We start from the raw sequence: 57086 nt of genomic DNA on the forward strand, positions 1-57086 counted from the left end.
TAAGGCCCGTACTCGTCAGCGAGTGCGGGCCTTACTGCTTGCCCGGCCGCAGAAACCAGCGGAGGCCGCGCCCGCGGCGGAGCCGCCATCGAGCACAGCAAATCCCGTCAGGACCGCATCTCGGTAAGGCCCGTACTCGTCAGCGAGTGCGGGCCTTACTGCTTGCCCGGCCGCAGAAACCAGCGGAGGCCGCGCCCGCGGCGGAGCCGCCATCGAGCACGGCAAATCCCGTCAGGACCGCGTCGGCACAAGGCCCGTATCCCTAGAGTGGGTGCGGGCCTTACCGCTGTCGGAGCAATCGGAGCACCTGGCCCGGATCCCCCTAGGGATCCCGGCCTTCTTGCGTTCGACCTTGACTGCGACACGTGCCAGGGGTACCCGTAGCAGTGGAGGAGGTGCCGCACTCCATGACGAAGACCCGGACCGGATCCGAGCGGACCGAGCGCATCAGGCATGAGACGAGGGCGCTGCTGCGTGCCCACCTCTCCGCCGCCTCGGGGTACCGCCACCTGACCAGACACTGCCCGGTGTGCCACCGGCTCCTGCGGCTCGCCCAGGAGGCCGGCAGCGGCGCGGGCGACGAGCCCTACGCGCGGGCCGAGGGCGTCGCTGAGAGCGTCACCGAGCGCGACACCGGGCGTGATGCCGAGGGCGCGGCCGGCGCCGGGGGGTGACGGGCCGGTCGGCCGGGGACGAAAGTCCCTCTTTCCGGTGACCAACGGCGGCTACCGCGACGGCAGTCGAATGCCAGGGTGGAAGTCGGGTTTCTCTACCGCAGTGGCACAGGGAGTGACAAGCACGTCGCGATGTGACGGGAGTCACCGAAAGAGTTTCCGGAGTGAGGGAACTTACCCCCTGCCTACACCCGGTCAATTTAATATGTGCAATTGCACCGCCCCCCGAAAGAGGCACGCTTCTCCCGGGCGTTCCGTCAGGGGTTCCACCCGGACTCGCTGTGATCCCTCTGTGGGCCCCCTACGGCCCCACTGTGCCCCTCTACGGCCCCATCTCCCGACGGCGGGCGGACCGGCCCGGCGGAGGGCATAAAAAAGATCGCGCTGGACCCGGCGGAGTCCAGCGCGATCGACGACGCACCCAAGTCGGTGGGCATGGAGCCTGTTGGGGCAGGCGTCCAGTCGTTTGTAGCCAGGTGGTGCCTGGGCGAAAGCCGGGTTGGGGGCCCCGGAAAACGCCCTTATGCCTTTGTTCAGGCCTCGCTACGCTGCTGCGGAATGCCCGCCAGCAGCGCGCGGACCTCCGCTTCGCGGTATCGCCGGTGTCCTCCGAGCGTGCGGATGGACGTGAGCTTGCCTGCCTTGGCCCAGCGCGTGACCGTCTTCGGGTCCACGCGGAACATCGTGGCAACCTCAGCCGGGGTCAGCAGCGGCTCGGCATCAGGGGTGCGAGCGGTCATGAGCGGCCTCCTCGGGAGAACCGAACCATCACGTCGGTTCTTTCCTCTAAATTCTGCACCTTGACCCGCGTTGCCCGAAATGGCGGACGCGGGCCGAGTCGGTTATAGGACGAACGGCTTGTCCTCGGCACTACAACTACACCATCTGTCCAGCCACGTCGGCCAAACCGATGGAATTGCCCTCTCAGGTGTTCAACCTCGACGGAAGCCGATGGACCATGTCATAGCGGACAGTCACGCCACCGTGACGATCAGTCACAGCGGGATCAGGGGTCACCAGACCCGCCAATGGGGGCAATACCGAGCTATCCACCCATACTTGGACGGAAGGAGTCCTTCCCGGACTCCTTGTCCTATTTTGCCACGAGGGTGGGCGATGGGCGCAAGACCTGACGTAAGTGCGTTAGGTCACGGTTGCCGCAATGGCCCGGATCGGGACCTAGGTCCTGCCGCAACGGCCCCAGCGATCTCCAGACGCCCCAGCAGCCACGGCAGTTCCCGCTTCAAGGAATCTCAGTTGGCGTATTGCCGGTCCCGCACGGCGCGCCAGCGCTCAGTGAGCCGCTCGTACGCCGCGCCCGCCCGCGCGCCGTCCCCGTCGCGCAACGCCGCCAGTCCTTCCGCCGTGTCGGCGGCGGAGTGATCGTCGGCGAGATGCGGCTCGGGCACCAGATGGACGAGACCGCCGTAGTCGAGCTCCACCAGGGAGCGCGGATGGAACTCCTCCAGCCAGCGCCCCACCTCCACCAGGCCGTCGATCAGCGGCCCTTCCTCGATGGCGTCCTTGAGCGTCCGCAGGGCCCGCGCGACCCGCCGCCGGGCCTGCACCATGGGCGTGCGGTAGCGCAGGACGGGGGCCGGTCGCGCCGGGGGGCCGGGCTCGCCCTTGGCGTACTCGCGCTCCTCGTCCGCGAAGAGCACGAACCAGCGCAGCGGCACCTGCCAGGTCGCCGTCTTGATCCACGGCCGGGCGTCCGGGTTGTGCTCCTGCCAGCGCTCGTAGTCCGCCTCCGCCTGCCTGCGGACCACCGGCGGCAGCACGGCGTCCAGGACGGGCACGGGGAACCGCTCGGCGAGCTCCTCCAGCGCCAGCCAGCCGCGCAGCCGGGTCCGCCAGGGGCAGACGCACAGCACGCCGTCCTGCAGGGCGATGAAGGCGTCACCGCTCTCGTGCACCGGAACGGGCACGGGCGGGGTGGGCAGCAAGTCGGCCAGCGACCGGCGCAGTTCGTCCTGGGCACCGGGGAGCTTCCCGCGCCGGGCGTAGCGCACCCAGTGCGTACGCTCCGGCTCGGGGAACGCGCCGAGCGGTTCGTAGACCCGTAGGTAGGCCGCGTACGGGACAGTCACCGATGACGCCAGTCGCAACGCTCGCTCCCTCAAGCCGAAGGACACCCGGGGAGCGCCGGTGACCTCCCCGTACTGTCCAGATCGTCCCATGTCGTCGCAGCCCGGGAGAGTGATCCTCCGCACCACACCGATCGGCCGGGCCGGGAGGTCTTACTCTCTTGCCAACCGGCCCTCCCCCACCCCTCGGAGGGCGACCTCCGCGACATATGGAGTCACCACAGTGACTGACGTACGTCCCACCTCCGGCGCCGAAGGCGTACTGCACACCCTGTTCCACACGGACCAGGGCGGCCACGAGCAGGTTGTGCTCTGCCAGGACCGTGAGAGCGGCCTGAAGGCCGTCATCGCCCTGCACTCCACCGCCCTGGGCCCGGCCCTCGGCGGCACCCGCTTCTACCCGTACGCCTCCGAGGAGGAGGCGGTGCGGGACGCGCTCAATCTGTCGCGCGGCATGTCGTACAAGAACGCGCTGGCGGGCCTCGACCACGGTGGCGGTAAGGCTGTGATCATCGGCGACCCCGATCTGATCAAGACCGAGCAACTGCTGCTTGCCTACGGTCGGTTCGTGGCCTCCCTCGGTGGGCGTTATGTCACCGCTTGCGACGTCGGCACCTATGTCCAGGACATGGACGTGGTCGCCCGGGAGAACCGCTGGACCACCGGCCGCTCCCCCGAGAACGGCGGCGCCGGCGACTCCTCGGTCCTCACCGCGTTCGGCGTCTTCCAGGGCATGCGGGCCGCCGCGCAGACCCAGTGGGGCGAGCCGACGCTGCGCGGCCGCCGGGTCGGCGTCGCGGGCGTCGGGAAGGTCGGCCACCACCTCGTCGAGCACCTGGTGGAGGACGGCGCCGAGGTCGTGATCACGGACGTCCGCGCGGACGCCGTGGAGCGGATCACCGCCCGGCACCCGCAGGTCACCTCCGTCGTGGACGCCGACGTACTGATCCGTACGCCGCTCGATGTCTACGCCCCCTGCGCCCTCGGCGGCGCGCTGAACGACGAGACGGTGGCCGCCCTCACCGCCACCGTCGTGTGCGGCGCGGCCAACAACCAGCTCGCCCACCCGGGGGTGGAGAAGGACCTCGCCGACCGCGGCATCCTCTACGCCCCGGACTACGTCGTGAACGCGGGCGGCGTGATCCAGGTCGCGGACGAGCTGCACGGCTTCGACTTCGACCGGGCGAAGGCCAAGGCGACCAAGATCTTCGACACGACGTCGGCCATATTCGATCGGGCCAAGGCGGACGGCATCCCGCCGGCCGCGGCCGCGGACCGACTCGCCGAGCAGCGGATGGCGGACGCCCGCGCCGCCGCCACGGGGAGGACCGCTCCGTAAGCCCCCGGCACGCGGGTGCCTGGCCGGCCGGCCTTCGTGGGTGGGGGTGCGCGCTTGGCCCTGTCGCCCGGGTCGGGTGCACCACCGCTGCGCGGCGGTGTCCTCAAACGCCGGACGGGCCGAGTTCCCGTCCGGCCGCCGACCAAGATCGGCCGGACAGGCTGTCGGCGGCCGCACAGTGGTCCCCACAGAGCCGCCGTTCGGAGGTGGTGAGGGAGAGATCTCTCACCACCCCTCGGCGGGTCGGCGCACAAGACACGTTAAAATCGCAGCTGACCAGCGGGGACGGGGCTCCCTGAGGGTTGTGCTCCGTGCCACGTCATGCGGGCGACGTACCGTATGGCCGCGGAAGCAGGTACCGTTGAAGCCCTACAGGCCGGACTTCCCAGCGGGAGTCCGCTCTGACTCATGAACGTGAACGCGTTGACTCTGGGGCCGTCGAGCCCCGTCATTGAGGGGGTCGAGCCATGGGGCGCGGCCGGGCCAAGGCCAAGCAGACAAAGGTCGCCCGCCAGCTGAAGTACAACAGCGGCGGGACCGATCTCTCACGTCTGGCCAATGAGCTGGGCGCATCGCCGACGAAGCAGCCGCTGCCAAGCGAGCCGCTCGAAAAGGACGATGAGCTGGACGACGATCCGTACGCTCAGTACGCGGATCGTTACAACGACGAAGAGGACGAGGACGAGCAATCGCCCGAGACCTACCGTCGCCGCGCTTGACGCTGTAACTCCCACGACCCGGTCCAGGGCATGCCCCGGACCGGGTTCTGTGCTGCTCGGAACCGGAACCAGAACCGGGAGCGGGGCCGTGGCCCCGCCCGGTTCCGACCCGGTCAGCTCGAATAGTCCCCGGTCAGCGCCACGGGCTCGGCGTGGTCGCCGCGCTCGGTGATCTCTCCCGCGACCCAGGACTCCACGCCCCGGTCGGCGAACGTCGCCAGGGCCACGTCCACGGACTCCTGCGGCACGACGGCGATCATGCCGACGCCCATGTTCAGGGTCTTCTCCAGCTCCAGCCGCTCCACGCCGCCGAGCTGCCCCACGAGGTCGAACACCGCGCCCGGCGCCCAGGTCGACCGGTCGACACTCGCGTGCAGTCCGGCCGGGATCACCCGGGCCAGGTTGTTGGCGAGACCGCCGCCGGTGATGTGCGAGAAGGCGTGCACCTCGGCCGTGCGGGTGAGCGCGAGACAGTCCAGCGAATAGATCTTGGTGGGCTCCAGCAGCTCCTCGCCGAGGGTGCGGCCGAACTCCGGAACGTCGCGGTCCAGCTCCCAGCCGGCCCGGTCGAAGAGCACATGGCGGACCAGTGAGTACCCGTTCGAGTGAAGTCCGGACGACGCCATCGCGATGACGGCGTCACCCTTTCGAATGAGGTCTGCGCCCAGGACCCGGTCGGCCTCGACCACGCCCGTGCCGGCGCCGGCCACGTCGAAGTCATCGGCGGCCAGCAGCCCCGGGTGCTCGGCGGTCTCGCCGCCGACGAGGGCGCAGCCCGCGAGGACACAGCCCTCGGCGATGCCCTTGACGATGGCCGCGACCCGCTCCGGGTAGACCTTGCCGACGCAGATGTAGTCGGTCATGAAGAGCGGCTCGGCGCCGCACACGACGAGGTCGTCCACGACCATGCCGACCAGGTCGTGGCCGATGGTGTCGTAGACCCCCATCCGGCGGGCGATGTCGACCTTCGTGCCGACGCCGTCGGTCGCGGAGGCGAGCAGCGGGCGCTCGTAGCGCTTGAGGGCGCTGGCGTCGAAGAGGCCGGCGAAACCGCCGAGGCCCCCGACGACCTCCGGACGGGTGGCCTTCTTCACCCACTTCTTCATGAGCTCGACGGCGAGATCGCCGGCTTCGATGTCGACGCCCGCGCTTGCGTAGCTGGCACCAGTGGTCTCAGACATGAGTTTGAGATCTTTCGTGTCGTTCGGTACTACGGGGGCGTTACGGGCGACGGAGCGCGTCGGCGGCGTCGGTGCCACCGGCCAGCTCCGACTCCAGCAGCTGCTTGCCCAGCAGCTCGGGGTCGGGCAGCGGCATCGGGTACTCGCCGTCGAAGCAGGCACGGCAGAGGTTCGGCTTGGCGATGGTGGTCGCCTCGATCATGCCGTCGATGGAGATGTACGCGAGCGAGTCCGCGCCCAGCGACTTGCCGATCTCCTCGACCGTCATGCCGTTGGCGATCAGCTCGGCGCGGGTGGCGAAGTCGATGCCGAAGAAGCACGGCCACTTCACCGGGGGCGACGAGATCCGGATGTGGACCTCGGCGGCGCCGGCCTCTCGGAGCATCCGGACCAGGGCGCGCTGGGTGTTGCCGCGGACGATGGAATCGTCGACGACCACGAGGCGCTTGCCGCGGATGACTTCCTTGAGCGGGTTGAGCTTGAGCCGGATACCGAGCTGGCGGATGGTCTGGCTCGGCTGGATGAAGGTCCGGCCGACGTAGGAGTTCTTGACCAGGCCCGTTCCGTACGGGATGCCGCTGGCCTCCGCGTAACCCACGGCGGCGGGGGTGCCGGACTCCGGGGTCGGTATCACCAGGTCGGCCTCGACCGGGGCCTCGGCGGCGAGCTTGCGGCCCATCTCCACCCGGGAGAGATAGACGTTGCGGCCCGCGATGTCGGTGTCGGGGCGCGCGAGGTAGACGTACTCGAAGACGCAGCCCTTGGGCCTCGCCTCCGCGAACCGGGAGGTCCGTACGCCGTTCTCGTCGATGGCGACCATTTCGCCGGGCTCGACCTCGCGTACGAAGGAGGCGCCGCAGATGTCCAGGGCGGCGGTCTCGGAGGCCACCACCCAGCCGCGCTCCAGTCGGCCGAGGACCAGCGGGCGGATGCCCTGCGGGTCACGGGCCGCGTACAGCGTGTGCTCGTCCATGAAGACGAGGGAGAAGGCGCCCTGCACGTCGGGGAGGACCTTGGCGGCCGCTTCCTCGACGGTCAGCGGCTTGCCGTCGGCGTCGGTCTGGCCCGCGAGGAGTGCGGTGACCAGGTCCGTGTCATTGGTCGCCGCGACCTGGGTGGCCCGGCCGTTCTCCCGGGGGAGGGCGGCGACCATCTCGGCCAGCTGGGCGGTATTGACCAGATTGCCGTTGTGACCGAGGGCGATGGAGCCGTTGGCGGTCGCGCGGAAGGTCGGCTGCGCGTTCTCCCACACCGAGGCACCGGTGGTGGAGTAGCGGGCATGTCCGACCGCGATATGGCCCTGGAGGGAGCCGAGGGAGGTCTCGTCGAAGACTTGGGAGACAAGTCCCATGTCCTTGAAAACGAGGATCTGGGAGCCGTTGCTCACAGCGATACCCGCGGACTCCTGTCCACGGTGCTGCAATGCATACAGTCCGAAATAGGTGAGTTTGGCGACCTCTTCACCCGGAGCCCAGACACCGAAGACGCCACAAGCGTCCTGGGGGCCCTTCTCACCGGGGAGCAGGTCGTGGCTGAGTCGTCCGTCACCACGAGGCACAAGGTAAGTCTATTGCAGGTGCGAGGTTCATCCGAACCGGGGACGAGGGGAAATGGCTCACACCACGCACAGCCACTCGACGGGTACGCGCGATGACCGATCAAGCGCCTTTTCTTGCGATTCCCGGCATGGTTTTCCGGGTGTTTTTTCCGGGGCCCCTCCCCCACTTTCCCCCGCTTTCCCCGGCTTTCCCGGCCGGCCCCCGCAAGGAGGCCGGATCAGCCCAGCAAGGGCAGTTGCGCGGAGATGTCCGCGCGCTCCCCGCTCGCGGAAACGGCCGCCTCGTCGAGGGCCGTGGCCCAGTCCGTACGGCCGGTCGCGAGGCGGACCCAGGTGAGGGGATCGGTCTCGACCACGTTGGGCGGGGTGCCCCGGGTGTGCTTGGGGCCTGCCACACACTGGACCACCGCGAAAGGCGGAATCCGGACTTCCACCGAGCCGCCCGGCGCCTTGGTGGCGAGCCCGTCCGCCAGCAGCCGGACACAGGTGGCCAGGGCCTGCCGGTCGTACGGGATCTCGGTGCCCAGCGCGGCGGCCAGATCGTCGGTGTGGACGATCAGTTCGACACATCGGGTGACGATCAGGTCGTCCAAGCGCATCGCACCGACCCGCGCCGCGACGAGCCGGTCTCCGGGGGCCGGGAGGGTGATGTCGGTGAAGCGGGCGGCGGTGCGGTCGAGGAGTTCGAGCGGCTCGGCGTCGGCCGCCGCCTCGTGGGCCGCCTCGTCGACCTTCCCCGCGAACGCACGGGTGGCGAACGCCCAGTCGACCAGGGCGACTTCGTGCTTCGCGGGCGCGGGCGCCTCGATGCTGCGGCTGACGTTGTCGGTGACGCTCGCGATGTGCGCGGCCAGCTCGCGGACCGTCCAGTCGCCGAGCCGGGTCGGCAGCGCCAACTGCTCGGCGCTCAGCCCCGCCACCGCTTCGCGCACGTTCCGGAACTGCGCGAGGACGGCGGCGCGGGTCTTGGCGGGGTCGTAGCTGCGGGCACGGGGTTTGCGCGGGGCGGAAGACATGCTCCGACCCTAATCCGTGGTGGTTGAACAAGTGGCGGATCAAACCGAAGGCGGCCCGCCCCATGAGGGGCGGACCGCCTTCGTGAAGCCCGGAAGCGCGCCGGATCAGACCAGCAGAGCCGGGATCGTCGCCTCGTGCGCCTCACGCAGCTCGGCCAGCGGAATGCTGAACTGGCCCTGGATCGCGATCTCTTCACCGTCGACGACACCCACGCGCGTGGCGGGCAGCCCGCGCGCGCCGCACATGTCGGTGAACCGCAGTTCCTCGCTGCGCGGCACGGACACCAGCGCCCGGCCGGCCGACTCGGAGAACAGGAAGACGAACGGGTCCATGCCGTCGGGCACGACGATCCGGGCGCCCTTGCCACCGCGCAGACACGACTCGACGAGGGCCTGGATCAGACCGCCGTCGGACAGGTCGTGCGCCGCGTCGGCCATGCCGTCGCGGGAGGCCGAGATGAGGATCTCGCCCAGCAGCTTCTCGCGGCCCAGGTCGACCTTGGGCGGCAGCCCGCCGAGGTGGTCGTGGATCACCTGGGACCAGGCGGAGCCGCCCAGTTCCTCCGCCGTGTCGCCCAGCAGGTAGAGCAGCTGGCCCTCCTCGGCGAAGGCGATCGGCGTACGGCGCTCGACGTCGTCGATGACACCGAGCACCGCGACCACCGGGGTGGGGTGGATGGCGGTCTCGCCGGTCTGGTTGTACAGCGAGACGTTGCCGCCGGTCACCGGCGTGCCGAGCTCCAGGCAGCCGTCCGCCAGACCGCGGGTGGCCTCGGCGAACTGCCACATGACGGCCGGGTCCTCGGGCGAACCGAAGTTCAGGCAGTTGGAGATGGCCAGCGGCCGGGCACCGGAGGCGGCGACGTTGCGGTACGACTCGGCCAGCGCCAGCTGCGCGCCCGTGTACGGGTCGAGCTTGGTGTAGCGGCCGTTGCCGTCCGTGGCGACGGCGACACCGAGGTTGGTTTCCTCGTCGATCCGGACCATGCCCGAGTCCTCGGGCTGCGACAGGATCGTGTTGCCCTGGACGAACCGGTCGTACTGGTCGGTGATCCAGGACTTCGAGGCCTGGTTCGGGGAGGCGACGACCTTCAGGACCTGCGCGCGCAGCTCCTCGGCCGTGGCCGGCCGGGGAAGCTTGTTCGCGTCGTCGGCCTGCAGGGCGTCCTGCCAGTCGGGACGGGCGTACGGGCGCTCGTAGACCGGGCCCTCGTGCGCGACCGTGCGCGGCGGGACGTCCACGATCTGCTCGCCGTGCCAGAAGATCTCCAGCCGCTCGCCGTCGGTGACTTCACCGATGACGGTGGCGATGACGTCCCACTTCTCGCAGATCTCCATGAAGCGCTCGACCTTGCCGGGCTCCACGACCGCGCACATGCGCTCCTGCGACTCGCTCATGAGGATTTCCTCGGGCGAGAGGGAGGAGTCGCGCAGCGGTACGGTGTCCAGCTCGACGCGCATGCCGCCCGAACCGGCGCTGGCCAGCTCGCTGGTGGCGCAGGACAGACCGGCGCCGCCGAGGTCCTGGATGCCGTCGACGAGGTCCTCGCGGAAGATCTCCAGGGTGCACTCGATGAGGAGCTTCTCCTGGAACGGGTCGCCGACCTGGACGGCCGGGCGCTTGGCCGGGCCGGTGGAGTCGAAGGTCTCCGAGGCGAGGACGGACACGCCGCCGATGCCGTCGCCGCCCGTGCGGGCGCCGTAGAGGATGACCTTGTTGCCGGCGCCGGAGGCCTTGGCGAGGTGGATGTCCTCGTGCTTCATCACACCGACGCACAGGGCGTTGACCAGCGGGTTGCCCTGGTAGCAGGCGTCGAAGACGACCTCGCCGCCGATGTTGGGCAGGCCCAGGCAGTTGCCGTAGCCGCCGATGCCCGCGACGACGCCCGGCAGGACGCGCTTGGTGTCGGGGTGGTCGGCCGCGCCGAAGCGCAGCGGGTCCATGACGGCGACCGGGCGGGCGCCCATGGCGAGGATGTCGCGGACGATGCCGCCGATGCCGGTGGCCGCGCCCTGGTAGGGCTCGATGTACGAGGGGTGGTTGTGCGACTCGACCTTGAAGGTGACCGCGTAGCCCTGGCCGACGTCGACGACGCCCGCGTTCTCGCCGATGCCGACGAGCATGGCGTCGTTGGCGGGGACCTTCTCGCCGAACTGCCGCAGATGGACCTTGCTGCTCTTGTACGAGCAGTGCTCGGACCACATGACGGAGTACATGGCGAGCTCGGCGCCCGTCGGGCGGCGGCCGAGGATCTCGCGGATGCGCTCGTACTCGTCCGGCTTCAGGCCGAGTTCGGCCCACGGCTGGTCGGTGTCGGGCGTTTCGCCTGCGTGCTTGACGGTGTCGAGAGTCATGCTGCGCCCTCATCATTCGCTTCTCCGCCCGCGCGGCGCAGAGGTGCGGCTGTCATGTTCGGCTGCGGCCGAGTGGCCGCGCGTGCGTCGCTCATACGGAGACCAGCTTCTTCAGGATCGAGGTGAAGAATCCGAGCCCGTCCGTGCGGCCGGTGCCGACCAGCGGCTCCACGGCGTGCTCGGGGTGCGGCATGAGGCCGACGACGTTGCCCGCCTCATTGGTGATGCCGGCGATGTCACGCAGCGAGCCGTTGGGGTTCACGTCCACGTAGCGGAACGCGACCCGGCCCTCGGCCTCGAGCATGTCGAGGGTGCGCTCGTCGGCGACGTACCGGCCGTCGATGTTCTTCAACGGGACGGAGATCTCCTGGCCCACCTCGTAGTCGGAGGTCCAGGCGGTTTCCGCGTTCTCCACCCGCAGCTTCTGGTCGCGGCAGATGAAGTGCAGGTGGTTGTTGCGGAGCATCGCGCCCGGCAGCAGGTGGGTCTCGGTGAGCACCTGGAAGCCGTTGCAGATACCGAGGACGGGCATGCCCTCGCGGGCACCCTCGATGACCTTCTCCATGACCGGCGAGAAGCGCGAAATGGCGCCCGCGCGCAGGTAGTCGCCGTAGGAGAAGCCGCCCGGCAGCACCACGGCGTCGACCTGCTGGAGGTCCTTGTCGCGGTGCCAGAGCGGGACGGGTTCGAGCCCGGCGATCCGGACGGCCCGCTGGGTGTCGCGGTCGTCCAGGGTGCCGGGGAAGGTGATGACCCCTACGCGAGCGGTCACCGTGCTTCTCCGTCGACCTTCACGGTGAAGTCCTCGATCACGGTGTTGGCGAGAAACGTTTCCGCCATCTCGTGGATGCGGGCGAGGGCGGCCTCGTCGACCGGTCCCTCCACCTCGAGTTCAAAGCGCTTGCCCTGACGGACGTCGGCGATCCCCTCGAAACCCAGGCGTGGCAGTGCGCGCTGCACCGCCTGGCCCTGCGGGTCGAGGATCTCCGGCTTGAGCATGACGTCGACTACGACGCGTGCCACTGGCACTCCCGGTGTGTGGTGCGTGAGCTGAAGCGGTGATGTCAGAGTACAGTCCCGAAAAATCTACGCGCATAGATATCCTGGGGGTTCCGTCTCGCTTTCGCATCGGCAAGGGGCACGCCCGGGGAAAATTCCGGGAAAAACGCATGGCCTGCATTGCGGCGGGGCGCGCGGACAGAATTAACTGGGCTTCACCACTCAATGCCTTTTGTTGTACAAATGAATAAGCATTGATTCCAAACCACCGGAACCCAGGCATCACCGCAGGTCAATGCGGACGGTGCCGACCGAAAGGACCGATTTTCGTGGCGCAGCGCGTAGTGGTCACACTCTCCGACGACATCGACGGCGGGGACGCGGCGGAAACCGTCTCCTTCGGTCTGGACGGCAGGTCGTACGAGATCGACCTCAACACCGCCAATGCAAAGAAACTGCGCGTCGCGCTGGCCCCCTACATGGAGGCGGGCCGCAAGCAGTCCCGCTCCGGCAAGGTCTACCGGCGCACCGCCGTCGCGCCCGACCCGGCGGCCGTGCGCGCCTGGGCCCGCTCCAACGGCATGGAGGTGCCGCCGCGCGGCCGGATCCCCAAGAAGGTCTACGAGGCCTTCAACGCCGTCGACTGAGCCGACTTGCCAAACACCCCGGATGATCAGCTAGAGTCTGGATCACGCCGAGGGGCAAGGCCGGGAAACGGGCCCGAACTTCGGAGTCATGCGGGTGTAGCTCAGTAGTAGAGCGCCCCCCTTCCAGGGGGGAGGCGCAGTGTGCGATTCCTGTCACCCGCTCTCATCGCCTTCCGGCCACGCAAGTGGTCGGGTAGGGTGATGCTCCGCCGATCGGCGGCCCCTCGTGGGCCGGTGTTCGGAGGCATGCGGGTGTAGCTCAGTAGTAGAGCGTCTCCCTTCCAGGGAGAAGGCGCAGTGTGCGATTCCTGTCACCCGCTCTCATCGCTTACCGACCACGCAAGTGGATCAGGTAGAGTGATGTTCGCGCCGCCGGTGAAAGCCGAGCGGAGGCATGCGGACGTAGCTCAGTTGGTAGAGCACCACCTTGCCAAGGTGGATGTCGCGAGTTCGAGTCTCGTCGTCCGCTCAGTTGTAAGAAGGCCCCGGTCATCGACCGGGGCCTTCTTCGTGTTCCCCCGGCGGTGGTGCCGGCGCCCGATGACATTCGTCATCCGAAGTCATGACAGCCCGCACTGCTTCCGGGCCGGATCCGCCGGGAGCCTTGGAGCATGGACATCGGGGACAGTGTGATCGACGTCACCGGGCTGCGGCGCCGGTACGGGCCTGCCGGGGGCAAGGGGTTCGAGGCGGTGCGGGACGTCTCCTTCACCGTGGGGCGGGGCGAGTTGTTCGCGCTGCTGGGGACGAACGGCGCGGGCAAGACCTCCACGGTCGAGTTGCTGGAGGGGCTCGCGCGGCCGACCGGCGGCCGGGTGCGGGTGCTGGGCCACGATCCGTACGCGGAGCGCCGCGTGGTGCGGCCCCGGGTCGGGATGATGCTCCAGGAGGGCGGCTTCCCCTCCGATCTGACGGCGGCCGAGACGGTACGGATGTGGGCCGGCTGCACCACGGGGGCGCGGCCCGTCGACGAGGCGCTCGGCCTGGTCAAGCTCGCGAAGCGGCGGGACGTGCGCGTCAAACAGCTCTCCGGTGGTGAACGGCGCCGCCTGGACCTCGCGCTCGCGTTGATCGGCCGGCCCGAGGTGCTCTTCCTCGACGAGCCGACGACCGGACTCGACCCCGAGGCCCGGCACGACACCTGGGAGCTGGTGCGCCGGCTGCGCGCCGACGGCACGACGGTGCTGCTGACCACGCACTATCTGGAGGAGGCCGAAGCCTTGGCCGACCGCCTCGCGATCATGCGCGAGGGGCAGGTCGTGGTCACGGGCTCGCCGGGCGAGGTCATCGGCGCGTACCCGGCGCGGATCCGCTTCGCGATGCCGCCGGGCTGGTTCGTCGGGGATCTGCCGCCGCTGGGCGAGCTCGGGGTGCTCCGGCACGAGGAGACCGACGGGCGGATCGAGCTCCAGACCCACGAGTTGCAGCGGACCCTGACCGGACTGCTGGTGTGGGCGCGGGACAAGGGCCTGGAACTGGACGGGCTGGACGCGCGGACCGCCTCGCTGGAGGAGGCGTTCCTGGCGATAGCGGGCGCGGGTGCGCCGACCGGGGCCTCCGAGACTTCCGGGGCCGTCGGTACGAACACGGGGCGGGGCGAGCGATGACGACGACACGGATGCTGGCGATGGGGCGGGCGGAACTGCTCCTGCTCAGCCGGAACAAGATGGCGCTGTACGTCGCGCTGCTGCTGCCCGCCTTCATGGCGTGGGCGATGCGCAACGGCATCAGCAAGATCGACCCCGAGGACGCGGGGATGTCGGTCAACGAGATCGCGCTGACCGGGGCCTTCGGCTACATCCTCCTCTTCGTCGTCTACCAGAACCTGGTGAGCTCGCTGGTGGCCCGCCGCGAGGAACTGGTCCTCAAGCGCTTGCGCACCGGCGAGGCCAGTGACGTGGAGATCCTCGCCGGGACCGCGCTGCCCTCGGTGGCCGTGGCGCTGGCCCAGTGCGTCGTGCTGCTGGTGGCGGGCATCGCCTGGCTGGACCTGCGGGCGGTCACCCGGCCCGATCTGCTGCTGGCCGGGCTGGTGCTGGGGCTGGCCATGTCCATCGCTCTGGCCGCCGTCACCACGGTGATCGCGAAGACGGTGGAGAGCGCGCAGTTGGTGACCACTCCCCTCATGGTGGTCTCGCTGATGGGCTCGGGGCTGGTCGTACCGGTGGAGATCTTCCCCGACACCGTCGCCGAGGTGTGCCGGCTGCTGCCGCTGACGCCGGTGGTCGAGCTGATGCGCGGCGGCTGGCTCGGCGGGATGGACGCGGGCGAGGCCCTGCGGTCGCTGGCCACCGCCTTGGCCTGGACGGCGCTGGCCGTGTTTGCTGTACGACGGTGGTTCCGCTGGGAACCGCGGCGGTAACGGCGGGGCCGATGGACGCGACGGGGGGCGGACGCGTGGGAATGCGGACGCGGGTGTGGGGCTGGCGGAGCCGGAGCGGGGTCGCCCGGGTCGACAGCTACACGCGCTGGACGGTGTACCTGACGCCCTGGTTGCTGCTCGGCCTGGACGTCCCCGTGGTGCTCGGGAGCGGCGGGAAGACGGCTCTCGACTGGACGCTGATCACCCTCGGGACCGCGCAGTGCGTCCTGAACCCCGGTCTGGCCGGGCGGGCCATCGACCACCGCCTGGGCCGGGGGCCCGCGCCCTGGCGGCGGCTGGCCTGCGCCGGTGCGCTGTTCCTGGCCACGGTGGGGGTGGTCGTGGCCCAGGTCACGATGCACGGATCCGGCCGGATACCGATGGCCCTGTGGATCCTGATGGGCAGCGCACTGTCCGTCCTCGGCTCGTACAGCCTGCTGACCCGGCTCGGCCCGTACACGGCGGTCTGTCTGGGCGCCGGGGCGGCGCTGGGGGTGGCCACGACCCTGGCCTCGGGCCGGTGGGAGTTCCTGCCGACGGCCCTGGTGACGGCGGTCTTCCTCGGCCTGTGGAGCGTCTCCGTCGTACGCACCTCGGCCTGGGTGCTCGTCGTGATGTGGGAGCTGGACGCGGCGCGGGGCGCGCAGGCGCGGCTGGCGGTCGCGGAGGAACGGCTGCGGTTCGGGCGGGACATGCACGACGTGCTCGGCCGCAATCTCGCGGTGATCGCGCTGAAGAGCGAGCTGGCGGTGCGGCTCGCCGGGCGTGGTTCGCCGGCCGCCCTCGACGAGATGACCGAGGTCCAGCGGATCGCGCAGGAGTCCCAGCGGGAGGTGCGGGACGTGGTCCGCGGCTACCGCGGGGCCGATCTGCACACCGAACTGGCGGGCGCCCGGAGCGTGCTGGCCGCCGCGGGCATCGACTGCCGTATCGACGACAAGGCCGGCGAGGAACTGCCGCCCGCCGCGCAGTCGGCGCTGGCCTGGGTGGTCCGCGAGGCCACGACCAATGTGCTGCGCCACGCGGACGCCGGGCGCTGTGCCGTACGGATGCGGGTGGTGGAGGGAGTGGCGGTGCTCGTGATGGAGAACGACGGTGTGCCGTCCGGGCCGGACGGCCCCGACGGCGGCTCGGGCCTCGCGGGCCTGCGCGAGCGCCTCGCCGACCTCGGCGGAACGATCGCGGCGGAACGCCGCCCGCCCGCCGCGTTCCGTCTGACGGCACGGGTTCCGCTGGCGCGTGCGGGGGGCTTGCCGCCTGCGGAATCCCTGTCGACGCCGCTGCGCGGGGCGACCGCCGGGACGGTGTCGGCGGATGCCGACGGCGAGCCGGCTCCTGCCGGGCGCGAGGCGACCGGCGGCGCCGCCGCGGAGTCGGCACCGCCCGGCCCCCGGACCGCGTCGGCCGGAGCCGTCAGCGGCGTCGGCTGCGAGGGGCCGTCTCCCGTCGGCCACGTCCCGACGGACGTCGGCTGCCCCGTTGAGCCCGCCGACGCCAGTGGGAGCACCGTGACCAGCGAGGACGTGGCATGAGGGGACAGACACCCGGCGGGCAGCCGATACGCGTCATGCTCGCCGACGACGAGCACCTCATCCGTGGTGCGCTCGTCGCGCTGCTCGGGCTGGAGGACGATCTCCAGGTGGTCGCGGAGGCCGCCTCGGGGACGGAGGCGCTCGCCATGGCGCGGGCGCACCGGCCGGACGTCGCGGTGCTCGATCTTCAAATGCCAGGGGTCGACGGCGTGACGGTCGCCACATCCCTGCGGACCGAACTGCCCCTGTGCCGGAGCATGATCGTGACCGGGCACGGTCGTCCCGGGCATCTGAAGCGGGCACTCGAAGCGGGGGTGCGGGGGTTCGTGCCGAAGACCGTCTCGGCACAGCGGCTCGCCGAGATCATCCGTACCGTGCACGGCGGAAGCCGCTACGTGGACCCGGAGTTGGCGGCCGACGCGATCAGCGCGGGGGACTCGCCGCTGACCGCGCGGGAGGCGGAACTGCTGGAGCTCGCGGAGGACGGCGCGCCCATCGCGGAGATCGCGGAGCGGGCGGCGCTGACGCCGGGAACGGTCCGCAACTACCTCTCGGCCGCCGCCGCGAAGCTGGGTGCGGAGAACCGTCACGCGGCGGCGCGCATCGCACGCGCTCAAGGTTGGCTATAGTGGTCTCCGCACCGCACGAAAGCGCGGGGCATGCGGACGTAGCTCAGTTGGTAGAGCACCACCTTGCCAAGGTGGATGTCGCGAGTTCGAGTCTCGTCGTCCGCTCCGATACGAAGGCCCCGGTCATCTTTGACCGGGGCCTTCGGCGTTTTTGCTGGGGTCTGCCTCCGGCTGGGGTCTGTCTCCGGCTGCGGGCCGTCTGTGCCGCCTGCGGCGGTGAGCGCCCTGCGGGCGCGTCCTCAATCGCCGGACGGGCTCATGCATGAGCCCGTCCGGCCACCGGGAAGCTCAGGCGGAAGCGGGCGCCGCCGCCCTCGGCCTGTTCGGCGGTCAGCTCGGCGCCGTGGGCGCGGGCGATCTGGCGGGCCATGGCGAGGCCCAGGCCGGAGCCGGGCAGGGCGCGGGCCTGGCGGGAACGGTAGAAACGGTCGAAGACGTAGGGCAGGTCCTCGGCGGAGATGCCGCGGCCGTGGTCGCGGACGGTCAGGTCGAGGGCCCGGTCCGTCACCGCGAGGCGCACCTCGACCGTGGCGCCGGGCGGGCTGAACTTGGCGGCGTTGTCGAGCAGGTTGGACATCAGCCGGGCCAGGCGGGCGGGCACGCCCGGAACGGTCGCCGGGCCCAGGTCGGCCGTGAAGAACGTGTTCGGCCAGTGGCCCCGCGCGTCGGCCACGCAGCGCTCGGCCAGCGCGTCCAGCCGGACCTGTTCCACCAGCTGCTGCGGCTCCTCGTCGCGGGCCAGCTCGATGAGGTCGTTGACCATGCCCGTCACCTCGCGCAGCTGACGGCCCAGCGCGGTCGCGGCCCGGTCGCGCTGGGCGTCGGAGAGCCGGTCGGCGCGGGCGAGCAGCTCGGCGTTGGTGCGCAGCGCGGTGAGCGGGGTGCGCAGTTCGTGGGAGGCGTCGGCGACCAGGCGGCGCTGGGCGGCGACGGCTTCCTCCAGCTCGCCGAGCATGGTGTTGAAGCTGGTCGCGAGGCGGGTGATCTCGTCCTGGCGGCGTGCCTCGTACGGGGGCAGCTCGATGCGGTGCGCGGGGTCGCGGGTGGCGGCGATGTGCTCGGCGGTGGCGGTGAGGCGGGTCACGGGGCGCAGGGACGTACGGGAGGCGAAGTAGCCGAGCCCGGCCGCGAGGAGGACGCCCACGCCGCCGACCGCGCCGAGCAGCAGCCCCGCCTGTTCGACGCCCTGGTCGACGGTGTCGGAGCGGATCGCCACCTGGAGGGCGCGGTTGTTCCTGGCCGGGGTGGTGAGCATCCGCATCGGGCGCCCGTCGTGGGTGATGTCGCTGTAGTACGCGCCGAGGGTGCCCGCGGCGACGCGGCGGGTGGCGCCGGTGACGGGCAGCACCAGGGCCCGGTCGCCGCGCGGGACCGGAGCCGCCGGGTCGGCGCCGACGAGCTGGGCGCAGGCGGGGGCGACGAGCCAGGTGCACTCCCCGAGAAGGGTGCCGGTGTCGTGGGCGCGGCCCTGCTGGACGATGAGGGCGGCCTGCTGTTTGAGCTGGAGGTCGAGCTGGCGGCCGAGTTCGTAGCGGATGACGACGTAGGCGGCGGCCAGCACGCCGAGCGCGACGAGGGCGACGGCGGCGGAGGTGACGAGGGCCAGCCGGGCGCGCAGCGGGCGGCGGCCGAACAGCCGTCGGCGCAGGGACCTCATCGCTCCGCCAGCCGGTAGCCGATGCCGTGCACGGTGTGGACGAGACGGGGCGCGCCCTCCGCCTCCAGTTTGCGGCGCAGATAGCCGATGTAGACGGCCAGGGAGTTGGAGTCGGGCCCGAAGTCGGTGCCCCAGACCCGCTCCTGGATCACCTCGCGGGGCAGCACCTGCCCGGGGTGCAGCAGGAACACCTCCAGCAGGGCGAATTCGGTGCGGGTGAACTCCAGGGGGACGTCGCCGCGGACGCCGGTGCGGGTGGCCGGGTCGACGCGGAGGTCGGCGAAGGTCAGCTCGGGGTGGTCGGCGGCGGCCTCCACGGGGGCGGCGCGGCGCAGCAGGGCCCGCAGCCGGGCGAGGAGTTCGTCGAGGGCGAAGGGTTTGACGAGGTAGTCGTCGGCGCCTGCGTCGAGGCCCGCGACCCGGTCGGAGACCGCGTCGCGGGCGGTGAGGACGAGGACGGGCGTCCGGTCGCCGAGGTCGCGCAGCCGGCGGCAGACGGCGAGGCCGTCGAGGACGGGCATGGCGAGGTCGAGGACGATCGCGGCGGGCGGGGCGGCGGCGACGGCGGAGAGGGCTTCGAGGCCGTCGGCGGCGGAGCGCACGGTGTATCCCTCGACGCTGAGGCCGTCGACGACGGCAGCCCGTACGTCGGGGTCGTCGTCCACGACGAGTACGGCCGGGGCGGCATCGGGCATTCGAAGGGCCTCTCGCGCGGATGATCAGGGTGGGACGATCGGTGTCCGGTTTTCTTCGCACACCTTGGCAGAGCGAGTCTTAAAGCGCTCTTAGAGCGCCTCGCCACGCTGCCGACATGGCTACAGCACACGACACCCTTTCGGTGGTCGTCGGAGCGGGCGGTACCGGCGGCCACATCTATCCCGGGCTGGCGGTCGCGGACGCGGTGCGCAGAGCCGTGCCGGACGCGGTCGTCAGCTTCATCGGGACCGAGCGCGGCCTGGAGACCCGGCTGATACCCGAGGCGGGCTACCGGCTGCACACCGTCGACATGATCCCCTTCGACCGTTCCCTCGGCTCGCGCCGCTTCCTGCTCCCCGCCGATCTGCTGCGCTCCGGCGCACAGGCGCGGCGGGTGATCGAGGAGCAGGGCGCGCAGGTCGTCATCGGCATGGGCGGCTATCCGAGCGCGCCCGCCGTGCTCGGCGCCCGGCTGGCCCGGCGGCCCGCGCTCGTCCACGAGTCCAACGCCGTACCGGGCCGGGCGAACCGGTTCGCGAGCACGCTCACCCCGCACGTGGCGCTCGCCTTCGACCGCAGCCGCGAGCATCTGTCGGCCCGGTCCGGGGCGCGTGCCGAGACGGTGGGGATGCCGCTGGTGGGTGCGGTGGCCGGGCTGGAGCGATCGGCACTGCGGGCGGCCGCGCGGCGGTCGTACGGGGTGCCGGAGGATGCCCGGCTGGTGCTGTTCAACGGCGGCAGCCTGGGCGCGGCCCGGCTGACGGAGGCGGCGCTGGGCCTGGCCCGGCGGTGGCGCGCACGGCCGGACGTCCATCTGCTGATCAAGACCGGTCCGAAGCCGCTGGCGGAGGTCCAGGACCGGCTGGCGGCCGAGGGCTGCGGGCGGGTGGCGACGGCGGTCGGCTATCTGGACCGGATGGACCTCGCGTACGCGGCCGCCGACCTGGTGGTGTGCCGGGCGGGTTCGGCGACCGTGGCGGAGCTGGCGAGCCTCCGGATGCCGGCGGTGCTGGTGCCGTATCCGCATGCGCCGCACGACCACCAGACGCACAACGCGCGGGTCCTGTCCGACCCGGGCGCGGGCCTGCTGCTGCCCGACGGCGAGACGACCGGCGGCCGGCTGGCGGAGCTGATCGAACCGCTGCTGGCCGACCCGGCCCGGCTGGCCGCGATGAGCGCGGCGGCCGACCCGGGCACGCACGCGATCGCCGCCGACCTGATGGCGGCCTGGGTGCTGCGACTCGCGGGCCGCTGACGGCCGTTCGACGTCGCCCCCCTTTTCACGGCTTTCACGCCCTCCCCTTTTCGAGAGGAACCTCCCATGCGCACGAACAACTGGCACGGCCGTACCGTCCTGGTCACCGGTGCCGAAGGCTTCATCGGGTCGACCCTGGTCGATCTGCTGGTCGAGCGCGGCGCCCGGGTGCGCGTGCTCGTGCACTACAAGCCGTACGCCGAGCGCGGCCACCTCGCCCGCTACCTCGGCCCGGACTCCCCCGTGGAGACGCTGGCCGGTGACGTGCGCGACGCGGGCCGGGTCATGGACGCGGTCGCCGGGTGCGACACCGTCTTCCATCTGGCGGCCCTGATCGGCATTCCGTACAGCTATGCGTCGCCCGAGGCGTACGTGCAGACCAATGTGGCGGGTACGGAGAACGTGGCCGCCGCCTGCCGCCGCCACGGTGTGCGGCGCATGGTGCACACCTCGACCAGCGAGGTGTACGGGACGGCCCTGACGGCTCCGATCAGCGAGGACCATCCGCTGCAGCCGCAGTCGCCGTACTCCGCGTCGAAGATCGGCGCGGACATGCTGGCGCTGTCCTACGCGCACTCCTTCGACCTGCCGGTGACGGTCGTGCGGCCCTTCAACACCTACGGGCCCCGGCAGTCCGCGCGTGCCGTGATCCCCACGATCCTCGCCCAGCTGCACTCCGGCGCGGCGGAGATCCGGCTCGGGTCGACGACGCCGACCCGTGACTTCACGTATGTGACCGACACCGCCGAGGGGTTCCTGGCGCTCGCGGAGTGCGACCGGGCGGTGGGGCACGCGGTCAACCTCGGCACGGGCCGCGAGATCTCCGTCGGGGACCTCGCGGAGTCGCTGATCCGGGCGTCGGGGCGGGACGCGAAGGTCGTCGTGGACCCCGACCGGCTCCGGCCCGCCGGCAGCGAGGTGGAGCGGTTGCTGTCGGACAACTCCCGGGCGCGGGAGTGGGCCGGGTGGCGGCCGGAGGTCTCCCTGGAGGAGGGGCTGGCCCGCACGTCGGACTGGGTCCGGGAGAACCTGCGGCTGTTCGCCGCGGATCGGTACCAGGTCTGAGCGCTGCCCCTGCCGGGGCCAGGTGTCCTCAAATGGCCGGACGGGCTCGAAAACTGCCCGTCCGGCCGGCAGGGACAGTTATCCCCAGCTCATTCCCGTCAGGCGTTCGTAGGCCTCCACGTATTTCGCCCGCGTCCGCTCCACGATGTCCTGCGGCAGCTCCGGCGGAGGCAGTTCGCCCTTGCGGTCCCAGCCGGAGGCGGGGGACGACAGCCAGTTGCGGACGAACTGCTTGTCGAAGGACGCCTGCGGGCGGCCCGGCTGCCACTCGTCGGCGGGCCAGAAGCGGGACGAGTCCGGGGTCAGCACCTCGTCGGCGAGGACCAGCTCGCCGTCCGCGAAGCCGAACTCGAACTTCGTGTCGGCCAGGACGATGCCCCGGTCGCGGGCGATGTCGCGGGCCCGGCCGTAGACGGCGAGGGTGGTCTGGCGGAGCTGGGCGGCGGTCTCCGCGCCCACCTGCCGGGCCACTTCCTCGTAGCTGACGTTCTCGTCGTGCTCGCCGACGGCGGCCTTCGTGGCCGGGGTGAAGATCGGGGACGGCAGCTCGGAGGCGTCGACCAGGCCCTCGGGGAGCGCCAGGCCGCAGACCGTACGGGTCTGCTCGTACTCCGCGAGGCCCGAGCCGGTCAGATAGCCGCGGGCCACGCACTCGACCGGGACCATCTCCAGGGAGCGGCAGACCAGGGTGCGCCCGGCCCAGTCGGCGGGGGCGCCGGCGGGCGGCTCGGCGGACAGGACGTGGTGCGGGACGAGGTCGGCGAGCCGGTCGAACCACCACAGGGACAGCTGCGTGAGGATCCGGCCCTTGTCCGGGATCTCGGAGGGCAGCACCCAGTCGTAGGCGGACATCCGGTCGGTGGCGACCATGACCAGATCGCCGTTCTCATCGCGGTAGAGGTCGCGGACCTTGCCCGTGTGCACGTGCACGAGACCCGGTACCTCGACCGGTTCGGGCTTCTCTACGAATCCGGACACGCGTCCTCCTGGTGGTTTGTCCAAGCACCACGATTCTGCCGTACGTCGCGGCCGGCGGCCGGTGGGGGTCAGTCGCGCTTGCAGATGCGGTCCAGGAGATTGGCCGTGGCCCGCTGGATCCGGCCGTCCACATGGCCCGGCCGGTCCAGGGCCGGGGACCAGGCGAAGGTGCCGGCCGCGAAGACCAGGGCGCCGCTGGGGGCGCGGTAGAGGGAAGTCTCCTGATGCCGCTTCGTGCCCTCGGCGTCCGCGTACGGGGAGTGCGAGAGCAGGATGCGGCGCGTGTGCTCGGGCAGGGCCGTCCGGGGGTAGTAGCGGTCGGCCTCGCCCGCGACGAGGCCGGGCAGTTCGTCGCCCTCGCCCGCGCCCGTGGCGTCCCACAGCCAGTGGTCGGCGTTGCGGACGACCATCGGGGCGGGCTCGGGCACCCGGCCCGCGTACTGGATGCCCAGCAGCTGCTGCTCGGGCGGGCCGACGTCGCGCCACCGCGCGGCCCGGCCGGGGCCGCGGCGTTTTCGGCAGGTCAGCAGCCGGTCCGGGCCCGCCGGCGAGGGGGCCAGCTCGGACTGCCAGTACATGGTGTTGGCGGAGAGGAACACCAGTGAGGTGCCGGTGTCGCGGGCCAGCTCGGCGGCGCCGCGCATGGCCGGCGTCCAGTACTCGTCGTGGCCGGGGAAGACGAGGCCGCGGTAGCGGGAGGGGTCGACCCGGCCCGCGTGCAGATCGCGGGTGTCGGCGTAGGCGAGGTCGTAGCCGTAGCGCTCGGCCCAGCGGATGAAGTCGTAGGCGTGGCCCACGTGGAGCGGCAGGCCCGCGCCGGCGAAGGGGCGGTCGAAGGAGACGGTGGTCGCCGCGTCGTTCTCGCCCAGCAGCCGGCCCTCCTCGTCCCAGGCGTGGTAGAGGCTCGCGCCGGTGCGCCCGTCCTCGGGATAGAGGTTGTAGGCCTGCCAGGTGATGTCCGGGAGGACGAGCAGCAGGTCGGCGGGGTGGTTGTCGCGCACGGTGAAGGGGATGTGGCTGCGGTAGCCGTCGGCGGTGGTCAGCACCGCCACGTACGCGCCGAGGCTCCAGTACGTGGGGATCTGGAGCCGCCAGGACAGCCACCAGTGGTGGCAGGAGACCGTGCGGTCGACGGTCAGCGGGGGCGGCTGGACGATGCCCGACAGCCGGGGGCTGGTGGTGATCTTCGAGGCGCCGTCGCCCGCGTAGTGGCCGATCCGGTAGACGTCCACGCCGAACTGCTGCGGCGGATCGACGGTGATGCGGAAGTCCAGCGCCTCGCCCGGGGCGACCGCGCTGGTGGAGGTGAAGCCCTTGATCTGGCGCCGGACGTCGTCGGCGCTGCGCGGGCCCGCGTGCCGGGGCGTGGGAACCCGGCCGCCGGCCGGGGCCGACACCGGGTCCACGTACCACGGGACGATCCGGCCGGTGCCGTCGAAGTAGAACTCGCCGCCGCGCAGCCAGGGCAGCGGGCCCTGGCCGAAGGGGTCCGAGACGCCGTGCGCGAGTGCCCCGGACTCCCAGCGGTGGATCTGGTCCATCCCCATGTGCGCTCCCTCCCCTACGCCCCCGACGCGTACCAGGTCGTCGCTGTCCGGTTCGTCGCCGCCCGGCACGTACTCGGGCCCGGCCGGTCGGGATCTCCGTACGGCCGGTCAGCTCCACGCGGACGGTTGCCCCGGGCAGCGAACCCAGCACATCACATAACGCGCCCGGCTCGTCACTGGTCGTCGTGAAATTCCCCGGAAAGCGCCGGGCCGAACACTCACGCAGGGTCACGGTGGGTGGCTCCGAGGGAGCCCGCGTCACACCAGGCGGACGGGCTTCTCGGGGCGGACCCCGACCTCTCCGAGCCAGGCGCGCAGGGGCTCGCCGTCGCCGTCCTCGATCAGGCTCAGGACGGAATGGGCCAGGTCGGCGCGGCGCACCCCGCCGACGAGCAGGGCGGGGCCGTCCAGCCAGTCCAGGCCGGGGAGGGCACCCGCGGTGTCCACGGCGGCGCAGCACACCATGGCCGTCACGTGGTCGGTGAGCAGCTCTCTGCCGCTGCGTGGTGGTTGCAGCGGGAACAACGGCGCGAGGCCGTCGACCCAGGGGTCGCCCGTGGCGGTGAACGCGCCCCTGTCGCCGGCGCCCTCCTCCCGGGCCGCCTCGCGGGCCACTTCGGCGCTGAGGCGGGCCTCCAGCTGCTCGCCGGTCCCGGCGCGGGCGGGGCCGGCCAGCCGGTCGAGGACGCGGGCCACCGTGGGGGCGGCGGCGGGGCCGGGCCGGACGCCCGGCACGGCGCCGGGGATGTCGTCGAGGACGCGGTGCAGCCGGGCGGCCTCCAGCCGCCAGGTGCGGTCCACGACCTCCTCCGGGTACTGGCTCCAGGCGACCGGCGACCAGTCGGGGCCGGTCTCGGGCGGGCCGCCGTGGAAGAGGCGGGCGGCCAGCAGGGAGGCGGCCTCGTCGATGACGCCGGGCTCCTCCAGCAGATCGCAGGCGGGCCGCTCGCCCAGCCGGGAGGTGAAGCCCTCCGCGAGGCGGTCGCGGCGGGAGAGCTCGGTGAGCGCGGAGACCACGCCCGCGTCGAGCCGGGAGGGCCAGCGGCCCATCCGCCAGGCGGGCAGGGCCACGCGGTTGAGCAGCCGGTCCCAGCCGGCGTAGGCGAGGCCGACCTGCTCCTGGGCGACGATGCGCAGACCGTAGTCGACGGTCTGGGAGCGCTCGGAGGCGGCGGCGGCCACGCCGCGCTCCATCTCGGCGGCGTGGTCCCGGCAGGAGCGCAGCAGCGACCGGGCGGCCCAGCCGACGAAAGCGAGGGCCGGGCGGGCCGCGGCGACCGCCACGGCGGCGTCCAGCCCCCGCACGAAGCGGCGGGCCGCGGCTATGTCGGGGTTGGCGGAGGGGCCCGTGCCCGCGACGACGGGCGCGAGCAGGGCGCGCAGCTCGGCGACGCGCATCCACCACAGGAACGGCGAGCCGATCACCAGGACGGGCGTGGCGCCGGAGCGCCGCCGGGTGACCGGCCGCTCGCGCGGCGGTTCGTGGGCGGGGTGGGTGCGGTCCTCGAGCCAGCTGTCGCAGTCCGGGGTCAGGGCTATCGCGGAGGGGGCGGGGACGTCGAGCCGCTCGGCGAGGTCACGGACCAGGCGGTAGAGGTCGGGGGCCGTCTCCTCCGGGATGGGGACGGTGGGGCTGAGGGCGGGGCGGGCCCGGACGACCACGGCGGTGACGAGCGCGGCCAGCAGCAGCACCAGGGCCGCGGCGCCGGTCACCGACCAGCGGGCCGTGTCCCAGCCGCCCCCGTCCGGGATGCGGCCCATGGCGGTGCCCGACAGCAGCACGACGGCGGCCGCCGCGGGCAGCAGGGCGACGGCCAGCGCGGTGCTGCGGATGCGCAGCACCGCGAGGGCTCGGGCGCGCGCGGCTTGCGCGCCTGCTTCGGGACCTGCCACGAGACCGTTCACCCCCTTGCTTCCCTTGGTGTGTGCTGCCGAGGAGTGCGACAGCGGGCCCAACGCCCTTCCGCGTTGCCTACCCCCACTGTGGCACCGGGTGCTGACATCGCAATGCCGGTGGGCCAGTTGCCGGACGTGCGGCAGCTTGCTTGCGCCGCACCCTAGTTGGGGGCGCCGCGCACGTCAGCCGGTTGGGCAAGTGGTCACTCGATGGAATGGCTTTGGGTAAAGCCGCCCCCGAAGCGCACATCCGTACGGACGGGTAACGACATCGGGGGTCCCCCGCCGAGGCGGGGGACCCCCGATGTCATGACGAATCGGTCAGTCCGGCTGAATCGGCCAGTCCGGGATCAGGCGGAAGCGGCCTTCGCCGCGATGTCGGTGCGGTGGTGCGAACCGTCCAGCCGGATCCGCGAGACCGCCTCGTACGCGCGCTCGCGGGCGGTGGCCAGGTCGGCACCGGTCGCGGTCACGGACAGCACCCGGCCGCCGGCGCTGACCACGTGGCCGTCGGCGTCGAGCGCGGTGCCCGCGTGGAGCACGTACGCCTTCTCCGCCCCCTTCTCGGGGTCCGCCGCCTCGGGCAGGCCCTCGATGACGTCGCCCGTGCGCGGGGTGCCCGGGTAGTTGTGGGAGGCGATGACGACGGTGACGGCGGCGCCGTCGCTCCAGCGCAGCGGCGGCTCGGCGGCCAGGTTGCCGGTGGAGGCGTTGAGCAGGACGCTCGCCAGCGGCGTCTTGAGGCGGGCGAGGACGACCTGCGTCTCGGGGTCGCCGAAGCGCGCGTTGAACTCGATGACCCTTACGCCGCGCGAGGTGATCGCGAGCCCGGCGTAGAGCAGCCCGGAGAAGGGCGTGCCCCGGCGGCGCAGCTCGTCGACGGTGGGCCGCAGCACGGTCTCCATGACCTCGTCGACCAGCTTCGGGTCGGCCCACGGGAGCGGGGAGTAGGCGCCCATGCCGCCGGTGTTCGGGCCTTCGTCGCCGTCGAGCGCCCGCTTGAAGTCCTGGGCGGGCGACAGCGGCAGGACCGTCTCGCCGTCGGTGATGGCGAAGAGGGAGACCTCGGGGCCGTCGAGGAACTCCTCGATGACCACCCTTTCGCACGCCAGGGCGTGCTCGCGGGCCACGGCGAGATCGCTGGTGACGACGACGCCCTTGCCGGCGGCGAGGCCGTCGTCCTTGACGACGTACGGGGCACCGAACGCGTCGAGGGCCTCGTCGATCTCGGCGGGCGTGGTGCAGACGTAGGCGCGGGCCGTGGGGACCCCCGCGGCGGCCATGACGTCCTTGGCGAACGCCTTGGACCCCTCCAACTGCGCGGCCTGCGCGGACGGGCCGAAGGCGGGGATGCCGCGCTCGCGGACGGCGTCGGCGACGCCCGCGACGAGCGGGGCCTCCGGGCCGACGACGACGAGGTCCGCGCGCAGCGAGGCGGCGAGCTCCGCGACGGCCGCGCCGTCGAGGGCGTCCACCGCGTGCAACTCGGCGACCTCGGCGATCCCGGCGTTGCCGGGGGCGCAGTGCAGCGCGGTGACGTCGGGATCGAGGGAGAGTGAGCGGCACAGGGCGTGTTCGCGGGCGCCGCCGCCGATGACGAGGACCTTCACACCGGTCACCCTATTGCCTAGCCGGACGATCACTGGCGGCGCGGTCCGCTTGGACGGCGCGTCCGGCACTTCTTCGGCTGCGAGCCGTCTTCACCGCCTGCGGCGGCGGGCGCCTCTCGCCTGGCCGGCGGATCCTCGACTACAGGCCCGTCTTACCGCCTGCGGCGGCGGGCGCCCTGCGGGCGCGTCCTCAATCGCCGGACGGGCTGCAAATGCAGCCCGTCCGGCGATTGAGGACACAGCACAGCAGCCCGTCCGGCGATTGAGGACACCGCCGCGCAGCGGAGGTGCAACCCGGCACGGCCGACCCGGCGTAACCCGACGTAAGTCGACTTGGCGCTAGGTCGCTGTCACGACAGCGCACGGCATGCACTCTTTCGGGTGAGTGCCGCGAGTGCCCTATACCGGATTCCGCTGCACCTTCGGCCGGAAAAGCCTGGATCTTGCCCCCAAGGCCAACCGTTCGGCGGTAGGAAGGGGGTTGCGACCACGCAGCGGCGAGAGGGAGTGCACGGGTGAGCCAGCCGGAGATGCAGCCCGAGGGACCCCCTCGAGAGCACGGCGGGAGGGACCGGGGCGATCTCAGAGGCCGGACCTTCCCGCTCGGCAACTGGGGGGAACCCGCGGAGCGGCTCGATGAGCTGTACCGGTGGGTGGAGGACGGCGCGCTGTATCTGGCCGACTGGTATCTGGCCGACCGTGCCTGGAAGCGCCGTTGGGCCCGGGGGCTTCGGGTCGGTGCCGCCTTGTGCGCGGTGGTGGGTGCCGCCCTGCCGCTGCTGGAGCTGACGAAGGTGGTGCGGACCGGTTCCGCCTGGGGCTTCCTGGCGCTGCTCGGCGCCGCGGCCTGTGTCGCCTGCGACCGCTATTTCGGGCTGACGACGGGCTGGATGCGGGCGGTGGCCACGGCTCAGGCGGTGCAGCGCAGGCTGGAGGCGTTGCAGTTCGACTGGGCGTCGGAGTGCGTGCGCGAGGTGCTCGGCCCGACCGAGGGCACGGCCAGTGAGGCCGCCGAGCGGTGTCTGAGCGTGCTGCGACGCTTCTCCGAGGACGTCTCGGAGCTGGTGCGGGCGGAGACCGCGGACTGGATGGTGGAGTTCCGTGCCGGGCCGGCACCGCTGCTGACGCAGTCGCTGGTGTCCTGGGGCCCGCGGTCGGAGGGCGGCGCCACGGTCACCCGCTTCCCGATGCCTCCGGGCAGCCGCCCGAACATGCCCCGCCAGCGCCCGCCGGAGTCACCCCGGTAGCGGTCCGGCACCGCGCCCGGCAATCGACCGCGCGTGTCCGGCCGTCGTGGGAATCCGGCCGGAAACGCGCGGTCCGCCGGCTGAACGGGCCGTCCCGCGCGGCCGGTTCAGCTGAAGACGATCATCGATCCCTGGCCCAGGCTCCGCGTCGCCGCGGCGTGCAGCCCGAGCCAGACGTGCCGCTCGCGTGCGAAGGGGCTGTCGTCGTGCGGGCCCGGTGCGGCGGGCTCCTCCAGCCCCGTGGGACGGTCCGGCGCGGCGGGCGCGGCGGGCGGGTTGGCGGGGTCTATGCCCAGGACCGGTGCCACGGAGTGGAGTTCGCGCAGCAGTCCGTGGCTGGAGCCCAAGGGCCCGCCGCCTTCGAGGAGTTCGTCGTTGGACAGCGGGTGGGCGAAGTCCACGGGCACGTACGCCCCCGCGTGGTCGTAGTGCCAGACCAGGTGCGACTGCTGGGCCGTGGTCTCGAACATCTCCAGCAACTGCTCGTAGTCGCCGCCGAGTTCGTCGACGGGGGTGACGGCGAGGCCGCACAGGTTCAGCAGATGGGCGCGGCGCAGGAAGTGCAGCGCGTCGTAGTCGAAGCCCGCGACCGGGGCCACGTCCCCGGACAGGCCCGGCATGTAGCCGAAGACGGGCACCGGCGGCAGCCCGGCCTCGCCGAGCGCCTTGTCGTACGCGGCGATCTCCTCGGCGAAGGGGTTGTCGGGGCTGTGGCACAGCACATCGACGAGGGGGACAAGCCAGAGGTCACAGGCCACGTGAACTCACTCTCGTTCGCGTTGATGCGATGGTCGGGCCAGAGTAGTGCCGCTCAGCCGTCTGTCACACAGTCCGGGAGACAACGATCCGCCGTCTCCCGGACTTCGTCCGGCCGTCCGCCACGCGTCACGGGTCCATGACCCCGCGGCTCACCCGCCGTCGTGCACGTCCCACACCCAGGTGTCGCCGATCCGCTTCGGCTCCTTTCCGGTCAGCCGCGTCACGGCCGTGCGCAACGGCAGCACGTTGTCCTGCGGGGCGAGGACCAGGGCGTCCGCGCGCCAGAAGGCCAGGTCGTTCCGGAAGTCGCGGCGCTCCCGGTCGCCGAGCGCCGGGACCTTGCCGGTCTCGCGGATCTTGCGGAGCAGTTCGCCGGAGGCGCGCGGCTCGGGTCCGTAGATGCCGATGCGGTCCGGGCCCCAGGGGCCGTTGAAGTAGCCGCCGGGGAAGGCGAAGCCGAGGTCGGCTTCCACCTGCCAGTGCAGGGCGGTGGTGTCGGCGGGGCTCGGCACGGGGACGGGCACCAGCGAGTGGCCGGGGCGTACGTACTCGCGCCAGGTGCCGTCGGCGAGGAACGCGGGGGTCGGGGCGCGCTCGACCGTCCGGTACGGGGTGGGCAGCAGCGGCAGCAGCGCCACCGCGAGGGCCGCCCAGCCGAGCAGCCGGTGCGAGGTCTCGCGCTCGCTGCGCCGCCGGGTGACGGCCAGCCGGTCGCAGCCGAGGGCGAGCAGGATGCCGACGGCGGGCACGGCGACCATCGCCACCCGGGACTCGATGACCGACTCGAAGAGCGGCAGCTGGGCCAGGACCCGCCAGGGGCCGGGCAGCGTCCGGTCGGTGCCGAGCAGCGGGATGTTCTGGCCGAGCGAGAGGACGGCGGCGCCCAGCGCGGTCCAGCCCAGGGCGAGCACCCGCGGCTGGTTGCGCAGGTGGACGACGAGGGCGACGGTGAGGGCGACGAGGGGCCAGCCGAAGAACGCGTTCTCCTCGGTCCGGTTCAGCGACAGCGACGCGGCCACCTTCTCGTCGCCGGCCATCGAGCGCGTGGCGAATTCCAGCAGCGCCATCGGATGGTTGCCGACCTGTCCGTGCAGCACGCTGTGGTAGCTCTGCGTACCGAAGAACTGCCAGCTCAGCGGGTAGATCAGCAGGGGCACACAGACGAGGGCGGCGATCCCGAGGCCGCGCAGCAGGGGCCTGGCGACGGCCTTCGCCACGTCCGGGGAGGCGATGGCGTAGGCAACGGCGAAGAGCACGAGGCCGCACACGGCCAGCAGCAGCGCCTCCTCGCCGAGGAAGACCTGGTAGGTGAGGAACAGTCCGAGGATCACCGCGTCCCGCGTGATGCGTGTGCCCTCGCACAGCCGCAGCAGCCGGTCGATGATCAGCGGGAACATGAAGAAGACGATGAAGTTGGGGTGCGCGTTGCCGTGCGAGATCATCGGCGGCGCGAAGGCGCAGAAGGCCCCGCCGAGCGCGGCCGCCCAGCGGGAGCGCACGAAGCGCTTGGCGATCAGCCAGTACCAGGCGATGGCGGTCGCGGCGAGCCCGCCGGTCAGCACGATCGCCCAGGTCACGTGCGCGCCGAAGGCCAGGGTGACGGGCGCGAGGGGGGCGGAGAGGCCCAGCATGGTGGTGTTCGCCATGAGGTTCACACCGAGGGGGAAGTTCTGCAGGTCGGTGAAGAAGGGGTTGTGGAGGTTCGCCACGTTGTCGGCGGTGACGGCGAAGAACCACTCCCACTGCGTCTGGTCCGAGCCGGAGTCCGCCAGATAGCCGCTGCCGAGGTTGCCCCACAGCCCGCCGTAGAGCACGAAGGCGAAGAAGAGGTAGAGCGCGGGGACGATGATCTGCACCGGGCGGACCGAGCGCCAGCGCAGCCGTACGAGGTCGGCGAGGACGGTCGGGTAGGCGAGCGGCCGGACCTTGGAGCCGGGCTGGTGCGCCCAGCGGACGGGGACCTCGGCGACCGGCCAGCCCCGCTCGTGGAAGTGGCGCAGGATCTCGACGTCGTAGCTCCAGCCGTCCAGGCGGGAGCGGGTGAAGGCGGCCCGGACCTTGTCGCCGTCGAAGAGCTTGAAGCCGCACTGGGTGTCCCGTATGCCGGGCACCGCGGTGGCCCGTATCAGCCGGGCGCCCGCCCCGCCGAGGAGTTCGCGCAGCGCATGCTGGCGCACGGCGATCTTGGACCCGGGCAGCGCGCGGGAGCCCACGGCGGCGGTGGCGCCCTCGTCGAGGCGGTGCTGGAGAAGGCTCAGGTCCTCGATGGGGGTGGCCAGATCGGCGTCGGTGACCAGGACGCGGCGCCCGCGCGAGGCGAGCACGCCGGTGCGTACGGCGTGGCCCTTGCCGCGGTTGGCGGGGGTGCGCAGGAGGCGGATGCGCGCCTCGGTGGCCGCGGCCTTCTCGATGACCTCCGCGGTGGCGTCCGTCGAGCCGTCGTCGACGACGATCAGTTCCCAGCGGGTGCGGCGGCCGGGCCCGGTGGTCAGGCTGTCGAGGTGGGTGCGGATCGCCTCCAGGCTGGGGGCGAGTCTGGCTTCCTCGTTGTACGCCGGGACGATCACCGACAGGTCGACGGGCGGGGCGCCGGTCGGCTGGGCCGGGATGGCGGAGGTGCCGGACCGTGTGACGGACGGCGTGACGGACGGCATACGCGCGGACCCATCCGGGGGCGCGTCCTGGGGGCCGGATTCCGTGGGGCCGGACGCGTCCGACGGCTGAGTCTTTGACATCGCGAGACCTGCCCTCAGACGGTTGCGGGGTGCAAGTTCGGCGTTATCTTCATTCCGGATCCCGTTCCGTTTGTGGCTGGTCTCGATCGAGCGCCTTCGACCTTATTCGGTCAGTCGCTCGATCAGGCTCAGGGAATGATCGTTGTACGCCGCTATGAGGCGCTGGGCCTCCACCACGTCCCGGTCGGTGACGGCCGCCACCAACTCGCCGTGGCCCTGCCACAGCCGGCCGCGCAGCTCGGGCAGCCGGCGCAGCAGCGGCACCGTGAAGATCCAGCCCTGCACCCGGACCCGGTCCAGGAAGTCCGAGATGTAGGGGTTGCCGACGAGGCAGCACAGCTCTCGCCAGAACCTCAGGTCGTAGCCGATGAGGATGTCGAGGTCCCCGGCCGCGGCGGCCCGCCCGGCCTCCTCCGCCCGGCGCCGCACCGAGGCCAGCGCCTCGGGCGTCGCGGAATCCACCGCCTGCTGGGCGGAGTGCCGGAAGATGCCCTCGATGATCAGCGTGCGCGCCTCGATCATGTCGCGGAAGTCGGCGTACGTGAACTCGCGCACCCGGTAGCCCCGGTGCAGCTCCACGTCGAGCAGCCCCTGCGAGCAGAGGTCGAGCAGCGCCTCGCGGACCGGGGTCGCCGAGACGCCGTACTGCTCGGCTATCTCCTTGACGGTGAACTGCCGGCCGGCCGGGAGCCGGCCCGCGATCACCTCGTCGCGCAGGGCGTCGGCGATCTGTGAGCGCAGCGTCGTCCGTTTGACAGCATCGCTGCCGGGCATCGTGTCCGTTTCCCCTTCCCTGACCGCGCGCCCGCGTGCGAACGGCCCTCGCAACAAGATAGGCGAGGGCCGTCGCGGAACGTACGAATGTGCGCGCGGGAAGGACGAACGGTACACACCGGTGACCATCGGGATCAGACGGCGTCCTCAGACTGTGTGGGAATCAGCCACCGTGAGCGCCTCGTCCAGGATTGCGAGTCCTTCCCGTGCCTCGGCCTCGGTGAGGGTGCACGGCGGGACGACATGGGTGCGGTTCATGTTCACGAACGGCCACAGGCCCGACTTCTTGCAGGCCGCAGCGAAGGCGTTCATGGGGGCCGCCGCCTCGCCCGCCGCGTTGTAGGGCACGAGCGGTTCCCGGGTGGTGCGGTCCTTGACCAGCTCCAGCGCCCAGAAGACGCCCATGCCGCGCACCTCGCCGACGCTGGGATGACGCTCGGCGAGGGCGCGCAGCCCGGGGCCGAGGACGTGCTCCCCGAGGTGGGCCGCGTGCTCCACGATGCCCTCCTCGGCCATGGCCTCGATCGTGGCGACGGCGGAGGCGCAGGCGAGCGGGTGGCCGGAGTAGGTGAGGCCGCCGGGGTAGGGGCGGCGGTCGAAGGTGGCGGCGATCTCGGCGGAGATCGCGACCCCGCCGAGCGGGACGTAGCCGGAGTTGACGCCCTTGGCGAAGGTCAGCAGGTCGGGGGTGACGCCCCAGTGGTCGGCGGCGAACCAGCGGCCCGTGCGCCCGAAGCCCGCCATGACCTCGTCCAGGATGAAGACGATGCCGTGGCGGTCGCAGAGCTCCCGCACGCCCGCGAGGTAGCCGGCGGGCGGCACGAGGATGCCGGCGGTGCCGACGACGCTCTCCAGGATGATCGCCGCGATGGTCTGCGGGCCCTCGAAGACGATGGTGTCCTCGAGGTGCGCGAGGGCCCGCGCGCACTCCTCCTCCTCGCTCGTCGCGTGGAACGGCGAGCGGTAGAGGTACGGGCCCCAGAAGTGCACGACGCCCGCCGAGGCCGTGTCGGACGGCCAGCGGCGCGGGTCCCCGGTCAGATTGATCGCCGCGGCGGTCGCCCCGTGGTACGAGCGGTAGGCGCTCAGCAGTTTGGGGCGGCCGGTGTGCAGGCGGGCCATCCGGACGGCGTTCTCGACCGCCTCGGCGCCGCCGTTGGTGAAGAAGATCTTGTCGAGGTCGCCGGGGGTGCGCCCGGCGACGAGTCGCGCGGCCTCGGACCGTACGTCCACGGCGAAGCCGGGCGCGATCGTGCACAGCCGGCCCGCCTGCTCCTGGACCGCGGCGACGACCTTGGGGTGCTGGTGGCCGATGTTGGTGTTGACGAGCTGGGAGGAGAAGTCGAGGTAGCGGTTTCCGTCGTAGTCCCAGAAGTACGCGCCCTCGGCCCCGGCCACGGCCGGCGGGTCGATGAGGCCCTGCGCGGACCAGGAGTGGAAGACGTGCGCGCGGTCGGCGGCCTTGACCGCGGCGCCGGCGGAGGGGTCGGGGAGAGTGCTCACGCTGATTGCCTCACAGGGTGGGGACGCGGGGGCCGCCAGCGTAGAAAGCCCGGCACGGCGGCGGATACCGGCACTGTGTAGGGCTCTCGCGCCGCCCGTGGACATACTGCCGGGTTGTGGACACCGGCCGTTCGGCACGGGTTCACCGGCTCGCCGCGACGCCCGAGAATTGCTCATACGGAAATCCCCTGTGACGGCCGGGGGCGTGCTACGGTCCTTTGCAGTTGCAGTTTTGGTACCCATATAACGTGTGCGCCTGACGGTCTGTGACCTCAGGCGCTCTGTTGTTTACGGCCATAGGCCCGGACGGGGACATCAACGCGACACGGAATTGCGCACCGTGCGGAATTCCGGCACCGGGATCTATTGAGGAGATCGTCGTGGCTAACGGCACCGTGAAGTGGTTCAACTCGGAAAAGGGCTTCGGCTTCATCGAGCAGGAGGGTGGCGGCCCGGACGTGTTCGCCCACTACTCGAACATCGCCACCCAGGGCTTCCGTGAGCTGCAGGAGGGCCAGAAGGTCTCCTTCGACGTCACGCAGGGCCAGAAGGGCCCGCAGGCGGAGAACATCATTCCCGCCTGATCCCAGGCGAGACCGGGGCCGGGGCCCGCACTTTCACGGTGCGGGCCCCGGCTCTTTGGTGTCCGGCTATTCTCCCGCGAGGGCTGCGTGCGGCAGTCTCGAAGCAAGGGCCTCGGCAGGGCGCCCCGGACGACACCGGGGGGTCATCGGGGGAACCGGGGGAAGGCGACCTCATGGACAGTCTGCAGCCAGAAGATCCACACAGTCTCGGCGCGTACCGGCTGCTCGGCCGGCTGGGCGCGGGCGGCATGGGCCGGGTCTACCTGGCCCGCTCGGACCGGGGCCGTACGGTCGCGGTCAAGCTGGTCCAGCGGGAGCTGGCCGGCCAGGAGGAGTTCCGCAGGCGCTTCCGCCAGGAGGTGCAGTCGGCGCGGCGGGTCGGCGGCGAGTGGACCGCGCCGGTGCTCGACGCGGACACCGAGGCGGACATCCCGTGGGTCGCCACCGGCTACATCGCCGGACCGTCCCTGCGGCAGGTCGTCGACCGCGACTACGGGCCGCTGCCCGAGCGGTCCGTCCGCATCCTCGGCGCGGGGCTCGCGCGGGCCCTCCAGGCCGTCCACGCCGCCGGCATCGTCCACCGCGACCTCAAGCCGTCGAACGTCCTGATCACCCTGGACGGTCCGCGCGTCATCGACTTCGGCATCGCCCGCGCCCTGGAGACGGTCACCGACGGCGGCCTCACCCGCACCGGCGCGGCTGTGGGCTCGCCCGGCTTCATGTCGCCCGAGCAGGTGCGCGGCGCCAAGGTCACGGCCGCGAGCGACGTCTTCTGCCTCGGCGCGGTGCTGGCCTACGCCGCGACCGGCCGGATGCCCTTCGGCACGGCGGACAGCGGCGTCCACGCCCTGCTCTACCGCATCGCGCAGGAGGAGCCGGACCTCACCGGGGTGCCGGAGCCGCTGCGGCCCCTGATAGCCGCCTTCCTCGCCAAGGACCCCGCCGACCGCCCCACGCCCGAGCAGGCCCTGGAGCGTACCGGCGTGCAGGACCTGCTGACGGATCTGCGCTCGGCGGAACCCTGGCTGCCCGGCGGCCTCGTCGCCCAGCTGGGGCGGCACGCGGTACGGCTGCTCGACGTCGAGGACCCCGCCGCCGCCAACCCCCTGACCCAGGTGGACCCGCGCCCCGCCGGGCGTCCGGTGGACCTGCCGACCGTGACCGCCGGACCGGCCGCGCAGCCGCTGCCCCCGGCCGTCCCCGTCCCGGCCGTCCACGGCCACCCGGGCCCGTACGGCCCCGGCCCGTACGACTCCGGGGTGTACGCCACGCCGCCCGCGCCCGAACGGCGCCGGTCCATGGCGCCCTTCGTGCTGGCGGCGGTGGTGACCGCCGGGCTGCTCGCGGGCGGCGGGACCGTGTACCTGCTGAACCGGGAGACGAACGACGAGGGACGCAGCGGCCCCGGCCCGGTCACCTCGCCGACCACGACGCCCGGCTCCTCGACCTCCGGGCCCTCGGCCTCCGCCGGTCCCTCGACACCCAGCCCGGCCAAGGCCACCCCCGCCTCCGGTCCGGTCCCCCAGGCGTTCATCGGCACCTGGGAGTCCGACTTCCAGACGGCCGGCGGCGCCAACACCCGCCGGATCGTCCTGCGGCAGGGGCCCGTCGGCACGACGGTGGCCGACATCAGCGGCCACGGCACGAACGAATACGGCACCGTCTACCGCTGCGCCTGGGTCGCCGACCTGAGCGCGGCCGCGGCCGCCGACGGCCCGCTGCGGCTCGGCCCGTCCCGGGTCACCGTCGCCGAGCCCACCACCTCCTGCCAGCCGGGCGAGGCCACCGAGCTGACCCTGCTCCCGGACGGCAGTCTGCGCCGGATGTTCATCGGCACGGACAAGGAGCCGCTGGTCTACACGAAGCGGAGCTGACGGAAAACGCGAAGCGCCCCGGTGGCGGACCACCGGGGCGCTGTCACAGCGAACGCCGTGCCTTACGAGCCGTGCCTCACGAGAGGAACGAGTTGATCTCGATCGTCTCGGTACGGCCCGGGCCGACGCCGATCGCGGAGATCGGCGCGCCGGACATCTCCTCCAGCGCCTTCACGTAGGCCTGCGCGTTCTTCGGCAGGTCGGCGAAGGTCTTGGCCTTGGTGATGTCCTCGGACCAGCCCGGCAGCATTTCGTAGATCGGCTTCGCGTGGTGGAAGTCGCTCTGGCTGTAGGGCAGCTCCTCGACGCGCTTGCCGTCGATCTCGTACGCGACGCAGACCGGGATCTGCTCCCAGCCCGTCAGCACGTCGAGCTTGGTGAGGAAGAAGTCCGTCAGGCCGTTGACGCGGGTCGCGTAGCGGGCGATGACCGCGTCGAACCAGCCGCAGCGGCGGTCACGGCCGGTGGTCACACCGCGCTCGCCACCGATGGTCCGCAGCGCCTCGCCGTCCTTGTCGAACAGCTCGGTCGGGAACGGGCCGGCGCCGACGCGCGTGGTGTACGCCTTGAGGATGCCGATCACGCGGCTGATCTTCGTGGGGCCGACACCGGCACCCGTGCAGGCGCCGCCCGCGGTCGGGTTCGACGAGGTCACGAAGGGGTACGTGCCGTGGTCGACGTCGAGCAGCGTGCCCTGGCCGCCCTCGAAGAGGACGACCTTGCCTTCGTCGATGGCGTTGTTGAGGATCAGCGTCGTGTCGGCCACGTACGGCTTGATCTGCTCGGCGTAGGTGAGCAGCTCCTCGACGATCGCGCCGGCCTCGATGGCCCGGCGGTTGTAGAGCTTCGCGAGGATCTGGTTCTTGAAGTCGAGGGCAGCCTCGACCTTCTGGGTCAGGATCGACTCGTCGTAGAGGTCCTGGACCCGGATGCCGACGCGGTTGATCTTGTCCGCGTAGGTCGGGCCGATACCGCGGCCCGTGGTGCCGATCTTCCGCGAGCCGAGGAAGCGTTCCGTCACCTTGTCGACGGTCGTGTGGTACGGCGTGATCAGATGCGCGTTACCGCTGAGCAGCAGCTTGGACGTGTCCACGCCGCGCTCGTTGAGTCCGCTCAGCTCGGAGAGCAGGACCGCCGGGTCGACGACGACGCCGTTGCCGATCACCGGGGTACACCCCGGCGAGAGGATTCCGGAGGGGAGGAGATGCAGCGCGTATTTCTGGTCGCCGACGACGACCGTGTGGCCGGCGTTGTTGCCACCTTGGTAGCGCACCACATAGTCCACGGATCCACCGAGGAGGTCGGTGGCCTTTCCCTTGCCCTCGTCACCCCACTGAGCACCGAGCAGCACAAGTGCGGGCACAGGCGTACACCCCTTCCGGGCGGGGCATGTCCAACGTGCGTGGTGGCGTAATCCCGCCTTGTGCGGGGGTGCACCATCGCTAGAGCCGTCGAACCGGTGCCCCGGATAGACGAAGCCCCTGGCGCAACAGCGACAGGGGCTCTTGCACCGAGAGATTACCTGAGGAAGGACCGAGGTGTCGGCTCCAGACCCGACCGGGCAGCCTCTGCTCGTGATCATCGACCCGGTCGCACGGCGCGCGGACGGCGAATCCGTGCGGATCGCGAGGGATGTCCTGTGTGCCGGAGCCGTGGCGAAAATTTGTCTCACGGACGGCCCCGGGGACCTTTCCAGAGCCCTGTCCCGACGTGGCCGGCGCCCGGTCGTGATCGGCGACGACCGCGCGCTGCTGCGTGTCGTGGGCCTGCTGCACCGGCGGCGGGAGCTGGCCGGATCCGCGCTGTCGGTGGTCCCGGTCGGCGCGCCGCACACGGTCGCGCTGGCCCACGCGCTCGGCGTGCCGCGCGGGCCCGTGGCGGCCGCCCGGGCGGTGCTGGACGGTACGCCCCGGCCGCTGGACCTGCTGGTCGACGACAGCGACGGGGTGGTGCTGGGCGAGGTGTGCGTGCCGGACGGGTACGTACCCGGAGCCTCCCCGTACGCGCCCGGGGAGGCCGGGGACGGGCCGGCTGCGGGTACGGGCCCGCAGCACCCGGACGGCGGGCCGGAGGGGCGGGGCGGGCTGGGCCGGCCCGACGGTCCCGGCGAGCCGGTCGTGACCCGGCGGCAGGCCCTGACGGCGGGCGGGCACCAGAGCTGGTGGTCCCCCGCCGCCCGGACCGCCCGTACGGCCCTGGCGCTGCTCACGGGCCCCGCGGCGCGCCATCCGCTGCCGTCCTGCACCCGGCTGCGGGTGGAGGCGGACGGGGTGCTGCTGGCGGATCTGGACCGGCCCGTCGAGCGGGTGCGGGTGTCGGTCGTGGACGGCCTCGCCGAGGTCGTGGTCCACCACCCCTCCTCGGCCCGCCCGGTGCGGGCCCGGGCCCGGGCGGTCACGGTCTCCGGGCCCGACTTCCGCTACCGCGCCGACGACGTGGGCCAGGGCCCGGTCCGCAGCCGCACCTGGACGGCCCTGCCGGGGGCGTGGCGGCTGACGCTGCCGCGCTGAGGCGGGTTCACCCGCCCGGCGTCACCAGGCCCGCCTCGTAGGCGAAGACCGCCGCCTGGGTGCGGTCGCGCAGCCCCAGCTTCACCAGGATGCGGCTGACGTGCGTCTTGACGGTGGACTCGGCGACGACGAGACGGGTGGCGATCTCGGAGTTGGAGCGGCCCTGGGCGACCAGGACCAGGACCTCGGTCTCGCGCTCGGTGAGATCGGCGATCCGCTCCTGGCTGGGCGGCTTGGGCGTGCCGAGCCGGGAGAACTCCTGGATGAGCCGCTTGGTGACCGTGGGCGCGAGGAGCGCCTCGCCGTCGGCCACGACGCGCACGCCGTCGGCGAGCTGGCGGGCCGAGGCGTCCTTGAGCAGGAAGCCGCTGGCCCCGGCCCGCAGCGCCTGGTAGACGTACTCGTCGAGGTCGAAGGTGGTGAGCACCAGCACCTTCGCCCCCTCGTCGGCGGCGACGATCTCGCGGGTCGCCTCCAGTCCGTTGAGCACGGGCATGCGGATGTCCATCAGGACGACGTCGGGGCGCAGCGCCGCCACCTGCTCGACGGCTTGCCGGCCATCCACGGCCTCGCCGACGACCTCGATGTCGGGCATGGCGTTCAGCAGGACGGAGAAGCCCTCACGGACCATCATCTGGTCGTCCACGATCAGCACACGGATGGTCATGCCGCCGCCTCGCCGACCGCGACGGGCAGGAAGGCGGCGATCTCGTAGCCGCCCTCGTCGGTGGCCTCCGCCGTCATCTCGCCGCCGAGCATGGTGACGCGTTCGCGCATGCCGAGCACTCCGTGCCCGGCGCCCGGGGAGGGTTTGGCGAGGCGGTTCGGCGGGCCGTTGACGACCCGCAGGCCGAGACCGCCGAGGACGTAGGAGATCTCCACCCGCGCCTTGGCGCCGGGCGCGTGGCGCAGCACGTTGCTGAGCGCCTCCTGGACGATGCGGTACGCGGAGAGCTCCACGCCCTGCGGCAGGGGCCGCACCGAGCCCGTCGTCACCCGCTCGACGTCCAGTCCGGCCGAGCGGACGTTGTCCAGCAGCCCGTCCAGAGCCGCGAGGGTGGGCTGCGGGGCCTCGGGGTCGGCGAAGGCGTCGGGGTTCTCCGACCGCACGACACCGAGCACGCGGCGCAGCTCGGTCAGCGCGGCGACGGCGTTCTCCCGGATCGTCTGGAAGGCGGCGGCCAGCTCGGGCGGGGTGTCCTGGACCCGGTAGGGGGCGGCCTCGGCCTGGATGGCGACGACGGACATGTGGTGCGCGACCACGTCGTGGAGTTCGCGGGCGATGGTCGTGCGCTCCTCCAGCACGGTCCGCCGGGACCGCTCGACCTCGGTGACGGCCACCTGCGCGACGACCTGCTGCTTGGTCTCGCGCAGCCCGCGCACGGCGAGGACGACGAAGAGCACGACCCCGGAGAAGACCATCATCTGGAACAGATCGGAGAGGAAGTACTCACTGCCGTACGGGCGGACCGCCCGCAGGAACACCGCGAAGAAGAACCCCGTCATGCCCGTGAGCAGCCACATCTCGGCCGCTGTACGCGGGCGCGTCCGCAGCGCCACGACCATCACCACGGCGAGGTGGGAGAAGAAGCCGCCCGGGGACCACGGCCCGAAGCCGTAGGACCCCAGGAACACCGCGGTGAAGACCATCGCGCCGACCGACAGCCACCACGCGCCGACCGGCCGGAAAAGGGTCATGATCATCGGCACGCCGACCATCAGCGACGTGAAGAGCCCGAAGAGGCCGCCCTCGCGTTCGGCGGTCGCCATCATGACGACGAAGGTGAAGCCGACGAGCGTCGCGTGCGGGAACCACCGTGTGTAGCGCGCGGCGCGCCGCGGCAGCCTGCGGACCAGGCCGTGGTCCGCGGCGAGCGGCGGCAGCGGGCGGAAGGCGAAGGCGTCGGTGAACAGGTCCTCGCGGAGCCCGCTCAGGGCGCCTTTCGCCATCCGCAGCTCATTGCGCGGGGCACTCTCATAGGTGTCGGTCACGTCAACAACCGTAGGCAAGGGGTTCGCGGAAAGCGTCCGCATGGATGCGGATCTGTGGGGGTCCGTCTCAAGTACTACGCGGCTACGGCACGGCTGTGACGTGCGGTTGTCCGGTGAGAGCGGCCAGCAGCGCCGCACAGGCGGCTGTGCCGGGAGTCACAGGTGCGAAGTGACCGACGCCACCGAGGGCGCGGACCTCGGCCACGCCACCGGCCGCACGGGCGGCGGCGCGGTAGCGGTGGGAGAACTCGACGGGCACGACGAGGTCCGCGACGCCGTGCAGGAGCGTCACGGGCGCGCGGGCGGGCAGGCACCGCACGGGGTCGATGTCCCGCCCGTCGCCCCCGTCGAGCAGTTCCTCGACGACGCCCTCGCTGAGCCGCAGCTCGGCGGCCCGCTCCAGGTCCGTGACGGCCGCCACGGCGACGACGCCGTCCACGGCCGGGGCGGCGGGCCTTCCGGGCGCGGACGCCGCCCAGAGGGCGAGGTGGCCGCCCGCCGAGTGGCCGACGAGCAGATGCCGGGCGGCGGGCCGGCGGGACCGCGCCTCCAGGGCCTCCAGCGTCTGAAGGGCCCGCAGGACGTCGTCGAACGTCTGCGGCCTGCCGCCGCCCCCGCCGAGCCGGCGGTACTCCACGAGCGCCACGTCCATGCCCTGCCGGGCCAGCTCGGCGGCCAGCGGCGAGAGGTGCCACCGGTCGTAGGTCTCGCGCCAGAAGCCGCCGTGCAGGAGCGTCACGCGGGTGCCCGTCGGGCGGGCCGCCGCGTAGCGGCCGACCACCTGGCTGGGGTGGTCGCCGTACGCGACGGTCTCGTCCGGCGGTACGTCGGGAAAGCCGCACAGCGCGGCGTACTCGACGTCGTCGAGGTCCTCGGTCACGGCCCCGGGACCTCGGCCAGGACGTCGGCGAGCACCCGCGCCGCCCGCTCCGCGTCGGCGAAGGAGGTGTAGAGCGGGGTGAAGCCGAAGCGCAGGACGTCCGGGCGGCGGAAGTCGCCGACGACGCCGCGGCGGACGAGCTCGGCCATCACCTCGCCCGCGTCGGGGCAGCGCAGCGACACCTGGCTGCCGCGTTCACCGTGCGGGGTGGGGGTGAGGCACTCCAGGCGGCCCTTCGGCACGTACTCCTCGACGCGGCGCAGGAAGAAGTCCGTGAGGGCGAGGCTCTTGGCCCGTACGGTCTCGACGCGCACGTCGTCCCACACGTCCAGGGCCGCTTCGAGGGCGAGGAGGGACAGGATGTCGGGCGTGCCGACCCGGCCCCGGGCGGCCCCCTCGGCGGGGGCGTAGGCGGGGGCCATGGCGAAGGGGTCCGCGTGGGAGTTCCAGCCGGGCAGCGGCGAGTCGAAGCGGTCCTGCAGTTCGCGTCGCACGTAGAGGTACGCGGGTGAACCGGGGCCGCCGTTGAGGTACTTGTACGTGCAGCCGACGGCGAGGTCCACGCCGTGCGCGTCGAGCCCGACGGGCAGGGCGCCCGCGCTGTGGCACAGGTCCCAGACGACGAGCGCCCCGGCGGCGTGCGCGGCGGCCGTCGTGCCGGGCAGGTCGTGCAGGCGGCCGGTGCGGTAGTCGACGTGGTTGACGAGCGCGACGGCGGTGCGCGGGCCGAGGGCGGCGGGCAGGTCGCCCGCCGCGACGGGCCGCAGCGTACGGCCCGTCAGCCGGGCCGCGGACTCGGCGATGTAGCCGTCGGTGGGGAACGTCGCCTCGTCCACGAGGATCTCGTCGCGCTCCTCGCCGGCCATGCGGACGGCGGCGACGACGGCCTTGAAGACGTTGACGCTCGTGGAGTCGCCCACGACGACCTGGCCGGGCGCGGCCCCGACGAGCCGGCCGATCCGGTCCCCGACCCGCTCGGGCGCGGTCCACCACCCGGACTCGTCCCACGAGCGGATGCGCAGCCGCCCCCACTCGCGCTCGACGACGTCGGCGAGCCGGCCGGCGACGGCGCGGGGCAGGGCGCCGAGGGAGTTCCCGTCGAGGTAGGCGCCCTCGGCGAGGTCGTCCAGGGCGAACGCGGCGCGCTTGGCGCGGAGTTCGTCGGCGGCGTCGAGGGCCGCGGCGTCGGAGGTCATGGCGTCGAAGGTCGTCGCGTCGGGCGTCATGGTGTCGGGAGTGGTGGCGTCGGGAGTGGTGGCGTCGAGGTCAGACATGGCTGCGCGCCGTCCACAGCTCGGGGAAGACGTTCTTCGTCGCCCGCCGCTCCAGCCAGGCCACCCCCGCCGAACCGCCCGTGCCCACCTTCGAGCCCATGGCTCGCCGGGTGGCGACCAGGTGGTCGTTGCGCCAGCGCCAGACCAGCTCGGCCACCTCGGTCAGGGCCTCGCCCAGCCGGCAGGCGTCACTGTTCTGGTCGCCCGCGTAGACGGCCTGCCAGACCTCCTCGACCGCCGGGTCGGGGACGTACCGCTCGGAGACGTCACGGTCGTGGACGCTCTGCGGTACCGCGTGGCCGAGCCGCCCGAGGTAGCGCAGCGCCTCGTCGTACAGGCTCGGCTCGTGCAGCGCCTTCTCCAGCTCGGCGTGGACCTGCGGCGTGCCCTGGTGCGGGACCAGCATGGACGCGGCCTTGTCGCCGAGCAGGAACTCCAGCCGGCGGTACATCGCGGACTGGAAGCCCGAGCCGTCGCCGAGCGCGGCGCGGAAGCCGTTGAACTGGACCGGCGTCAGGTGCGCGAGCGGCTTCCAGGAGGCGTTGAGCGATTCGAGCTCGTACGTGGAGCGCTTGAGCGCGGCCATCGCGGTCGGCAGGTCGTCGTCGCGCAGCGCCCTCGAGGCGGTCTCCCACTCGTGCACGATGACGGTGAACCACAGCTCCATGACCTGCGTGGTGACGAGGAAGACCATCTCGCCGGGGTCGTCGGAGAGCGGCTCCTGGAGGTGGGTGAGGACGGACGCCCGGACGTAGTCCTCGTACGGGGTGGACCCCGCGAAGTCGAGGTTCGGGGCCGTCGGGGGCTCCGGCTCGATTCCGGTACCGGGGCCCTGCGGGGCGTGGGGGCGGGAAGGTTGCGGCTGCGACATCGCTGTCTCCTCGGCAAAACACATTCCGGGTAGCGGTCCGCCCCTTCCTGTCGGCATCGGAGCCCCGGTCCCCTGCGCGCATCATGCGTCCCGGACGCGCCTTCTGCAAGGGGTGACGTTGCCGCTCCACGGAGGCTCGTCCCGGTCCGGGCCGATATGAGGACGCTGCCGTTCCGCCGGGCCCGGGTGCCGCGGCGTTGCCACTACGCGGGGCGTTGTCCCGCTGCGGTGCCGCTGCGCGGGCGGTAACCGCTGCGCGGAGCGTTGCCCGCTGCGGCGCCGCAGCGGGCGCCGCTGCGCGGGCACAGCAACCACTGCGCGGGGCGTCCCCCCGCTACGGGGCCGCCTTCCGCGGGCTGTCGTTCCGCCGGGCCCGGGTGCCGCGGCGTTGCCACTGCGCGGAGCGTTGCCCCGCTGCGGCGCCGCAGCGGGCGCCGCTGCGCGGGCGCAGCAACCACTGCGCGGAGCGTCCCCCCGCTGTGGGGCCGGCTTCCGCGGGCTGTCGTTCCGCCGGGTCCGGCCAGCGCAGCGACAAGGCAGACTGGGGGCCATGTCGATTCACGAGAACCTGCTCGGGGGACCGCCCCCGACCCATCTGCCCGACGACCCGGAGCCGCGTGAGCTGCTCGCCTCCGGGGCGGCCCCCGCCGAGGTCGCCGCGAAGTACCCGGCGTCCTCGCTCGCGTGGGCGCAGCTCGCCGACGAGGCGTTCGAGGGCGGCCGGGTCGTCGAGTCGTACGCGTACGCCCGTACCGGCTACCACCGCGGCCTCGACGCGCTGCGGCGCAGCGGCTGGAAGGGCCACGGCCCGGTGCCCTTCGAGCACGAGCCGAACCGCGGCTTCCTGCGTGCCCTGCACGCCCTCGCCCGCGCGGCGGGTGCCATCGGCGAGAACGAGGAGCACGAGCGCTGCTCGACGTTCCTGCGGGACAGCTCGCCGACGGCCGCCAACACCCTGGGCTGACGCGGCAGCCGCACATCGCATCGGCCGGAACGCCTCGCCTTCGGGCGAGGCGTTCCGGCCGTCGGCGTCAGGAACCGCCGGAGGCAGTGGCCGCGTCCCCCGGGTCCAGCGGCGGTGAGGACACCCCGCAGTGGTACGCGGTCTCCGGTCGGCACCGCCTCCGAACCAGCAGCACACGCGCGCCGACCGTCCACCACGCCAGTCCCGAGCCCACCACCAGCGTGCCCGCGCACCAGAACATCGCCCGCCGGAACGTGTCGTCGAATCCCGCGGGGTCGCGGTACACGTCCGGGCCCATGCCCGCGAGCAGCGGCAGCGCGGCGACCGCGATGAGGCCCGCCGCACGGGCGGCGGCGTTGTTGATGCCGCTGGCCAGGCCCGCGCGGGCGACGTCGACCGAGGCGAGGACCGTCGCGGTGAGCGGCGCGACCAGGACCACCATGCCCAGGCCGAGGACGACGAGGGCGGGCAGCACGTCCCGCCAGTACACCGCGTCCGGCCCCGCCCGGGTCATGAGCAGCATGCCCGCCGCGCACAGCAGCGGCCCGACGGTCAGCGGGAGGCGGGGCCCGGTCCGGGTCGCGATCCGGCCCGAGCGGGCCGACAGCAGCAGCATCAGCACCGTCGTGGGCAGCAGCGCGGTCCCCGCGGCGAGCGCGGACCAGCCGACCACGACCTGGAGCTGGAGGACCGAGAGGAAGAAGAAGCCGCCGAAGGCCGCGTACACGCACACCGTGACCGCGTTGACGGCCGAGAACATCCGGCTGGAGAAGATCCCCGGCGGCAGCATCGGGTCGGGCCGCCGCGCCTCGACGTGGACGAACGCCACGCCCAGCAGCACCCCGGCGATCGCCGGGCCGATCACCCACGGCGACGCGCCCTTGTCGGGGGCGGCGATCAGCGCGTAGGTCACCGCGCCGAGGGCCAGCGCCCCCAGGGCCGCGCCGAGCACGTCGAAACGGCCGTGCGCGGTGGGGTCGCGGGTCTCCGGCACGTGTTTCAGGGCGACCGGAACACACACGGCGGCGAGCGGCAGATTGATCAGGAACACCCAGCGCCAGCCCGGCCCGTCCACCAGATAGCCGCCGACGAAGGGGCCGACCGCCGCGGCCACCCCGCCCAGCCCGGACCACGCGCCGACCGCCCCGGCCCGGTCGTCGGGGTGGAAGACCGCCTGGATCAGCGCCAGCGAGCCGGGGGTGAGCAGCGCACCGCCGATGCCCTGGAGCGCCCGCGCCGCGATCAGCACCCCGGCGTCCGGCGCCAGCCCGCACAGCAGGGAGGCGAGGGCGAACCACACCACGCCGATGACGAACACCCGCCGCCGCCCGAACCGGTCCCCCAGGGCGCCGCCCAGCAGGATCAGGGAGGCGAGGGTGAGCATGTAGCCGTTGACGGTCCACTGGAGGACGGGCAGGTCCGCGTCGAGGTCTTCGCCGATGCGGGGCAGGGCCACATTGACGACGGTGCTGTCCAGCAGCGCCATCCCCGAGCCGAGGACGGCGGTCATCAGCACCCAGCGGCCGACGGGGGTACCCAGACGTACGGCGCCGGCGGCGGCGGGCTCCTGCGGGACGGTGCCCTCCTCGGTCACCGGCTCCCGCGAAGGGTCGCTCATACCGGCATCATCCCCGCACAACGGGCACCCGGCCAGCGCGGCGGAGGAACGGGACAGGGCCCGGCCCCACCGCGTGAGCGGGGGACCGGGCCCTGTCCTACGGCCTCGGCCGCTTACTTCAGCTTCGTGCCCGTGGCGCGCAGGTCGGCACAGGCCTTGGTGACGCGCTCGGCCATGCCGGCCTCGGCGAGCTTGCCCCAGGTGCGCGGGTCGTACTTCGACTTGGTGCCGACCTCGCCGTCGACCTTCAGCACGGCGTCGTAGTTGCGGAACATGTGGTCCGCGACCGGGCGGGTGAAGGCGTACTGCGTGTCCGTGTCGAGGTTCATCTTCACGACGCCGTTCTCCAGCGCGGTGCGGATCTCCTCCGCCGTGGAGCCGGAGCCGCCGTGGAAGACGAAGTCGAACGGGTCGTTCTTGCCCGACTTGGCGGCGATGCCGTCCTGGAGGTCACGGAGCAGCTCGGGGCGGAGCACGACGTTGCCCGGCTTGTAGACACCGTGGACGTTGCCGAAGGAGGCGGCCAGCAGGTAGCGGCCCTTCTCGCCCAGACCGAGGGCCTCGGCGGTCCGCTCGACGTCGGCGACGGTGGTGTAGAGCTCGTCGTTGATCTCGTGCGAGACGCCGTCCTCCTCGCCACCGGTCGGGGTGATCTCGACCTCGAGGATGATCTTCGCCTTGACGGCCTCGGCGAGCAGCTCCTGCGCGATGGCGAGGTTCTCGTCGAGCTTCTCGGCGGAGCCGTCCCACATGTGGGACTGGAAGAGCGGGTTCTGGCCGGCGGCGACGCGCTCCTGCGAGATGGCGAGCAGCGGACGGACGTAGCCGTCGAGCTTGTCCTTCGGGCAGTGGTCGGTGTGCAGCGCGATGTTCACCGGGTACTTCTTGGCGACGACGTGCGCGAACTCGGCGAGCGCGACCGCGCCCGAGACCATGTCCTTGCTGTACTGGCCGCCCAGGAACTCCGCACCACCGGTGGAGATCTGGATGATGCCGTCGCTCTCCGCCTCGGCGAAACCGCGCAGCGCGGCGTGCAGAGTCTGCGTCGAGGTCACATTGATGGCCGGGTAGGCGAACTTGCCTGCCTTCGCCCGGTCGAGCATCTCGTTGTAGACCTCGGGGGTTGCGATGGGCATCTGTCCACTCCTTGTGATGTGCGGGGGCGTGGCTGGCCTGGCCTTAGGGGGCGACGTTCATCGTCGCCCCCATCTTCCCAGACTCCCCGATTCGCTCCACACGGTGGACAGGCCATTGATGCGCGAAGGGCGCGAGGTTTCACGTGAAACCTCGCGCCCTTCGCGCATTACTCGGAAGAAATCGCAGGTCAGCCCAGGTCGAGGTCGCCGAGGGCATAGCCGGTGACATAGCGCAGACCGGCGCCTTCGATCGCGGAGGCGGCACCGCGGTCGACGATCGTCGCCACCGCGACGACCTCCGCGCCCGCCTCGCGCGCGGCCTCGACCGCGGTCAGCGGCGAGCCACCGGTGGTGGAGGTGTCCTCGACGACCAGCACCCGGCGGCCCTTGATGTCCGGGCCCTCGATGCGGCGCTGCATGCCGTGCGCCTTCTGCGCCTTGCGCACGACGAACGCGTCGAGCTTGCGGCCTCGCGCGGCGGCGGCGTGCAGCATCGAGGTCGCGACCGGGTCCGCGCCGAGGGTCAGTCCGCCGACCGCGTCGTAGTCGAGGTCCGCCGTGGCGTCCAGCATCACCTGGCCTACCAGGGGCGCCGCCTCGGCGTCCAGGGTGATCCGGCGCAGGTCGATGTAGTAATCGGCCTCCTTGCCGGAGGAGAGGGTCACCTTGCCGTGGACCACGGCCTTGTCCTTGATCTGCTGCAGCAGGGCGTCACGCGCATCGCTCATGCGCACGAGCTTAGGACAGCCCTAGGCGAGTGAGCGCCAGCTCCACGTCGTGGAGATCTCCAGGGGGTCGATCGGGGTGACCAGACGGGGCAGGGTGTTGAGCCCGTTGGGCGGTCCGGACTGCGGCTCGACGCAGACGGCCTCGTCCTGCTCGTCGTAGACGACGACCCATTCGGCGCGGCTGGCGACCTTCAGCTCCAGCAGGCCGGGCCAGGTGAGGGTGACGTCCACGCCGTCGGGCATCCCGAAGCAGTCGTCCCAGGGGCCGGGGAGGGGGTCCGTGCGGCGGCCGGTGGGCAGATGGTCCTCGCCGCGCTCCTCCTGCCAGGAGGGGTGGAAGTCGATCTCGACGTCCTTGCCCGTGCCGAGGTTCCGCAGGAACCACGGGTGCCAGCCGGCCTGCGCCGGGAAGGAGTTGTCGTAGGTCTCGACGCCCATCGTCAGCGTCAGCGAATCCGGAGCCAGCTCCACGAGCTGGGTGACCCGGCCGGTGTACGGCCAGGGGTCGGCGAGGTCGTAGGTGAAGGCGGCGGAGTGCCCTTCCGTGCTGACCGTGCGCCAGGCGGTGTCCCGGCCGGTGCCGTGGATGGCGTGCGGCGCGGCGTTGAGGGGCATCTGGTGGCGCTCGCCGCCGTTGCGGAACTGCCCCAGCTCGATGCGGCCGCACCACGGCACCATCGGGAAGGCGCCGTACTTGTCGCCCTGCCGCAGGAGTTCGGTCCCGCGGATACGCAGGCTGGTGAGCCGGCATCCGTTCCGCGGGTCCACCTCCAGCTCGGCGTCCCCGGCCTTCAACAGCGTCTTGCTCGTCTCGTGGTTGCTCACAACCCCGACATTAGAGGCTTTCGTGGACTGTCCGCCGCCGATCCGTACGGTCCCGGCCACACGTCAGCGCCTCGCGGCGAGCGAGATCCCGGCATTTCCCTTCCGCCGCGACGGCGGCACGAGGGCGAGGATCCCCCGGCCCCCCTGTCGGGCGGCGGCCGTGGCCGAGTCGACTGTGCCGACGCCCGTGCGCGCAGACCAGCGGGGGCCGGACGGACCGCATGCGCGGCAGGGGCATCAGCGGCGGCGGCGCAGTGCCCGTCCCACGACCACCGCCGAGGCCAGGGCCACGGCCGCGGCGGGCGCGGCCCAGCGGAGGGCCGCCGCCGTGGCGGACGCCGCCTCGGGGGCGGGGACGGGGGCATAGCGACCGCGCGGCGGGGCGTGGTCGACCTCCTCCGCGCTACGGCCGATCATCGTGCGGCGGGCGTGCGCGGCCTCGGCCGGCGGGGCGTCGTCCTCGTCTTCGTCCTCGTCGTCCTCGTCGTCGAGTTCGTCGATGGCGTCGATCGCCTCGATGGCGTCGAGGTCCCGGCGGTCACCGGGCTCCTCCCGCAGCGGCACCTGCGGGCCCTCGGCACTGCCGCCGCCCCCGTCGGCCGCCGGGGAGCCGTCCGCGTCCCTCCGCAGCTCCTCCGCCAGCGCCACCGCGACCCGCTCCAGCAGCCTGCGGGCCGTGGTCTGGGTGGTCTTCGCGTCGAACTCCGCCAGCCGTCCCCCGCTGTCGACCCGCGCCGCGCAGGTCAGCCGCGTACCGCCCGGCACGGCCTCCGCCAGCGCGGTCAGCGCGAGCGTCACCGTGCCGGTGCCGCGCACCTCCACGCCCTCGCCCGACAGCTCGAAGGAGCCGTCCCGCTCGGTCAGCCGCAGCGAGCCCCGGTAGGTGATGGTGGAGCCGCCGATGCGCAGCCGGAGCCGGCCGGCGACGGTGGCGTCGGAGGCGTCCGCGGCGTCCTGCTGGAGGCCGGGGACGCAGCGGGCGACGCGCGCGGGGTCGGAGAGGACCCGTCGGACATCGCCGACGGGGAACGGAACGAACACCTCATGCTCCATAACAAGCGAGCCTACCCATCAGGCCCCTCACCAGGCCCTCCCCGGCCGAAGTTTCCGCCGGTGGCACCGCCCGGTGGCCGACACCGGTCGGTATCCGTCAGTCGGCGACCGTGAAGCGTTCACCCACGTGCCGCGGCTGCTCGATCTCGTCGACGAGCGCGACCGCGTAATCCTCGACGGAGATCCGGCTGTTGCCGTCGGCGTCCGTGACGAGGTCCTCCAGGGCGGTGCGGTACGTGCCGCTGCGCTCGCCGGGCTCGATCTTCGCGGCGGGGCTGATGTTGGTCCAGCGGACATCGGTGACCGTGCGGTAGTAGTCCAGCGCGTCACCGTGCGCGTGCATGATCTGGAGCAGGAACTCCGGGAGCCCCTCCGCGTCCCAGACCTGCTTGCCGTCGGCGGTCCGCAGCGAACCGGCGCCGCCGACCGTGATCAGCCGGGGGGCCGCGTCGCCGACCGCGCGCACCCCTTCGACCAGGGACTTCGCGGCGGGCTCGATGGTCGCGATGTGACCGGGGCCGTCGCCGCCGCCGACGGCGCTGACGACGACGTCCTGGCCGGCCGCGACCGCCGTGACGGAGGCCGGGTCGAGGACGTCACCGGTGGCGACCGTCAGGGCGGGGTGCCGCTCGGTGAGCTTCGCGGGGTCACGGACGACCGCCGTGACCTGGTGACCGCGGTCCAGCGCTTCGCGCAGGACGCGGCTGCCGATGGTTCCGTTGGCGCCGAAGAGGGCGATCTTGGCCATGGGGGGCTCCTCAGAGGTGATGGTGATCAGTGGATGGGGGGGGGAGGGAAGGAAGAAGGGGGTTCAGCGTGCGCCGATGGCGTGGGTGAGTTCCTGTGCCGTGGTCATCGGGCCGCCGAGCCGCCGCACCCCGTCGGGCGTGTGCAGCAGGAGGCTGGGGAAACTCTCCACGCCGAGCCTGCGGACTTCACGGAACTCCTCGCGCGCCGCCCGGCGGGTGCCCGGGTCGGCGTACGCGGCGAGGACCGCGTCGGGGTCGATGCCGCCCTGACCCGCCGCGACCGCGTGCAGCGTGGCCGGGTCGGACAGACTCCGACCGTCGACGTACCAGGCGCGCTGGAGTGCGCCCGCGAACTCCAGGGCCCGCTCGGGTGCCTGCCGGGTCAGCGCGGCGAGGGCCGTGGCGGCGTCGGCCGAGTCGAGCACGGCGGTGCCCTCGGCGAACGCCTTGGCGTAGCCCTCGCCGAACACCGCTCCGGTCAGCTCCCCGATGCGGGCGTCCGCCTGCGGGATGTAGGGGTACTCGCCGACCGGCTTGGCGCGGGGCCCGGTGAACAGCCCACCGCTGAGCACCCGCACCTCGATCCGGTCGGCGTTCGTCTCGGCGAACGCGCGCACGGTCGGGCCGAAGCCGTAACACCAGCCGCAGTAGGCGTCGAAGGCGTAGGTGACCAGCTGCCGTTGCATGTCTTTTCCTCAAACCGTCCGTTGTCGTACGTACCGTCCTTGTTGTACGTAGCAACCACGCTAAAGGCGGCAAACGGGACCGACCATGTACGCTCGGGACTCCTCATGGTGAAAAAGCGACACGACCGCTCCCTGGGGCCCGAAGGCGCCGGTGACCGCCCGCCCGTGGTCGAGCTGACCTACCGGGCCCCGCCCGACACCCCCGCGGGCGTGGAGGTGATGACCCTCGCCGAGCTGCGCGCCCGTGCCCCCGAGGGGCTGCTGGGCAAGCCGCAGCGGCTGGACTTCCACCAGATCGTCGCCGTGCGCTCGGGCTCCGCCGGGCACACCGTCGACTTCACCGGCTACTGGCTGGAGGCGGGCTCGGTGCTGTGGGTGCGCCCGGGGCAGGTGCAGCAGTTCGGCGAGGTGACCGGGATCGAGGGGGACGTCGTCCTCGTCCAGCCCGGCTTCCTCTCCCCCGGCACGGCCGTCGCGGCGGTGGCCGACGATCCGTTCCGCCCGGTGCTGTGGCAGCCCGTCGGCGAGGACCACGAGGCGGTCTTCCGGGCGGTGGGGCATCTCGCGGCCGACTTCCGCACCGGCGGGGCGCTGCCCGCCGACGTCCACACCGATGTGCTGCGGCATCTGCTGTCGGTCCTCGTGCTGCGGCTGGCGCATCTGACGACCCCGGTGGGCAGCGGCGTGCCCGCCCCGGGCGATGCCTTCCTGCGCTTCCGCGCGGCCGTCGAGCGGGACTTCGCCGACCGCCACCGGGTCGCCGACTACGCCCGTGCGCTCGGCTACTCCACCCGCACCCTGTCGCGCGCGACGCTGACCGCCTCGGGGGTGGGGGCCAAGGAGTTCATCGACCGGCGGGTGATGCTGGAGGCCAAGCGGCTGCTCGCGCACAGCGAGCTGCCGGCGGCCCGGATCGCCGGACGGCTCGGCTTCGACGACGCCGCGAACTTCTCCAAGTTCTTCCAGCACCGGGCCGGTCTCTCACCCGGCGCCTTCCGGGCGGCGCTGCGCCCGCCGACGGGGCGCGGTCAGTCCGCGTAGCGCGGGTGCATCAGCGTCGACGGCAGCAGCCCCGGCTCGCGGCCGTACCCGGCCGCGCGGCCCGCGGCGGTCAGCGTCACCGGGGTCAGGGTCCGCAACGACGGGCGGTCGGCCGGCAGTCGCAGCCGCACGGGCTCCCGGGAGGCGAGGAGGAAGCCCCAGGCCTTCGGCCGCCCGTCCCCCGCCTCGTCCCGCCCGGCCGACCGTCGCGCGGTGGTGCGGTCCAGGCCGCCGGAGGGGTCGCCGTCCTTGCCGTGGACCCGGTAGGCCACGGTGTCCAGCCCCACGGAGCGGACCGTGGCGTCCACCGTCCAGAAGACGCGGGGGCGGGTCCCGATCGGGCCGGCATGGATCGCGAGCCGGCCGCCGGGCGCCAGCCGGCGGACCGCGAGGCCGTAGAACTCCTGGGAGTACAGCTTGGTGCTGGGCGTGAGGGCGGGGTCGGGCAGGTCGGAGACCATCACGTCGTACGGGTCCGGGTCGTCGTGTCCGCCGCGCAGCCACCCGAAGGCGTCGGCGACGACGACCCGGACCCTGGGGTCGCGGAAGGAGGAGTGGTTGAGGCCGGCGAGGTCCTGGTCGGTGCGGGCCAGCCGGATCACGTCCTTGTCGAGCTCGACGACGGTCACCGAGGTGACGCCGGGGTAGCGCAGGACCTCGCGCAGGGCGAGGCCGTCGCCGCCGCCGAGGATGAGGACCCGCCGGTGCGGTCCGTCCATCGCGGGGTGCACGAGCCCTTCGTGGTAGCGGAGTTCGTCGCCGCCGCTGACCCGCAGCCGTCCGTCCATGAAGAGCGAGAGCGGCCGGCCGCTCCGGCCGCCGCCCGTGAGCACCAACTCCTGGACGGGCGTCTGCACCGCGACCCGTATGTCCGTGCCGTACACGGCGTGCCGGGCGGCCCGCTCGAACGGGCCGGTGAGCACCGAGCAGGCCGCCAGCAGCAGCAGCACGAGGCCGTTGAGGGCGACGAGCGCCCAGCGGGAGCGGTTGCTCAGGTCCCGGCGGAAGAGCCACAGCACCAGCGCCCCGCCCGCGACCGCGTTGACCCCGCCGGTCAGCAGCGCGCCCGTCAACTGCCCCAGCATGGGCAGCAGCAGGAACGGGAAGGCCAGCCCGCCGACGAGGGCCCCGACGTAGTCCGCGGCGAAGAGTTCGGCGACGGCGCCGCCCGCGTCCTGGCGCCGGATGCGCTGGATGAGGGTCATCAGCAGCGGCACCTCGGCGCCGATCAGGATCCCGATGACGAGCGAGAAGCCCACCAGCGGCACCCGGGTCTGGCCGTACCAGGCGAAGCACGCGTACAACGCCATGGCCGACAGCCCGCCGGTCAGCGCGAGCCCGGCCTCGACGGCCGCGAAGCCCAGCGCGGCGCGCGGCCGCAGCCGTTTGGCCAGCAGTGAGCCGATGCCCATCGCGAAGACCATCACCGAGAGCACGACGGACGCCTGGGTGACGGAATCCCCGATCAAATACGAGGCCAGGGCGACCAGTTCCAGCTCGTACACCAGGCCGCAGGCAGCGCAGACGAAGACGGTGGTCAGGACGGAGAAACGGCCGAGCCCGGCCGGTACGGGCAGTCGCGCGGGCACCGGGCGGTAGATCATGACGCGAACGCTACGTCACGATCTCACCACCCTTCGTCACCCACACGAGCGTATTCGCGTGACCTGCCGACAAGCTGACCCGCGGACGGCGGCATTCCGCTCGGGGGCCGGACCGTCGGCGCTCAGAGCGGCGCGCCCACGCGCAGGCCCACCCGGGTCCGGGTGGCGACCAGCCGGCCCTCCTGCGGATAGGCGTGCCAGGTGCGCCAGCTGACCTGACCGTCCTGCCGCTGGGCGAGCAGCGCGGTGAAGGCGTGCGGGCTGCCCGGAAACGTTCCGGCGAGGCCGTGCGGATGCTCGGCGACCAGCGCCAGCAACTCCTGTGCGCGCCCCGCGAAGGACCCCTGCGAAAGCGTCTCGACGCGCGCGGCGAATTCGTACTCCCACGCCCCGACGCGCTTGGCGACGCCCAGCGGCAGCGGGGTACTGCTGCCCGGCATGCAGGCGACGGTCTCCGAGCACGTACCGGCCTCCTCTTCGAGCAGGACCTGGTGGGAGGCGCCGAGCAGGCGCAATTGGACGGCGGAGTCGGCGAGTCGCAGATCGAGCACGGCCAGCGCGGGAAGGGGACCCTTCCCCAGACACCAGGCGAGATCGGCGGCACGGGTATCGGTGTAGGTGGTCTTGAGGGTGGTGAGCATGGGTCGGCTCCGCATAGCAAGCAGTGGAGGGTGGGCCGGCCCGCCCAGAACGGGGTCCAGGGTCGTGGCGCGCCGGCTCATGCCCACATCGGGGTTCATGGGGTCCGAGAACAGTGATTCCGAAGATTCCGAGGAGTCGTCTCAGGACGTGTCTCTGAAAGAGAGGGAATCATGAAATGAGCTGCGCCCACAGGCTTTTTACCCATCTCATCATGATTTCCATCCATGAGAGGGCCGGGCAGTTCACCTGTTCACCATCATTGCGCCCGGCGGGCCGTCGGGATCCGCCGGGCGCATATGCGTTCAAGCGCTGGCCACTTGGAAATGTGGCCGATTAAACGGCATTTACGCAGCACTAAGTAGCTTCTCCACCGCGGTGCGTACCGATTCCTCTCGCTTGCAGAAGGAGAAACGCACCAGATAGGACGGCGCATTGGGGCGCACATAGAAGGCGGACGTCGGAATTGCCACCACCCCGGCGCGCGACGGGAGTTCGCGGCAGAAACGCACGCCGTCCGTGTACCCCCACTCCCGGACGTCGGCCTGCACGAAGTATCCGGCGTCCGCTCGGCAGGGGCGCAGGCCCGCGCGGGCCAGTCCCTCGGTCAGCAGATCGCGGTTGCGGCTCAGCGTGCCGCGCAGCCCGGCCGCCCACTCCTCCACATCGCCCAGCATCCGCGCGAGCGCCTCCTGGTACGGCGTGCCGGTGGCGTAGGTCAGGAACTGCTTCGCGGCGGCGACCGCCGCCACCAGGTGGGCCGGGCCGCAGACCCAGCCGATCTTCCAGCCCGTGACGTTGAAGGTCTTGCCCGCGGAGGAGATCGTGAGCGTCCGCTCGCGCATGCCGGGCAGCGCGGCGAGGGTGAGGTGCCGGGCATCGCCGTAGACGAGGTGTTCGTAGACCTCGTCGGTCACCACCGTCAGCTCGTGCTCCCGGCAGACGTCGGCGATCGCGGCCAGTTCGTCGGCGGTGAAGACCTTGCCGGTCGGGTTGTGCGGGGTGTTGAGCAGCAGCACCCGCGAGCGCGGGGTGACGGCGGCGCGCAGCGCACCCGGGTCCAGTACGAAGGTGTCGCCGGACAGCTCCAGCGGTACCGGCACCAGACGGGCGCCCGCCAGCCTGGCGCCGGCCGGGTAGGCGTCGTAGCAGGGGTCGAAGGCCAGGATCTCGTCGCCGGGGTCGCACAGCGCGAGCAGCGCCGCCGCGAGCGCCTCGGTGGCGCCGGTGGTGATCAG

At 72.2% G+C, this 57086-nt stretch carries 50 protein-coding genes and 4 tRNA genes (1 of these 54 running past the window's edge); 20 read left to right on the forward strand and 34 right to left on the reverse strand.

The window, feature by feature from the left end:
- Positions 1-407 precede the first annotated feature (407 nt).
- Entirely contained in the window at positions 408-674 is a 267-nt protein-coding gene (locus tag FHS38_RS35460; protein WP_184735087.1) for a DUF6274 family protein, read from the forward strand.
- 533 nt (positions 675-1207) lie between these two features.
- On the opposite strand, the gene bldC is transcribed toward FHS38_RS35460, so the two are convergent.
- Both bldC and FHS38_RS17715 read right to left on the reverse strand, forming a co-directional pair.
- On the reverse strand, positions 1208-1414 hold the full coding sequence (gene bldC, locus FHS38_RS17710) for a developmental transcriptional regulator BldC (protein WP_003949541.1): 207 nt from the start codon (positions 1412-1414) through the stop codon (positions 1208-1210).
- Between the two features lie 513 nt (positions 1415-1927).
- Complete coding sequence (locus tag FHS38_RS17715) at positions 1928-2782, reverse strand: DUF8083 family protein (RefSeq protein WP_184734544.1); 855 nt, start codon at positions 2780-2782, stop codon at positions 1928-1930.
- A 202-nt stretch (positions 2783-2984) separates the two neighbouring features.
- Between FHS38_RS17715 and FHS38_RS17720 the strand changes: the two genes are divergently transcribed.
- Together FHS38_RS17720 and FHS38_RS17725 are read left to right on the forward strand one after the other, a co-directional pair.
- Positions 2985-4100: a Leu/Phe/Val dehydrogenase gene (locus tag FHS38_RS17720; RefSeq protein ID WP_229822682.1), complete on the forward strand. Its 1116-nt coding sequence runs from the start codon at positions 2985-2987 to the stop codon at positions 4098-4100.
- Between the two features lie 467 nt (positions 4101-4567).
- A complete protein-coding gene (locus FHS38_RS17725; protein ID WP_184734546.1) occupies positions 4568-4819 on the forward strand; it encodes a DUF3073 domain-containing protein in 252 nt (83 codons plus the stop codon).
- A 113-nt stretch (positions 4820-4932) separates the two neighbouring features.
- On the opposite strand, the gene purM is transcribed toward FHS38_RS17725, so the two are convergent.
- The 6 genes from purM to purS form a co-directional block, all read right to left on the reverse strand.
- On the reverse strand, positions 4933-6000 hold the full coding sequence (gene purM / locus FHS38_RS17730) for a phosphoribosylformylglycinamidine cyclo-ligase (protein WP_184734547.1): 1068 nt from the start codon (positions 5998-6000) through the stop codon (positions 4933-4935).
- A gap of 40 nt (positions 6001-6040) precedes the next feature.
- Entirely contained in the window at positions 6041-7558 is a 1518-nt protein-coding gene (gene purF, locus FHS38_RS17735) for an amidophosphoribosyltransferase (RefSeq protein ID WP_184734548.1), read from the reverse strand.
- Positions 7559-7776: 218 nt separating this feature from the next.
- Positions 7777-8574 carry a maleylpyruvate isomerase family mycothiol-dependent enzyme gene (locus FHS38_RS17740; protein ID WP_184734549.1) on the reverse strand — a complete coding sequence of 266 codons (798 nt, stop codon included), beginning with the start codon at positions 8572-8574 and terminating at the stop codon, positions 7777-7779.
- Between the two features lie 105 nt (positions 8575-8679).
- Complete coding sequence (gene purL, locus FHS38_RS17745; RefSeq protein WP_184734550.1) at positions 8680-10929, reverse strand: phosphoribosylformylglycinamidine synthase subunit PurL; 2250 nt, start codon at positions 10927-10929, stop codon at positions 8680-8682.
- Between the two features lie 91 nt (positions 10930-11020).
- A complete protein-coding gene (gene purQ / locus FHS38_RS17750) occupies positions 11021-11701 on the reverse strand; it encodes a phosphoribosylformylglycinamidine synthase subunit PurQ (protein ID WP_184734551.1) in 681 nt (226 codons plus the stop codon).
- Complete coding sequence (gene purS, locus FHS38_RS17755; RefSeq protein WP_130878754.1) at positions 11698-11952, reverse strand: phosphoribosylformylglycinamidine synthase subunit PurS; 255 nt, start codon at positions 11950-11952, stop codon at positions 11698-11700. Before purS ends, purQ begins: the two co-directional genes overlap by 4 nt.
- Before the next feature lie 305 nt (positions 11953-12257).
- Between purS and FHS38_RS17760 the strand changes: the two genes are divergently transcribed.
- The 9 genes from FHS38_RS17760 (at position 12258) to FHS38_RS17800 (ending at position 17203) form a co-directional block, all read left to right on the forward strand.
- A complete protein-coding gene (locus tag FHS38_RS17760; RefSeq protein ID WP_184734552.1) occupies positions 12258-12575 on the forward strand; it encodes a histone-like nucleoid-structuring protein Lsr2 in 318 nt (105 codons plus the stop codon).
- 90 nt (positions 12576-12665) lie between these two features.
- Positions 12666-12737 (forward strand) — tRNA-Gly (locus tag FHS38_RS17765).
- Positions 12738-12823: 86 nt separating this feature from the next.
- A tRNA-Gly gene (locus FHS38_RS17770) sits at positions 12824-12895 on the forward strand.
- Positions 12896-12971: 76 nt separating this feature from the next.
- A tRNA-Gly gene (locus FHS38_RS17775) sits at positions 12972-13044 on the forward strand.
- Positions 13045-13186: 142 nt separating this feature from the next.
- Positions 13187-14182, forward strand: a complete 996-nt coding sequence (locus FHS38_RS17780; RefSeq protein WP_184734553.1) for an ABC transporter ATP-binding protein — start codon at positions 13187-13189, stop codon at positions 14180-14182.
- On the forward strand, positions 14179-14937 hold the full coding sequence (locus tag FHS38_RS17785) for an ABC transporter permease (RefSeq protein ID WP_184734554.1): 759 nt from the start codon (positions 14179-14181) through the stop codon (positions 14935-14937). The genes FHS38_RS17780 and FHS38_RS17785 overlap by 4 nt, the downstream gene beginning before the upstream one ends.
- Before the next feature lie 41 nt (positions 14938-14978).
- A complete protein-coding gene (locus FHS38_RS17790) occupies positions 14979-16469 on the forward strand; it encodes a sensor histidine kinase (RefSeq protein ID WP_229822703.1) in 1491 nt (496 codons plus the stop codon).
- The gene (locus tag FHS38_RS17795; RefSeq protein WP_184734556.1) at positions 16466-17098 is read left to right on the forward strand and encodes a response regulator transcription factor; all 633 of its coding nucleotides are present in this window, start codon (positions 16466-16468) and stop codon (positions 17096-17098) included. The genes FHS38_RS17790 and FHS38_RS17795 overlap by 4 nt, the downstream gene beginning before the upstream one ends.
- 32 nt (positions 17099-17130) lie before the next feature.
- Positions 17131-17203, forward strand: a tRNA-Gly gene (locus tag FHS38_RS17800).
- 151 nt (positions 17204-17354) lie between these two features.
- Here FHS38_RS17800 and FHS38_RS17805 read toward each other — a convergent pair.
- Entirely contained in the window at positions 17355-18755 is a 1401-nt protein-coding gene (locus tag FHS38_RS17805; protein ID WP_184734557.1) for a sensor histidine kinase, read from the reverse strand.
- Positions 18752-19450, reverse strand: coding sequence for a response regulator transcription factor (locus tag FHS38_RS17810; protein WP_184734558.1), 699 nt, complete (start codon positions 19448-19450; stop codon positions 18752-18754). Before FHS38_RS17810 ends, FHS38_RS17805 begins: the two co-directional genes overlap by 4 nt.
- Positions 19451-19566: 116 nt before the next feature.
- On the opposite strand from FHS38_RS17810, the gene FHS38_RS17815 reads away from it, so the two are divergent.
- Both FHS38_RS17815 and FHS38_RS17820 read left to right on the forward strand, forming a co-directional pair.
- Positions 19567-20706 carry a UDP-N-acetylglucosamine--N-acetylmuramyl-(pentapeptide) pyrophosphoryl-undecaprenol N-acetylglucosamine transferase gene (locus FHS38_RS17815; RefSeq protein ID WP_184734559.1) on the forward strand — a complete coding sequence of 380 codons (1140 nt, stop codon included), beginning with the start codon at positions 19567-19569 and terminating at the stop codon, positions 20704-20706.
- Positions 20707-20772: 66 nt separating this feature from the next.
- Positions 20773-21771 carry an SDR family NAD(P)-dependent oxidoreductase gene (locus tag FHS38_RS17820; protein ID WP_184734560.1) on the forward strand — a complete coding sequence of 333 codons (999 nt, stop codon included), beginning with the start codon at positions 20773-20775 and terminating at the stop codon, positions 21769-21771.
- A 78-nt stretch (positions 21772-21849) separates the two neighbouring features.
- Here FHS38_RS17820 and FHS38_RS17825 read toward each other — a convergent pair whose 3' ends face one another.
- The 4 genes from FHS38_RS17825 to purD form a co-directional block, all read right to left on the reverse strand.
- Positions 21850-22749: a phosphoribosylaminoimidazolesuccinocarboxamide synthase gene (locus FHS38_RS17825; protein WP_184734561.1), complete on the reverse strand. Its 900-nt coding sequence runs from the start codon at positions 22747-22749 to the stop codon at positions 21850-21852.
- 68 nt (positions 22750-22817) lie between these two features.
- Positions 22818-24296: a N,N-dimethylformamidase beta subunit family domain-containing protein gene (locus FHS38_RS17830; RefSeq protein WP_184734562.1), complete on the reverse strand. Its 1479-nt coding sequence runs from the start codon at positions 24294-24296 to the stop codon at positions 22818-22820.
- A gap of 258 nt (positions 24297-24554) precedes the next feature.
- Positions 24555-26201, reverse strand: coding sequence for a hypothetical protein (locus FHS38_RS17835; protein ID WP_184734563.1), 1647 nt, complete (start codon positions 26199-26201; stop codon positions 24555-24557).
- A 341-nt stretch (positions 26202-26542) separates the two neighbouring features.
- Positions 26543-27802, reverse strand: coding sequence for a phosphoribosylamine--glycine ligase (purD, locus tag FHS38_RS17840; protein ID WP_184734564.1), 1260 nt, complete (start codon positions 27800-27802; stop codon positions 26543-26545).
- Between the two features lie 515 nt (positions 27803-28317).
- Between purD and FHS38_RS17845 the strand changes: the two genes are divergently transcribed.
- Positions 28318-29049: an SLATT domain-containing protein gene (locus tag FHS38_RS17845; RefSeq protein ID WP_229822681.1), complete on the forward strand. Its 732-nt coding sequence runs from the start codon at positions 28318-28320 to the stop codon at positions 29047-29049.
- A 107-nt stretch (positions 29050-29156) separates the two neighbouring features.
- Here FHS38_RS17845 and FHS38_RS17850 read toward each other — a convergent pair whose 3' ends face one another.
- The 4 genes from FHS38_RS17850 to FHS38_RS17865 form a co-directional block, all read right to left on the reverse strand.
- Positions 29157-29807, reverse strand: coding sequence for a putative DNA-mimic protein (locus FHS38_RS17850; protein ID WP_184734565.1), 651 nt, complete (start codon positions 29805-29807; stop codon positions 29157-29159).
- A 150-nt stretch (positions 29808-29957) separates the two neighbouring features.
- Positions 29958-32462 (reverse strand): dolichyl-phosphate beta-glucosyltransferase, encoded by a 2505-nt coding sequence (locus FHS38_RS17855; protein ID WP_184734566.1) that lies wholly within the window; start codon positions 32460-32462, stop codon positions 29958-29960.
- Between the two features lie 183 nt (positions 32463-32645).
- Positions 32646-33317 (reverse strand): GntR family transcriptional regulator, encoded by a 672-nt coding sequence (locus FHS38_RS17860; protein WP_184734567.1) that lies wholly within the window; start codon positions 33315-33317, stop codon positions 32646-32648.
- Between the two features lie 147 nt (positions 33318-33464).
- Positions 33465-34820 carry an aspartate aminotransferase family protein gene (locus tag FHS38_RS17865; RefSeq protein WP_229822680.1) on the reverse strand — a complete coding sequence of 452 codons (1356 nt, stop codon included), beginning with the start codon at positions 34818-34820 and terminating at the stop codon, positions 33465-33467.
- 380 nt (positions 34821-35200) lie between these two features.
- Here FHS38_RS17865 and FHS38_RS17870 point away from each other — a divergent pair, with 380 nt between their 5' ends.
- Together FHS38_RS17870 and FHS38_RS17875 are read left to right on the forward strand one after the other, a co-directional pair.
- On the forward strand, positions 35201-35404 hold the full coding sequence (locus tag FHS38_RS17870; protein WP_184734569.1) for a cold-shock protein: 204 nt from the start codon (positions 35201-35203) through the stop codon (positions 35402-35404).
- Positions 35405-35577: 173 nt separating this feature from the next.
- Positions 35578-37278 (forward strand): serine/threonine-protein kinase, encoded by a 1701-nt coding sequence (locus tag FHS38_RS17875; protein WP_184734570.1) that lies wholly within the window; start codon positions 35578-35580, stop codon positions 37276-37278.
- 76 nt (positions 37279-37354) lie between these two features.
- Here FHS38_RS17875 and FHS38_RS17880 read toward each other — a convergent pair whose 3' ends face one another.
- Complete coding sequence (locus FHS38_RS17880) at positions 37355-38641, reverse strand: adenylosuccinate synthase (protein ID WP_130878736.1); 1287 nt, start codon at positions 38639-38641, stop codon at positions 37355-37357.
- Positions 38642-38816: 175 nt separating this feature from the next.
- Between FHS38_RS17880 and FHS38_RS17885 the strand changes: the two genes are divergently transcribed.
- Positions 38817-39788, forward strand: a complete 972-nt coding sequence (locus FHS38_RS17885; RefSeq protein ID WP_373301841.1) for a diacylglycerol kinase family protein — start codon at positions 38817-38819, stop codon at positions 39786-39788.
- Between the two features lie 7 nt (positions 39789-39795).
- Here the strand turns inward: FHS38_RS17885 and FHS38_RS17890 are convergent, their stop codons facing one another.
- The 5 genes from FHS38_RS17890 to FHS38_RS17910 all read right to left on the reverse strand — a co-directional run bounded on the left by FHS38_RS17890 (position 39796) and on the right by FHS38_RS17910 (position 44805).
- Positions 39796-40455: a response regulator gene (locus FHS38_RS17890; protein WP_184734572.1), complete on the reverse strand. Its 660-nt coding sequence runs from the start codon at positions 40453-40455 to the stop codon at positions 39796-39798.
- Entirely contained in the window at positions 40452-41738 is a 1287-nt protein-coding gene (locus tag FHS38_RS17895; RefSeq protein ID WP_184735040.1) for a sensor histidine kinase, read from the reverse strand. The genes FHS38_RS17890 and FHS38_RS17895 overlap by 4 nt, the downstream gene beginning before the upstream one ends.
- Positions 41739-41862: 124 nt before the next feature.
- On the reverse strand, positions 41863-42660 hold the full coding sequence (locus FHS38_RS17900; protein ID WP_184734573.1) for an alpha/beta fold hydrolase: 798 nt from the start codon (positions 42658-42660) through the stop codon (positions 41863-41865).
- Positions 42657-43886: a kynureninase gene (kynU, locus tag FHS38_RS17905; RefSeq protein WP_229822700.1), complete on the reverse strand. Its 1230-nt coding sequence runs from the start codon at positions 43884-43886 to the stop codon at positions 42657-42659. The genes FHS38_RS17900 and kynU overlap by 4 nt, the downstream gene beginning before the upstream one ends.
- Before the next feature lie 40 nt (positions 43887-43926).
- Positions 43927-44805 carry a tryptophan 2,3-dioxygenase family protein gene (locus tag FHS38_RS17910; RefSeq protein ID WP_184734575.1) on the reverse strand — a complete coding sequence of 293 codons (879 nt, stop codon included), beginning with the start codon at positions 44803-44805 and terminating at the stop codon, positions 43927-43929.
- A gap of 550 nt (positions 44806-45355) precedes the next feature.
- Between FHS38_RS17910 and FHS38_RS17915 the strand changes: the two genes are divergently transcribed.
- Positions 45356-45769, forward strand: coding sequence for a DUF3151 domain-containing protein (locus FHS38_RS17915; protein WP_184734576.1), 414 nt, complete (start codon positions 45356-45358; stop codon positions 45767-45769).
- A gap of 67 nt (positions 45770-45836) precedes the next feature.
- On the opposite strand, the gene FHS38_RS17920 is transcribed toward FHS38_RS17915, so the two are convergent.
- From FHS38_RS17920 to FHS38_RS17950, 7 genes are all read right to left on the reverse strand, one after another.
- On the reverse strand, positions 45837-47387 hold the full coding sequence (locus tag FHS38_RS17920; protein WP_184734577.1) for an MFS transporter: 1551 nt from the start codon (positions 47385-47387) through the stop codon (positions 45837-45839).
- Between the two features lie 113 nt (positions 47388-47500).
- Entirely contained in the window at positions 47501-48523 is a 1023-nt protein-coding gene (fbaA, locus tag FHS38_RS17925; protein ID WP_184734578.1) for a class II fructose-bisphosphate aldolase, read from the reverse strand.
- A 188-nt stretch (positions 48524-48711) separates the two neighbouring features.
- Complete coding sequence (gene pyrE, locus FHS38_RS17930; RefSeq protein WP_130878728.1) at positions 48712-49251, reverse strand: orotate phosphoribosyltransferase; 540 nt, start codon at positions 49249-49251, stop codon at positions 48712-48714.
- Between the two features lie 21 nt (positions 49252-49272).
- On the reverse strand, positions 49273-50076 hold the full coding sequence (locus FHS38_RS17935; protein WP_184734579.1) for an aldose epimerase family protein: 804 nt from the start codon (positions 50074-50076) through the stop codon (positions 49273-49275).
- A gap of 237 nt (positions 50077-50313) precedes the next feature.
- On the reverse strand, positions 50314-51129 hold the full coding sequence (locus FHS38_RS17940) for an SRPBCC domain-containing protein (protein ID WP_184734580.1): 816 nt from the start codon (positions 51127-51129) through the stop codon (positions 50314-50316).
- A gap of 97 nt (positions 51130-51226) precedes the next feature.
- Positions 51227-51877, reverse strand: a complete 651-nt coding sequence (locus FHS38_RS17945) for an NAD(P)-dependent oxidoreductase (RefSeq protein WP_184734581.1) — start codon at positions 51875-51877, stop codon at positions 51227-51229.
- Between the two features lie 63 nt (positions 51878-51940).
- Complete coding sequence (locus FHS38_RS17950) at positions 51941-52564, reverse strand: DsbA family protein (protein ID WP_184734582.1); 624 nt, start codon at positions 52562-52564, stop codon at positions 51941-51943.
- A gap of 105 nt (positions 52565-52669) precedes the next feature.
- Between FHS38_RS17950 and FHS38_RS17955 the strand changes: the two genes are divergently transcribed.
- A complete protein-coding gene (locus FHS38_RS17955; protein WP_184734583.1) occupies positions 52670-53605 on the forward strand; it encodes a helix-turn-helix domain-containing protein in 936 nt (311 codons plus the stop codon).
- Here the strand turns inward: FHS38_RS17955 and FHS38_RS17960 are convergent.
- From FHS38_RS17960 to FHS38_RS17970, 3 genes are all read right to left on the reverse strand, one after another.
- Positions 53593-55209 carry a polyamine aminopropyltransferase gene (locus FHS38_RS17960; RefSeq protein WP_184734584.1) on the reverse strand — a complete coding sequence of 539 codons (1617 nt, stop codon included), beginning with the start codon at positions 55207-55209 and terminating at the stop codon, positions 53593-53595. The two genes, FHS38_RS17955 and FHS38_RS17960, sit on opposite strands and share 13 nt — an antisense overlap.
- A gap of 122 nt (positions 55210-55331) precedes the next feature.
- The gene (locus FHS38_RS17965; RefSeq protein WP_184734585.1) at positions 55332-55850 is read right to left on the reverse strand and encodes a DUF2617 family protein; all 519 of its coding nucleotides are present in this window, start codon (positions 55848-55850) and stop codon (positions 55332-55334) included.
- Positions 55851-56195: 345 nt separating this feature from the next.
- Positions 56196-57086: the 3' portion of an aminotransferase class I/II-fold pyridoxal phosphate-dependent enzyme gene (locus tag FHS38_RS17970; RefSeq protein WP_184734586.1), read on the reverse strand. 279 nt of this gene lie beyond the right edge of the window; only the last 891 of its 1170 coding nucleotides appear in the window; the start codon falls outside the window, past its right edge; it ends in the stop codon at positions 56196-56198.

Origin of the sequence: Streptomyces netropsis (assembly GCF_014203545.1) — a bacterium.
Classification (GTDB): domain Bacteria; phylum Actinomycetota; class Actinomycetes; order Streptomycetales; family Streptomycetaceae; genus Streptomyces; species Streptomyces netropsis.

Excerpts from the sequence above, each read along its gene's own strand:
- FHS38_RS17895 (WP_184735040.1), bottom strand. The coding sequence starts at position 41,738 with ATGGCGAAAGGCGCCCTGAGCGGGCTCCGCGAGGACCTGTTCACCGAC.
- FHS38_RS17950 (WP_184734582.1), bottom strand. The coding sequence starts at position 52,564 with ATGCAACGGCAGCTGGTCACCTACGCCTTCGACGCCTACTGCGGCTGG.
- FHS38_RS17810 (WP_184734558.1), bottom strand. The coding sequence starts at position 19,450 with ATGCCCGATGCCGCCCCGGCCGTACTCGTCGTGGACGACGACCCCGAC.
- FHS38_RS17960 (WP_184734584.1), bottom strand. The coding sequence starts at position 55,209 with ATGATCTACCGCCCGGTGCCCGCGCGACTGCCCGTACCGGCCGGGCTC.
- FHS38_RS17955 (WP_184734583.1), top strand. The coding sequence starts at position 52,670 with ATGGTGAAAAAGCGACACGACCGCTCCCTGGGGCCCGAAGGCGCCGGT.
- FHS38_RS17920 (WP_184734577.1), bottom strand. The coding sequence starts at position 47,387 with ATGAGCGACCCTTCGCGGGAGCCGGTGACCGAGGAGGGCACCGTCCCG.
- FHS38_RS17725 (WP_184734546.1), top strand. The coding sequence starts at position 4,568 with ATGGGGCGCGGCCGGGCCAAGGCCAAGCAGACAAAGGTCGCCCGCCAG.
- FHS38_RS17855 (WP_184734566.1), bottom strand. The coding sequence starts at position 32,462 with ATGCCGTCCGTCACGCCGTCCGTCACACGGTCCGGCACCTCCGCCATC.
- FHS38_RS17780 (WP_184734553.1), top strand. The coding sequence starts at position 13,187 with ATGGACATCGGGGACAGTGTGATCGACGTCACCGGGCTGCGGCGCCGG.
- FHS38_RS35460 (WP_184735087.1), top strand. The coding sequence starts at position 408 with ATGACGAAGACCCGGACCGGATCCGAGCGGACCGAGCGCATCAGGCAT.
- FHS38_RS17815 (WP_184734559.1), top strand. The coding sequence starts at position 19,567 with ATGGCTACAGCACACGACACCCTTTCGGTGGTCGTCGGAGCGGGCGGT.
- FHS38_RS17890 (WP_184734572.1), bottom strand. The coding sequence starts at position 40,455 with ATGACCATCCGTGTGCTGATCGTGGACGACCAGATGATGGTCCGTGAG.
- FHS38_RS17820 (WP_184734560.1), top strand. The coding sequence starts at position 20,773 with ATGCGCACGAACAACTGGCACGGCCGTACCGTCCTGGTCACCGGTGCC.
- FHS38_RS17910 (WP_184734575.1), bottom strand. The coding sequence starts at position 44,805 with ATGTCGCAGCCGCAACCTTCCCGCCCCCACGCCCCGCAGGGCCCCGGT.
- purL (WP_184734550.1), bottom strand. The coding sequence starts at position 10,929 with ATGACTCTCGACACCGTCAAGCACGCAGGCGAAACGCCCGACACCGAC.
- FHS38_RS17790 (WP_229822703.1), top strand. The coding sequence starts at position 14,979 with ATGCGGACGCGGGTGTGGGGCTGGCGGAGCCGGAGCGGGGTCGCCCGG.
- FHS38_RS17805 (WP_184734557.1), bottom strand. The coding sequence starts at position 18,755 with ATGAGGTCCCTGCGCCGACGGCTGTTCGGCCGCCGCCCGCTGCGCGCC.
- FHS38_RS17785 (WP_184734554.1), top strand. The coding sequence starts at position 14,179 with ATGACGACGACACGGATGCTGGCGATGGGGCGGGCGGAACTGCTCCTG.
- FHS38_RS17830 (WP_184734562.1), bottom strand. The coding sequence starts at position 24,296 with ATGGGGATGGACCAGATCCACCGCTGGGAGTCCGGGGCACTCGCGCAC.
- FHS38_RS17795 (WP_184734556.1), top strand. The coding sequence starts at position 16,466 with ATGAGGGGACAGACACCCGGCGGGCAGCCGATACGCGTCATGCTCGCC.
- pyrE (WP_130878728.1), bottom strand. The coding sequence starts at position 49,251 with ATGAGCGATGCGCGTGACGCCCTGCTGCAGCAGATCAAGGACAAGGCC.
- bldC (WP_003949541.1), bottom strand. The coding sequence starts at position 1,414 with ATGACCGCTCGCACCCCTGATGCCGAGCCGCTGCTGACCCCGGCTGAG.
- FHS38_RS17740 (WP_184734549.1), bottom strand. The coding sequence starts at position 8,574 with ATGTCTTCCGCCCCGCGCAAACCCCGTGCCCGCAGCTACGACCCCGCC.
- FHS38_RS17860 (WP_184734567.1), bottom strand. The coding sequence starts at position 33,317 with ATGCCCGGCAGCGATGCTGTCAAACGGACGACGCTGCGCTCACAGATC.
- FHS38_RS17915 (WP_184734576.1), top strand. The coding sequence starts at position 45,356 with ATGTCGATTCACGAGAACCTGCTCGGGGGACCGCCCCCGACCCATCTG.
- FHS38_RS17945 (WP_184734581.1), bottom strand. The coding sequence starts at position 51,877 with ATGGCCAAGATCGCCCTCTTCGGCGCCAACGGAACCATCGGCAGCCGC.
- FHS38_RS17965 (WP_184734585.1), bottom strand. The coding sequence starts at position 55,850 with ATGCTCACCACCCTCAAGACCACCTACACCGATACCCGTGCCGCCGAT.
- FHS38_RS17940 (WP_184734580.1), bottom strand. The coding sequence starts at position 51,129 with ATGGAGCATGAGGTGTTCGTTCCGTTCCCCGTCGGCGATGTCCGACGG.
- kynU (WP_229822700.1), bottom strand. The coding sequence starts at position 43,886 with ATGACGCCCGACGCGACGACCTTCGACGCCATGACCTCCGACGCCGCG.
- FHS38_RS17875 (WP_184734570.1), top strand. The coding sequence starts at position 35,578 with ATGGACAGTCTGCAGCCAGAAGATCCACACAGTCTCGGCGCGTACCGG.
- purM (WP_184734547.1), bottom strand. The coding sequence starts at position 6,000 with ATGTCTGAGACCACTGGTGCCAGCTACGCAAGCGCGGGCGTCGACATC.
- fbaA (WP_184734578.1), bottom strand. The coding sequence starts at position 48,523 with ATGCCCATCGCAACCCCCGAGGTCTACAACGAGATGCTCGACCGGGCG.